This is a genomic window from Scytonema sp. UIC 10036 (assembly GCF_009725235.1).
In genome coordinates this window covers 1-57671 of the sequence record NZ_WJFC01000001.1, presented here as the reverse complement: position 1 = coordinate 57671, position 57671 = coordinate 1, and the positions used below count along the sequence as shown (strand labels likewise).

Annotated in this window: 51 protein-coding genes, 1 tRNA gene and 2 pseudogenes (1 of these 54 running past the window's edge); 29 read left to right on the top strand and 25 right to left on the bottom strand. The window is 41.4% G+C overall.

Annotated elements, in window-relative coordinates:
* Nucleotides 1–132 carry the start of a dihydrofolate reductase family protein gene (locus F7734_RS00280; protein ID WP_155742799.1) on the bottom strand. Its footprint begins 549 nt before the window's first position, so 132 of the gene's 681 nt are visible here — the first part of the coding sequence; the start codon lies at nucleotides 130–132; its stop codon lies off the left edge, out of view.
* A gap of 79 nt (nucleotides 133–211) precedes the next feature.
* Here F7734_RS00280 and F7734_RS00275 point away from each other — a divergent pair, with 79 nt between their 5' ends.
* The 4 genes from F7734_RS00275 to F7734_RS00260 all read left to right on the top strand — a co-directional run bounded on the left by F7734_RS00275 (nucleotide 212) and on the right by F7734_RS00260 (nucleotide 7560).
* A complete protein-coding gene (locus F7734_RS00275) occupies nucleotides 212–469 on the top strand; it encodes a hypothetical protein (protein ID WP_155742797.1) in 258 nt (85 codons plus the stop codon).
* A gap of 464 nt (nucleotides 470–933) precedes the next feature.
* Nucleotides 934–1800 (top strand): DUF3466 family protein, encoded by an 867-nt coding sequence (locus F7734_RS00270; protein WP_166481650.1) that lies wholly within the window; start codon nucleotides 934–936, stop codon nucleotides 1798–1800.
* A gap of 401 nt (nucleotides 1801–2201) precedes the next feature.
* Entirely contained in the window at nucleotides 2202–5342 is a 3141-nt protein-coding gene (locus F7734_RS00265; RefSeq protein ID WP_155742795.1) for a filamentous hemagglutinin N-terminal domain-containing protein, read from the top strand.
* A gap of 340 nt (nucleotides 5343–5682) precedes the next feature.
* Nucleotides 5683–7560, top strand: coding sequence for a S8 family serine peptidase (locus F7734_RS00260; RefSeq protein WP_243146592.1), 1878 nt, complete (start codon nucleotides 5683–5685; stop codon nucleotides 7558–7560).
* Nucleotides 7561–7591: 31 nt separating this feature from the next.
* On the opposite strand, the gene F7734_RS00255 is transcribed toward F7734_RS00260, so the two are convergent.
* Both F7734_RS00255 and F7734_RS00250 read right to left on the bottom strand, forming a co-directional pair.
* On the bottom strand, nucleotides 7592–8014 hold the full coding sequence (locus F7734_RS00255) for a type II toxin-antitoxin system VapC family toxin (RefSeq protein ID WP_166481649.1): 423 nt from the start codon (nucleotides 8012–8014) through the stop codon (nucleotides 7592–7594).
* On the bottom strand, nucleotides 8007–8261 hold the full coding sequence (locus tag F7734_RS00250; RefSeq protein WP_155742793.1) for a YlcI/YnfO family protein: 255 nt from the start codon (nucleotides 8259–8261) through the stop codon (nucleotides 8007–8009). The genes F7734_RS00255 and F7734_RS00250 overlap by 8 nt, the downstream gene beginning before the upstream one ends.
* A 257-nt stretch (nucleotides 8262–8518) precedes the next feature.
* Here F7734_RS00250 and F7734_RS00245 point away from each other — a divergent pair, with 257 nt between their 5' ends.
* The 4 genes from F7734_RS00245 (at nucleotide 8519) to F7734_RS00230 (ending at nucleotide 11668) form a co-directional block, all read left to right on the top strand.
* Nucleotides 8519–8719, top strand: coding sequence for a hypothetical protein (locus tag F7734_RS00245; protein WP_155742792.1), 201 nt, complete (start codon nucleotides 8519–8521; stop codon nucleotides 8717–8719).
* Between the two features lie 324 nt (nucleotides 8720–9043).
* The gene (locus tag F7734_RS00240) at nucleotides 9044–9187 is read left to right on the top strand and encodes a hypothetical protein (RefSeq protein WP_155742791.1); all 144 of its coding nucleotides are present in this window, start codon (nucleotides 9044–9046) and stop codon (nucleotides 9185–9187) included.
* A 37-nt stretch (nucleotides 9188–9224) separates the two neighbouring features.
* Nucleotides 9225–9398 carry a hypothetical protein gene (locus F7734_RS00235; protein ID WP_155742790.1) on the top strand — a complete coding sequence of 58 codons (174 nt, stop codon included), beginning with the start codon at nucleotides 9225–9227 and terminating at the stop codon, nucleotides 9396–9398.
* 551 nt (nucleotides 9399–9949) lie between these two features.
* Complete coding sequence (locus F7734_RS00230) at nucleotides 9950–11668, top strand: ShlB/FhaC/HecB family hemolysin secretion/activation protein (RefSeq protein ID WP_207713970.1); 1719 nt, start codon at nucleotides 9950–9952, stop codon at nucleotides 11666–11668.
* 438 nt (nucleotides 11669–12106) lie between these two features.
* Here the strand turns inward: F7734_RS00230 and F7734_RS00220 are convergent, their stop codons facing one another.
* The 4 genes and pseudogenes from F7734_RS00220 to F7734_RS00205 all read right to left on the bottom strand — a co-directional run bounded on the left by F7734_RS00220 (nucleotide 12107) and on the right by F7734_RS00205 (nucleotide 15429).
* The gene (locus F7734_RS00220) at nucleotides 12107–12910 is read right to left on the bottom strand and encodes a methyltransferase domain-containing protein (protein WP_155742787.1); all 804 of its coding nucleotides are present in this window, start codon (nucleotides 12908–12910) and stop codon (nucleotides 12107–12109) included.
* A gap of 80 nt (nucleotides 12911–12990) precedes the next feature.
* Nucleotides 12991–14352, bottom strand: coding sequence for a salicylate synthase (locus tag F7734_RS00215; RefSeq protein WP_155742785.1), 1362 nt, complete (start codon nucleotides 14350–14352; stop codon nucleotides 12991–12993).
* 589 nt (nucleotides 14353–14941) lie between these two features.
* A pseudogene (locus F7734_RS00210) lies at nucleotides 14942–15037 on the bottom strand (2-dehydropantoate 2-reductase); the annotation flags it as partial.
* 206 nt (nucleotides 15038–15243) lie between these two features.
* Nucleotides 15244–15429, bottom strand: a complete 186-nt coding sequence (locus F7734_RS00205; RefSeq protein ID WP_155742783.1) for a hypothetical protein — start codon at nucleotides 15427–15429, stop codon at nucleotides 15244–15246.
* Nucleotides 15430–16029: 600 nt separating this feature from the next.
* Here F7734_RS00205 and F7734_RS00200 point away from each other — a divergent pair.
* Nucleotides 16030–16794 carry an alpha/beta hydrolase gene (locus tag F7734_RS00200; RefSeq protein ID WP_155742781.1) on the top strand — a complete coding sequence of 255 codons (765 nt, stop codon included), beginning with the start codon at nucleotides 16030–16032 and terminating at the stop codon, nucleotides 16792–16794.
* Nucleotides 16794–17375, top strand: a complete 582-nt coding sequence (locus F7734_RS00195; protein ID WP_155742779.1) for a TetR/AcrR family transcriptional regulator — start codon at nucleotides 16794–16796, stop codon at nucleotides 17373–17375. The genes F7734_RS00200 and F7734_RS00195 overlap by 1 nt, the downstream gene beginning before the upstream one ends.
* Nucleotides 17376–17573: 198 nt before the next feature.
* Here the strand turns inward: F7734_RS00195 and F7734_RS00190 are convergent, their stop codons facing one another.
* Nucleotides 17574–17723: a hypothetical protein gene (locus tag F7734_RS00190; RefSeq protein WP_155742777.1), complete on the bottom strand. Its 150-nt coding sequence runs from the start codon at nucleotides 17721–17723 to the stop codon at nucleotides 17574–17576.
* Nucleotides 17724–17935: 212 nt separating this feature from the next.
* Here F7734_RS00190 and F7734_RS62935 point away from each other — a divergent pair, with 212 nt between their 5' ends.
* A complete protein-coding gene (locus F7734_RS62935) occupies nucleotides 17936–22957 on the top strand; it encodes a DUF4114 domain-containing protein (RefSeq protein WP_243146591.1) in 5022 nt (1673 codons plus the stop codon).
* Between the two features lie 200 nt (nucleotides 22958–23157).
* Here the strand turns inward: F7734_RS62935 and F7734_RS00170 are convergent, their stop codons facing one another.
* Nucleotides 23158–23400 (bottom strand): hypothetical protein, encoded by a 243-nt coding sequence (locus F7734_RS00170; protein WP_207713959.1) that lies wholly within the window; start codon nucleotides 23398–23400, stop codon nucleotides 23158–23160.
* Between the two features lie 276 nt (nucleotides 23401–23676).
* Here F7734_RS00170 and F7734_RS00165 point away from each other — a divergent pair, with 276 nt between their 5' ends.
* Nucleotides 23677–25137 (top strand): glycoside hydrolase family 13 protein, encoded by a 1461-nt coding sequence (locus F7734_RS00165; RefSeq protein WP_155742775.1) that lies wholly within the window; start codon nucleotides 23677–23679, stop codon nucleotides 25135–25137.
* Nucleotides 25138–25207: 70 nt separating this feature from the next.
* On the opposite strand, the gene F7734_RS00160 is transcribed toward F7734_RS00165, so the two are convergent.
* A complete protein-coding gene (locus F7734_RS00160; RefSeq protein ID WP_155742773.1) occupies nucleotides 25208–25630 on the bottom strand; it encodes a fasciclin domain-containing protein in 423 nt (140 codons plus the stop codon).
* Between the two features lie 177 nt (nucleotides 25631–25807).
* Here F7734_RS00160 and F7734_RS00155 point away from each other — a divergent pair, with 177 nt between their 5' ends.
* From F7734_RS00155 to F7734_RS00120, 8 genes are all read left to right on the top strand, one after another.
* Complete coding sequence (locus tag F7734_RS00155; protein ID WP_026134604.1) at nucleotides 25808–26044, top strand: DNA-directed RNA polymerase subunit omega; 237 nt, start codon at nucleotides 25808–25810, stop codon at nucleotides 26042–26044.
* Between the two features lie 46 nt (nucleotides 26045–26090).
* The gene (locus F7734_RS00150; RefSeq protein ID WP_243146590.1) at nucleotides 26091–26609 is read left to right on the top strand and encodes a hypothetical protein; all 519 of its coding nucleotides are present in this window, start codon (nucleotides 26091–26093) and stop codon (nucleotides 26607–26609) included.
* Between the two features lie 154 nt (nucleotides 26610–26763).
* Nucleotides 26764–27129, top strand: a complete 366-nt coding sequence (locus tag F7734_RS00145) for a DUF1818 family protein (RefSeq protein WP_155742771.1) — start codon at nucleotides 26764–26766, stop codon at nucleotides 27127–27129.
* Between the two features lie 643 nt (nucleotides 27130–27772).
* The gene (locus F7734_RS00140; RefSeq protein WP_155742769.1) at nucleotides 27773–29014 is read left to right on the top strand and encodes a hypothetical protein; all 1242 of its coding nucleotides are present in this window, start codon (nucleotides 27773–27775) and stop codon (nucleotides 29012–29014) included.
* Nucleotides 29015–29281: 267 nt separating this feature from the next.
* Nucleotides 29282–29355 (top strand) — tRNA-Pro (locus F7734_RS00135).
* 70 nt (nucleotides 29356–29425) lie between these two features.
* A complete protein-coding gene (locus F7734_RS00130) occupies nucleotides 29426–30274 on the top strand; it encodes a phage integrase SAM-like domain-containing protein (RefSeq protein WP_166481648.1) in 849 nt (282 codons plus the stop codon).
* Nucleotides 30275–30467: 193 nt separating this feature from the next.
* Complete coding sequence (locus F7734_RS00125; protein WP_279239632.1) at nucleotides 30468–31283, top strand: DUF3854 domain-containing protein; 816 nt, start codon at nucleotides 30468–30470, stop codon at nucleotides 31281–31283.
* A 651-nt stretch (nucleotides 31284–31934) separates the two neighbouring features.
* Entirely contained in the window at nucleotides 31935–32084 is a 150-nt protein-coding gene (locus F7734_RS00120) for a hypothetical protein (protein WP_155742766.1), read from the top strand.
* Nucleotides 32085–32693: 609 nt separating this feature from the next.
* On the opposite strand, the gene F7734_RS00115 is transcribed toward F7734_RS00120, so the two are convergent.
* The 7 genes and pseudogenes from F7734_RS00115 to F7734_RS00085 form a co-directional block, all read right to left on the bottom strand.
* Entirely contained in the window at nucleotides 32694–32858 is a 165-nt protein-coding gene (locus F7734_RS00115) for a hypothetical protein (RefSeq protein WP_155742764.1), read from the bottom strand.
* A gap of 50 nt (nucleotides 32859–32908) precedes the next feature.
* Nucleotides 32909–33778: pseudogene (locus F7734_RS00110) on the bottom strand (IS5 family transposase).
* Between the two features lie 307 nt (nucleotides 33779–34085).
* Nucleotides 34086–34805 carry a response regulator transcription factor gene (locus F7734_RS00105; RefSeq protein WP_155742762.1) on the bottom strand — a complete coding sequence of 240 codons (720 nt, stop codon included), beginning with the start codon at nucleotides 34803–34805 and terminating at the stop codon, nucleotides 34086–34088.
* Nucleotides 34806–35223: 418 nt separating this feature from the next.
* Nucleotides 35224–35406, bottom strand: a complete 183-nt coding sequence (locus F7734_RS00100; protein WP_038082116.1) for a CsbD family protein — start codon at nucleotides 35404–35406, stop codon at nucleotides 35224–35226.
* Nucleotides 35407–35890: 484 nt separating this feature from the next.
* Nucleotides 35891–36298, bottom strand: coding sequence for a hypothetical protein (locus tag F7734_RS00095; RefSeq protein WP_155742760.1), 408 nt, complete (start codon nucleotides 36296–36298; stop codon nucleotides 35891–35893).
* Nucleotides 36299–36696: 398 nt separating this feature from the next.
* Nucleotides 36697–38196, bottom strand: coding sequence for an FAD-dependent oxidoreductase (locus F7734_RS00090; RefSeq protein ID WP_155742758.1), 1500 nt, complete (start codon nucleotides 38194–38196; stop codon nucleotides 36697–36699).
* 211 nt (nucleotides 38197–38407) lie between these two features.
* On the bottom strand, nucleotides 38408–39127 hold the full coding sequence (locus F7734_RS00085) for a response regulator transcription factor (protein ID WP_155742756.1): 720 nt from the start codon (nucleotides 39125–39127) through the stop codon (nucleotides 38408–38410).
* A 537-nt stretch (nucleotides 39128–39664) separates the two neighbouring features.
* On the opposite strand from F7734_RS00085, the gene F7734_RS00080 reads away from it, so the two are divergent.
* Nucleotides 39665–41314 (top strand): metallophosphoesterase family protein, encoded by a 1650-nt coding sequence (locus F7734_RS00080; RefSeq protein WP_155742754.1) that lies wholly within the window; start codon nucleotides 39665–39667, stop codon nucleotides 41312–41314.
* Between the two features lie 94 nt (nucleotides 41315–41408).
* Here the strand turns inward: F7734_RS00080 and F7734_RS00075 are convergent, their stop codons facing one another.
* The 3 genes from F7734_RS00075 to F7734_RS00065 all read right to left on the bottom strand — a co-directional run bounded on the left by F7734_RS00075 (nucleotide 41409) and on the right by F7734_RS00065 (nucleotide 42782).
* Nucleotides 41409–42200: a class I SAM-dependent methyltransferase gene (locus F7734_RS00075; RefSeq protein ID WP_155742752.1), complete on the bottom strand. Its 792-nt coding sequence runs from the start codon at nucleotides 42198–42200 to the stop codon at nucleotides 41409–41411.
* A gap of 163 nt (nucleotides 42201–42363) precedes the next feature.
* Nucleotides 42364–42522 carry a type II toxin-antitoxin system PemK/MazF family toxin gene (locus F7734_RS00070; protein ID WP_243146588.1) on the bottom strand — a complete coding sequence of 53 codons (159 nt, stop codon included), beginning with the start codon at nucleotides 42520–42522 and terminating at the stop codon, nucleotides 42364–42366.
* Nucleotides 42519–42782, bottom strand: a complete 264-nt coding sequence (locus F7734_RS00065; RefSeq protein WP_155742750.1) for a hypothetical protein — start codon at nucleotides 42780–42782, stop codon at nucleotides 42519–42521. The genes F7734_RS00070 and F7734_RS00065 overlap by 4 nt, the downstream gene beginning before the upstream one ends.
* 88 nt (nucleotides 42783–42870) lie before the next feature.
* Here F7734_RS00065 and F7734_RS00060 point away from each other — a divergent pair, with 88 nt between their 5' ends.
* Nucleotides 42871–43008: a hypothetical protein gene (locus tag F7734_RS00060; protein ID WP_155742748.1), complete on the top strand. Its 138-nt coding sequence runs from the start codon at nucleotides 42871–42873 to the stop codon at nucleotides 43006–43008.
* 46 nt (nucleotides 43009–43054) lie between these two features.
* On the opposite strand, the gene F7734_RS00055 is transcribed toward F7734_RS00060, so the two are convergent.
* Nucleotides 43055–44986 carry an ATP-binding protein gene (locus tag F7734_RS00055; protein ID WP_347566100.1) on the bottom strand — a complete coding sequence of 644 codons (1932 nt, stop codon included), beginning with the start codon at nucleotides 44984–44986 and terminating at the stop codon, nucleotides 43055–43057.
* 532 nt (nucleotides 44987–45518) lie between these two features.
* Between F7734_RS00055 and F7734_RS61585 the strand changes: the two genes are divergently transcribed.
* Genes F7734_RS61585 through F7734_RS00045 form a run of 3 tightly spaced genes read left to right on the top strand, consistent with a single transcriptional unit; the run spans nucleotide 45519 to nucleotide 46266 of the window.
* Nucleotides 45519–45683 carry a hypothetical protein gene (locus F7734_RS61585; RefSeq protein WP_207713958.1) on the top strand — a complete coding sequence of 55 codons (165 nt, stop codon included), beginning with the start codon at nucleotides 45519–45521 and terminating at the stop codon, nucleotides 45681–45683.
* Nucleotides 45680–45928, top strand: a complete 249-nt coding sequence (locus F7734_RS00050) for a DUF2281 domain-containing protein (RefSeq protein ID WP_207713957.1) — start codon at nucleotides 45680–45682, stop codon at nucleotides 45926–45928. Before F7734_RS61585 ends, F7734_RS00050 begins: the two co-directional genes overlap by 4 nt.
* Nucleotides 45929–45930: 2 nt before the next feature.
* A complete protein-coding gene (locus F7734_RS00045; protein WP_155742747.1) occupies nucleotides 45931–46266 on the top strand; it encodes a type II toxin-antitoxin system VapC family toxin in 336 nt (111 codons plus the stop codon).
* Here the strand turns inward: F7734_RS00045 and F7734_RS00040 are convergent.
* Nucleotides 46258–49284, bottom strand: a complete 3027-nt coding sequence (locus tag F7734_RS00040) for an SMC family ATPase (RefSeq protein ID WP_155742745.1) — start codon at nucleotides 49282–49284, stop codon at nucleotides 46258–46260. The genes F7734_RS00045 and F7734_RS00040 overlap by 9 nt on opposite strands.
* 735 nt (nucleotides 49285–50019) lie before the next feature.
* Between F7734_RS00040 and F7734_RS00035 the strand changes: the two genes are divergently transcribed.
* Together F7734_RS00035 and F7734_RS00030 are read left to right on the top strand one after the other, a co-directional pair.
* On the top strand, nucleotides 50020–50703 hold the full coding sequence (locus tag F7734_RS00035) for an NAD(P)/FAD-dependent oxidoreductase (protein WP_155742743.1): 684 nt from the start codon (nucleotides 50020–50022) through the stop codon (nucleotides 50701–50703).
* A 512-nt stretch (nucleotides 50704–51215) separates the two neighbouring features.
* A complete protein-coding gene (locus F7734_RS00030) occupies nucleotides 51216–52460 on the top strand; it encodes an S-layer homology domain-containing protein (RefSeq protein ID WP_155742741.1) in 1245 nt (414 codons plus the stop codon).
* Nucleotides 52461–52712: 252 nt separating this feature from the next.
* Here F7734_RS00030 and F7734_RS00025 read toward each other — a convergent pair whose 3' ends face one another.
* Nucleotides 52713–54134 carry a HAMP domain-containing sensor histidine kinase gene (locus F7734_RS00025; RefSeq protein ID WP_243146587.1) on the bottom strand — a complete coding sequence of 474 codons (1422 nt, stop codon included), beginning with the start codon at nucleotides 54132–54134 and terminating at the stop codon, nucleotides 52713–52715.
* Nucleotides 54135–54448: 314 nt separating this feature from the next.
* Between F7734_RS00025 and F7734_RS00020 the strand changes: the two genes are divergently transcribed.
* Nucleotides 54449–54766: a DUF3155 domain-containing protein gene (locus F7734_RS00020; RefSeq protein WP_026134610.1), complete on the top strand. Its 318-nt coding sequence runs from the start codon at nucleotides 54449–54451 to the stop codon at nucleotides 54764–54766.
* Between the two features lie 393 nt (nucleotides 54767–55159).
* On the opposite strand, the gene F7734_RS00015 is transcribed toward F7734_RS00020, so the two are convergent.
* Together F7734_RS00015 and F7734_RS00010 are read right to left on the bottom strand one after the other, a co-directional pair.
* Nucleotides 55160–55693 carry a cofactor assembly of complex C subunit B gene (locus tag F7734_RS00015; protein WP_155742739.1) on the bottom strand — a complete coding sequence of 178 codons (534 nt, stop codon included), beginning with the start codon at nucleotides 55691–55693 and terminating at the stop codon, nucleotides 55160–55162.
* 145 nt (nucleotides 55694–55838) lie between these two features.
* Nucleotides 55839–56201: a PadR family transcriptional regulator gene (locus tag F7734_RS00010; RefSeq protein ID WP_155742737.1), complete on the bottom strand. Its 363-nt coding sequence runs from the start codon at nucleotides 56199–56201 to the stop codon at nucleotides 55839–55841.
* A gap of 876 nt (nucleotides 56202–57077) precedes the next feature.
* On the opposite strand from F7734_RS00010, the gene F7734_RS00005 reads away from it, so the two are divergent.
* Complete coding sequence (locus F7734_RS00005) at nucleotides 57078–57647, top strand: DUF3611 family protein (RefSeq protein WP_243146586.1); 570 nt, start codon at nucleotides 57078–57080, stop codon at nucleotides 57645–57647.
* Nucleotides 57648–57671: the final 24 nt, after the last annotated feature.

Genomic DNA, 57671 nt, shown 5'->3' with positions numbered 1-57671 from the left:
GGCAAGGGATACTTGATACTCTAGGTGTGCTCGATCAACTGGATCGGGATCGCGTGGTGCTCTAGGGTCTACGGCACTAATCTTTCCATCAGCCGTCATAGCAAGAACCACGGTTGTTTGGGTAACTGTCATACGTAAAGCCTATGTCTATTATGGTGAACAGTTATACTGTACAATGGCTTCAAAACAATAAACTCTCTGTTACTGAGCAATGGACGCCTCGATCGCCAATAGTTGCATTGCCCGTAGTGGTAGTAAACTTAACGGCAGCTTCACCATCACGGGTTCTGGAGGCTTACCCAATCGTCCTGGGGATGTTTCAGTTTCTTCTTATGCCACAGGTGATCTAAGTAACGTACAGGGTGATAGTGCATCGCGTTTATGGCAAAAGGGCGCTCCTATTGTGGAACCACAAGGGGTGTATCGATTGCCTTCAGGGCAACTTGTTTTGAGTCGAGAATGTTCTTAGACTCATGTTCAAACTGCCATATTTCGTATTGAAGTAAAAATTTGTTAATTATTCTCTGTAGAATCATCATTTAGAGCTAACAATACTAAGGTAAGACTAAATAAATTTAGCACCTACCAAAATAAACAAAAAGCAGGTGCAAGCATCAACTGCTGATACTAAGTACAGTATTTGAGCAGAGATGGTGATGTTAAGTTGAGTGCAGCATTAAAAGTCAGATTTGGTGAAGACTTGTTATCAGTGACGAAAGTCACTAGGTAGTATTTTTCATGTCAAGATAAGGGACAAAGAAAGTGCCCAGGTTTTTGAGTCGATATACACCAGAAACCGTCATAGAGAAATACAGAATTTCATCAGAATAGGTGTGGCGCTATGCACTGCCATAGTGCCAATTCTGGCAATCTCTCATTTGTGGCTTTCGGTATTAAGTTATGTTTGGTGGACGAAAAGACGGAGAGAGCGGTATGAATTTTAACCATCGAAAAATCAGAAATTTTATTAGAATAGGTGTAGCGTTATGCACTGCCATAGTGTTAATTCTGGCTAGCACAATCAATGCTAAAGGAGCAACAACTTATACAGTTATAGACATAGGTGTGTTAGATAGCAGTTCCAGTACAAGTTCAAGCTACGCTAATGATATCAACAATAAGGGTCAGGTCGTGGGCTACTCATCGACTCTCAATGGCGATCGCGCCTTTTTATGGGACAGTTCCAACGGAATGCAAGACTTAGGCGTGTTGGGTAGTTTTAATAGCTTAACTAATAGCCGAGCTAACGATATCAACAACAAAGGTCAGGTAGTTGGTTTTTCCACTCAGAGCAATCCTACTCGTAGTGCCTTCTTATGGGATAAGGTTAACGGAATGCAAGATTTGGGAACAATGAGCACTCCATCACCTAGTGGGAGGAGTGCTTATGGCATTAACAACAAAAGCCAAGTGGTCGGTGGAGCAAACGCACCTACTACCAACAGAAACGATCCTGCCTTTATATGGGATAGCATTAACGGAATGCAACCTCTGGAGTTTTCCCCAGCATACTTCAACATCGCCAATGACATTAATGACTCAGGTCAAATAGTTGGTTACGTCAATCTTAGGTATAGACCCTCATTTGCGGCTCTCTGGGATAGTACGACTCGGAAAATCACCAACCTCAATAACTCGATCGATCCTAACAGTGGTTGGTCTTTAGTTGAAGCACGCGCAATTAACAATAAGGGAGAGATTGTTGGTTATGGAACGTATAACAATCAAACTCGTGCTTTTCTTTTACAACCTACTAATATGACTGCTTCTAAACCTGGTGGGCTAATACAGCGCGGCTGAAATAAAGCTGTTATTCACTCGGTAGTGAAAATTTGATGAACCGCAATATGTTTATATAGAACGGGTAGGGATACTCGTTCTATACTGGTGCGATGCTCCCAATTCTCATTGACCTATTGAACGGTAAATGCTCTGCACCAAGTTTTTACTAATTGACACTTGAAGGAATTTTGAAAACCATTCACTTATATGTATTATGGTTAACTTGTAAGTGAAAACTTTCCATGGTAAGTTAACGATTAAGTAATTAAACAAAAATAATTACATATATTAAATTATACTTATTAAAGAATTTTAGGTTAAATTTTGTGTAATTAATTTGTCTTACTACTTATGTACAAAAAATAATTGACTCGGCAAAGACATTAGCTTTTTTCAAAGCTTTAGAGGGGAAAAATCCTATGCGGTGGGGTGCATTTCTGAGGAAAATTTTCGCTGAACACGTTTGGCTATTAAGTGGGGCAGGGTTGCTAGGATGCGCGGGAGCGATCGCACTTTCTGGAAACTCCGCCATTGCTCAAAACAGCATTATACCCGATACCACCCTCGGTTCAGAAACTTCTAGTGTTGTATCTCTAGATGAAAGCTTTGGTATTCCTATTGATGTCATTAATGGCGGAGCGATTCGCGGAGTTAACCTGTTTCATAGCTTCCAAGAATTCAATGTTGCTGCACTCAGAGGGGTGTATTTTCTCAATCCCGATAATGCTATTCAAAACATTCTGGCACGTGTTACTGGCAATAACCGCTCTGAGATTTTAGGTACTCTAGGCATTTTAAATGCTCCTGGCATCACATCCCGTGCCAACGTATTTCTCATGAACCCCAATGGAATTATATTTGGACCAAATGCTCAGTTAGATATTAGCGGTTCATTTGTCGCCACAACCGCGAATGCGATCGCATTTCCTGATGGTGCAGAGTTTTCTGTGAATTCAGGAGCCGCTCCGCAGAATCAATTACTAAGAGTTAATCCTTCCGCGTTTCTGTTCAATCAAGTAGCTGCCCAAGGTTCCAATTCTATAGAAAATAAGGGTATTCTGGCAGTTCCAAATGGTAGGAGCTTATTGTTAGTGGGTGGGCGTGTCGCTCCAACTGCAACCTCAACAGGGCAGATATTGGTAGATGGTGGAAAGCTTAATGTTTTTGGTGGTCGCATTGAGATAGGTGGATTGACTGCACCTGGAATGGTAGGACTCACTGTTGATGGGAATAGTCTGCGCCTGAGTTATCCTGCGGGGGTAGCAAGAGCAGATATCTCATTTGTGAAAGGTGCTTTCGTAAATGTTGCAGGTGCAGGGGGTGGTGATATTGCAATTAATGCAAACAATCTGAACATATTGGAATATAGTATTCTCAGTTCAGGGCTAAATTTAAATCAAGGAAGTCCTGGAAGCAGAGCAGGTGACATTTTAATTAACGCTACCGGAGTGGTAACAATAGCAGATGACAGCACTGTTAATAATACTGGTTTACGCAATTCTATTGGTGATGCAGGGGATATCAAAATTGTTGCTCGTTCACTCAATATGACTAATGGTGCTCAAATCCAGTCATCAATATTCGGTGGGCAGGGAAATGCAGGCAACATTAGTATTCAAGTAGAGGGTTCGGTTTCTCTGTCAGGAATAGGTGCTGATACAAATCCCAGTGGCAGACGCAATCCCAGTGCAATTATCAGTAACGTTGTATCAGCTAATCTCCCCATCCAAGCACCACCATTCTTTGGAATCCCAATTAGTGGTAACAGTGGAAGCATTGATATCCAAGGGCGATGGCTTTCTCTTGCAGATGGATCTTCTATCAGTACTACCAGTTTACTAGGAGGTAAGTCTGGAGATATTCGAGTCGAAGCTTTCGATTCTATCTCTATGACTGCTGCTGCTGGAATTAGTGCTACTACTTTTAGTGACGAAAATGCTGAAAATGTGTCAATTGTTACGAAGAGCTTAAATCTTAACGAGAATGCTATCATTGCAACAAATACCTTTGGCAGAGGTAACGCAGCCAACATTACTATTGATACCCAACAGTTACTTGTTCGGAATGGCGGAGCGGTGTCTGCTACTTCTAGCAGGATTGGATCGTCAGATAACGTTGGAAGAGGCGGAAACATAATCGTCAATGCCTCTGATTCTATAGAAGTAGACGGGGTAGGTAATATCACTGGCTTCTTCACTGAAACATCTACTAGAAACCGTGCTGGAGACTTAACTCTCAACACCAGAACACTAACTCTCAGAAATGGAGGAGTCATTTCATCTGGTGCTTCTCGCAGAGGCAGTCTGGGAGGTAATGGTGGAAATTTGACAGTCAATGCTTCAGAGTTAGTAGAAGTTAATGGTTCGGGAAGTAATTCTACTGAGTTACGTACTGAAGCCTATGGTATAGGAAATGCCGGAGATTTAATAATTAATACTAGACGTTTGCAAGTGATTGGTAATGGAGTAGTATCAACGTCTACATATGGTCAGGGAAATGCTGGAAACATATTTGTACACAATAGTGACATCGTAGAAATAGACTCTGGAGTCATTTCCAGTGCTATCCAACCTGGAGCAGTAGGTAATGCAGGTGACATTGAGGTGAATACCAAAAACCTTTTTCTAACTAATGGTGCTTTAATAGATACAAGAACCTTTAGTAGGGGAAATGCAGGTACTATCAAGATTAATGCCAGCAATACCGTCTCTTTGGATAGAAATGCAGGTGTTGTGAGTGCTTTGGAACTAGAAGCCGAGGGAAAAGCAGGCGACATTGAACTGAGTACTAGAAACCTTTCTCTGACCAATGGTGCTTCTATAGATATCAGAACTCTTGGCAAAGGGAATGCGGGTACAGTAAATATTAACGTCCGCGATACTCTGTACGCCAACAACGGTAACATCAGAACTGATTCCCGTCAATCTTCTGGTGGTGCGATCGCCATAAACGCTAAAGATATGCGCCTTTTTGGTGACAGTGACATTTCCACCTTTGTTTTCAGTGGTGCAGGAGGCGGTGGCAATATCACCCTCACCGCAGACTCCATCATCGCCTTCAATGACAGCGACATCTTAGCATTTGCCAGTGATGGCAGAGGCGGCGATATTACTTTCCAGACTCCTGCCTTCTTCGGCGATCGCTATGAACCTGCTTCTCCCGGTACCAATCCCTTCAATTTAGATGGCAATAATCGCGTAGATATTAATGCCAGTGGTAGGCTTGCAGATGGAAGCATCACCCTACCAGATGTCAGCTTTCTGCAAAACAGTTTAACAGAATTACCGCAAACTCCAATTGATACCAATGCGCTGATTGCTAACAGTTGCATTGCTCGCAACAGTGGTAAGCAGGAAAATACCTTCACCATTACAGGTTCTGGCGGTTTGCCGAACCGTCCTGGTGATGCTTCAATTTCTTCCTATTCCACAGGTGATGTGCGTGACGTACAGGGTGATAGTGCATCGCGTTCGTGGCACAAGGGCGATCCAATTGTGGAACCATCTGGCGTTTATCGTTTGCCTTCAGGGAAACTTATCTTGAGCCGAGAATGTTCTTAAACTTACTTTTGGGGCAACTGATTTTGAGCCATCAATGTCCCTAGAAGTCAATTTCTATCACTAGACCTTTCCGAGAAAAGATGTAGGGGCGCAACGCCTTGCGCCCCTATCCAAACTGTCGAATTAACCACAATGACCATGCAGTTTTCTGCAAGATGATTTACTGAAATTAGCAACTACTGAGGATACAAACTGCCTTTTAGGTAGCATAAACAGTGAAAGACTTATCTAATATTTTTATTTATTCTTTAAATAAAGAAAACACTTAATAAAACCACAAGAACAAATAATCTAATTGTTCTCAATATACCATAATAGAGTTCAATCAAGGAGAAAGCAAATGTTAGAATGCTTTGATTTGGTAGGACAATCTAACTGTATAAATACAGATTTTGCTGAATCAGCAGCATGGCTATCTTCAGGAATGGAAGGAATAAATAACCAATTCGTGCAAGCTAAAAAGTTTTCTGGTTCAAGTGCTGATTATGGAGAATTTCTTGAAATTAACAACTTTACTGATGATATTGAGAGCTTATATAGTCCATCTTCAACAGAAATTAGCCCCTTGGTTGCACCAGATCCAGGTAGCGTCTTCAGCACAGCATACAATATTGGTAACTTGACTCGCCCTCAGACGTTCACTGATTTTGTTGGCTATAGCGACACTTCCGATCTATATCGCTTCAACCTGTCAAGTGAGAGCAGTTTCAACCTATCTTTAAACGGTTTGACTGGGGATGTAAATGTAGAATTATTGGATGCAAACGGAACACGCATTGGGTTTGCAGGAAACAGTGGTACTGCGGCAGAAGCTCTCGACGGCAATTTGCAAGTAGGAACTTATTATGTACGAGTTTACCAATACAGTGGTAGCACTAACTACCGTCTCGGACTATCTGCTACACCTATTCTCAACAACACACGCACTGTGTTGGGAACCTTAGATGCAAATTGGTTTACCTATCAATCTGGCTTTAGCCGCACAGTGATTTCTGGTAATGGTAACATTGACTTTGGTAAGGGAGAACGAGATCTACTCAATCTTTCCAGTATTTACTCTAACACAGTGGCTTTCAGTAACGCCAGTAACGGAGGTGGCGTGCTTTACAACACTGGTAATGGGACTCGTTTGTTTGATGCTATTACGTTAAACAATGGCAGTCAAATCCTCTTTGAAGGAATTGATAGTATTCAATTTGCGGACACTACGCTTAATTTATCAGTAACGCCAAACGATCCGTTGTTTGGACAGCAATGGAACCTACACATGATGGGTGTTCAAAACGCATGGCGGTTCACCACTGGTTCAAATAGTGTGTTAGTAGGTATTGAAGATTCAGGTTTGGGAGTCAATAGTTCCGGCTATATCCATGAGGATTTACGCGGCAGTAGCACAACTATTTATCCTAACAACTACCGCGATGACTTTTACAAGTCTAATACCTCTCACGGTACTGGAGTTCAAGGTATTATTGCCGCAGCTACTAACAATGGCTATGGGATGAGTGGTATCAATTGGAGTTCTTCAGTGTTTAACATTGATGTTTTGAATGGCGAAACTAACGATCTGTCGCTAGCGGAAGCTACACGAAACTTAATCAATCAAGCTAATCAGAACGGACAGCGTCTTGTGATTAATATGAGTTTAATTTACACTAACGAGCCTGCTTTTAATCAACTTGTTGCTAATAATCCCAATACTTTGTTTGTGATTGCTGCAGGTAATGATGGTCATTTGGGTGTGAGTGGTCTGACCTATCCAGCAATACTGGCACAACAATATAGTAATGTTATTGCTGTAGGTGCCTCCTGGGGAACGAATGCTGCCGATGGTTCTCCTCGAACACCTGGTGAAAGAATTCAGTACAGTGGATGGTGGGGATCGCAGTACGGTTTGGGGTTAACACTGATGGGACCATCAGAAGTCGTTACTACTAGTGCAACTCGCTTATCAACAGGTGCAGTACAATTTAGCTATACCACTGGTAGTAGCGATCGCTTTAACGGAACTTCTGCAGCAACTCCAAACGTCACAGGTGTTGCTTCCCTAGTCTGGAGTGCCAATCCCAATTTAAATGCGACTCAAGTCACGCAAATTTTGTCACAAACAGCTTACGATCTGGGCACATCTGGATACGATACGGAATACGGTAGCGGATTTGTCAATGCTGATGCTGCGGTCAGACGAGCATTGGCACTAGCAAAGGGTGTAGCTTGAATTTGTCTCTCACGTACTTCAGTTTGAAGATTTAAGCTTCCAGTTTTTGGACATATCCCGGACAAGGTGTAAGCGTATTGAGCAAAGATTCATCTGCTGTCCAGAATTGGGCAGATTCTAACTCGGCAACTGCCAGAAAAGCTGCATCATACAAAGTTGCCAAGGAGAACTGTTGGGCGATCGCCCATGTTTTTGCACGGATAGCATTGTTATCCAGGTAGTCAATCGGCATTTGGCAGAAGTCATCATAAAACCCCTCTGCCTGTGCTACGGTAATTGCCCCCAACCTTACTTTTTTTCGCAATACTGAGCCAACTTCAGCCCACGCAAATGCTGGAGCAACCAAACGCTCATTCGATGTCAGCAAGGGAACGATCAAGTTTCTGGCTTGAGGTTGCAGTGTCTCAGGTACCAGATAAGGAATCCAAACGCTAGTGTCAATACACTTAGTCACGCCGTCCCTCACCAGCTCTAAGCTGACGAATCAAGTCCACAGAACTTGATTGAATTCCTGTTTTGGCTTCTACTTCGGCACTACGAGCCACAATGCGCTGATGTGCTGCTAGCGCTCGTCGTCGTCGCACCTCGCAGGCGAGCGCTTCGACAACCATCTCGTTAAAAGACTCATTGCCTTCGCGAAACTGCTTTGCTTGCTCGAGTAGATCGGCAGGAATGCGGATAGTTACAGCTTCTCGTTCCATACTTGCATCTCATGTAACTACAAAATGACATCATAAATTATAACTATTTTCTGAATCAGTCAGCTACTGTCCTTGACAATGCAGAGTGCGATCGCCTCCAACGTCTGCACGCTATGCGATGCCGTTCGGCGCTGGAGGCACAGTACGCGAAGAAAGAGGAGAAGAAGATCGATAATCTTGTGGCGGAAAGGGAGTAAAGTGCAGTTTTCGGCAATCGATTCTTCTTAAAATTGCTCTTAACTAAGCAGAAACAGTGAATGTCTTACTCCGCAGCTTTCCCTATCTTGAAAATTAATATGTTCTCCAGTGGAGGTAGCTTAGGTATACCACTTCAAATTTTTGATGGTTTAATGGCAATACAATTTCAAAATAATTTCAACACAATAGCTGGAAATATCAGTTTTTCAGGAACAGCTAACGCAACGTATAATGCTACTTTGAGTGGCTTTCTTGTCTGAGCATCAAGAAATTCTTTATCTTAAGTATCTCAAAAAACTTATCGATCGGTGCGATAAGCCGGGTACAGTTTGCGCTAGGAGCGATAAGTCACGCTACAGGCTATACTGCCGTATCGCGTGTTTGCGGTGTCCAGATACCCGATTTCTTTGAGAAGTCTGGCATCTAACTTTTCACCAATGATTTTTTAGAATTGATATAGATAAATCATTATTAATGATTTAAGTTGTGAGTACAACATTATGTTTATTCTAAAACTTACCTATATTTCCTGCGTTATTGGCAAAAAATGTAGTAGAAACTACTGAATTGTTTGAGCAAGTACCGTGATTAATAAAAGCTGGTTTGATGGATATTGGTATCTAAAGCTAGCGGGTTGGTTGGGATTTGTAAGTGCGATCGCCTGCTCGGAAAACTTTGCCTTTGCTCAAAGCAGCAACATTATACCAGATGACACGTTGAGCAATTAAGCAAGAAGGTACCTTTATCATTACGGGTTCTGGCGGTTTGCCCAACCGTCCTGGCGATGTTTCAGTTTCTTCCTATCCCACAGGTGATGTACGTAAAGTACAAGATAATAATTCATCGCATTTTTGGCAAAAGGGTAACCCTATTGTGGAACCACAAGGTGTGTACCAATTACCTTCAGGACGACTTGTTTTGAGTCGGGAATGTTTTTAAACTTCTATAGCCGTCACACCTTATCATCCGAAGCCAAATTTACTTTGCTGTTTCCTGCAATCCATTCTTCTTAAAGTTGCCATTGCTCTAGCAGAAATAGTGAATGTAGGATCTAGTTGCTTTCTTTATCCTAATAATGAGACGAGTCGTCAAAAATAAACATTTATGTATGTGTCACATAGTTTACTTGTCAAAGAAAGCCTGAATGTGATAGTTTGCCTTTCAAATATCAGTAATAATACTCGGTTTTCAAGAATAAAAAATATTCTTGTTTGGAGGATAGCCTACAGATCCACTAGCAATACTGCTCGGATAAGGAAATTGTAGGTTGGGTTTCGTTCCTCAACCCAACCTACGTGTTTTCGTATTTTTCGGCTTAACCGACAAGTATTGGATGCACTAGAGTAAGGCTTGCTGATTTTTCAGCGTAGTTATTTTTGGTAGGAGTATTGTCAGTAATATAGGAGAGTCTACAATTGGATATTGTTATACACCTAAAGCAAAGACGAAAACAGTACACTACAGGCAGTAGCTGTTGCGAATATATAAATTTGGCAACATTTGTTACTGCAATCCTTTCCACTTTTGTTTGCCTATCTTCCACTGCATTTGCTCAATCTGCACCACCACCGGGAGTGACAATTCCTCCAGACGCACCAGATACGATTGAGCGCATCACTCCTCAACCCAACGAATCACCAAGTCCCCTTCCTCAAGCACCCCCAGCAGACTCACCAAAACCCAGTCTTGAAACGCCTTCCACTCAAGAATCACCCGACGTCACATTTCCGCAAGGGACTCGCATTCCAATTAAGAAAATAGAGGTACTCGGAAGTACAGTTTTGCAAGACAAGATTCAAGAATTAATTGAACCTTTGGAAAAGAAGGGAGAAGTAACTTTTGAAGAATTGCTCCAACTGCGTTCTCAAATCACTCAGCTGTATTTAGACAATGGTTATGTTACTAGTGGTGCATTTTTGCCAAACAATCAAGATATTAGTAGCGGTGTTGTAAAAATTCAAATTGTTGAGGGAGAGCTAGAAAATATTGAACTCACTGGATTAAATAGATTACAAACAGGGTATGTGCGCTCGCGCTTGCGAAGAGCAACTTCAAAACCTCTAAATCAGAAGCGTTTGGAAGAAGCACTACAACTTCTACAACTCGATCCCCTCATCAGCCGCGTGAATGCAGAGCTAACAGCTGGTAGCACGCCCGGTCAAAATATATTACAAGTGCAAATACAAGAAGCACCAGCCTTTCATGCTGGAGTCTCTATAGAGAACACTCAGTCCCCCAGTATTGGTTCCCTACAAGGTAGCGTTTTTATTGCCCATGATAATGTACTCGGTTTTGGCGATCGCTTTAATGCCGAATACGGTAGAACAGAAGGTCTGAATTTATACGATATTAACTACACTATCCCGATTAACTCCCTAAATGGTACCATTGGATTTCGATATAGCAATACTGATAGCCGTATTATTGAAGATCAATTTGAAGAATTAGACATTAAAAGTGAAACACAGACTTATTCTCTAAGTATTCGTCAACCTTTATACAGAACTCCAACCGCCGAGTTTGCTCTCGGTTTATCCTTAGACTTGCGTCGAAACCAAACATTTATACTTGACGATCTCCCCTATTCCTTTTCAGAAGGTCCAGAAAATGGTAGATCAAAAGTGACAGTCATTCGATTTTCTCAAGATTGGGTAAATCGTAACGCTAATAGAGTCTTAGCCGCACGCTCTCAGTTTAGCCTGGGTATAGGTGCTTTTGATGCAACAATTAACGACACGGGTACTGATGGGCAATTCTTTTCCTGGTTGGGACAGTTTCAGTGGGTACAGAGACTGTCACCCACAGCTTTATTACTAGCACGGCTGAACGCGCAATTAACTGGAGACTCATTACTTTCTCTAGAAAAACTTAGTATTGGTGGATTCGATACGGTGCGCGGGTATCGTCAGAATCAACTGGTTGCAGATAACGGTGTAGCCGGTTCACTAGAAGTTCGCTTTCCCCCAATATCTAGCTACACAGCATTGCAGTTAGCACCCTTTTTCGATATTGGTACAACTTGGAACAATCGAGCAGAGAACCCCGAACCACAGACAATAGCTAGTTTAGGTTTGGGGTTAATTTGGCAACCCTCTCGGAGTTTGTATTTGCGTTTGGACTATGGAGTCCCTTTAATAGACGTTGATAACCAAGGAGACTCACTGCAAGATAAAGGGCTGTATTTTTCTTTGCGATATCAGCCGTTTTGATTCTAATGGCTAATGGCTAATGGCTAATGGCTAATGGCTAATGGCTAATGGCTGATGAACCCCTATTCCGCACCCTAGCTGTCGCGCATGAATAAAATGTAGGAAAAGTAGTACATAAAAACTAAAAACAGAGTAGGGAATAAACAATCAATTGCAAATTAATAGCAATAAGCAACAGAAGAGAATTATAAACAGATTCCCATGCAAAGAGCGATCGCTTAGGGCGTCCTAGGCGATCGCTCAACCTTTATATATGTTTCCCAAATTTTTTGATTCAATTCCTTCTCTTACAAAGTTGGGCGGGATGGAAGCCGACACCGCCCACTTTGTGCTGTGAGCATTTAATAGGTGAGGGAGTCAAAGCCGAATATTTAAATGACGATAAACTCGGCATAGTTATGGATAAAATGTTTTTCAAAAGCATTTGCTAACATTCTTTTATTTTTTTTGCCCGGTCACAATAAAACCTGGAAAACCTGCTAAAAAACGCCCGGATTCGTGCAGTTTTTTTAACTGATTTACCCATTGATTTAAGTCCGATTCTGATAGAACTTTTTGGTGAAGCGCTTGCTCTAAAATTCCATGACAAACCCACATAAAAAAATCATATGGTGCTAGATTAGTGTGCGTCACAAAAGTGATGTTGGTTAAACCTAACTCTTCAAATATTTCCGGGAGTTTACAACCTATTAATCCATTGGGAAAACTATCCGATATGAAGCCAACAATTTTGCGAGTTAAAGCGGGAAAAGCCGAGTTAACAAAGGTGCCGTCTAAGTAAAAATCAAAGATAGCAAGCTTGCCACCAGGGCGCAATACACGAATCATTTCCAAAACGGTGTTCTTTGGGTTTTCTAAGAACAATAAAACACGTTCTGCCCGACAGGCATCAAAGCTATTATCATTCAGATTGAGAGAGTTGGCATCAGCTACATAATACTTGACTGACAAATTTAATTTATCTGCTCTTTTCTTCGCCTCCTCAATCATGATCTCACTTTTATCTACTCCCACAACTAAACCATTGTGACCAACAATTTGTTTTATACGTTGCACGTCATGACCGAGTCCGCACCCTACATCTAAAATGCAATCGCCTTCTTTAATGCCTAAATAATCGATGATTTTCTGTTTGCATTGACGCACAGAATCTATGGCATCACATTTATCTAGAAAGTCGAATAAAAATTTGGTTTCGTTCATTTTTTCGGGAGATTGAAATCCCAGGGCTATATTTTGCATAACGTTTTTAGAATATCCTGGATGAATTGAGAAAAAGCAGACTTATAAAGCAATTGTATCTGAAGTGTTAAATCAAAAAATCAAAAAGTTACATCTAAGTCATTCATGACTTGGGTTGATTCATGCTTCAATACCAGACAACACAACATGGTGTTCATTTTGTTAACAGACTCCATGTACTCGAATTGTGGGAGTGATTCTGCTACTATACCTGCTCCAGCATTTAGGTAAACCCAGTCATCATACTGATAGACGGAGCGGATGGCGATCGCTAAATCTACAAGCCCAGCGCTGTTTATCCAACCAATAGCACCTGCATAAATACCTCGTGGCTCGTCTTCTAAGCGAGCTATCCATTCCAACGCTTGACTTTTATCAATACCGGACACAGTAATGCCTGGAAATAAAACCTTCAGGGCATCCCATAAAGTTTTCTCAGATTTTAACTGACCACTTACTCGTGATGATAAATGCTGTACATAGCGGTATTTCTTGACCTGCATAAAGTCAAATATTTTAACTGTCCCAGGTACGGAAAGTTTGGCAATCTCTTGTTGAGCAAGTGCAACGGAGAGCGCGTGTTCCTTAACCTCTTTAGCATTAGTAAATAATTCACTATACAGGCGAGCATCGTCTTCCAAGTTTTCACCACGTTGCCGTGTACCTGCCAACGGATTGGTAATAACAAATCCTTGATTGTCTATTTGCATCAATATTTCGGGACTAAAGCCTACAGCACGTACATCTCCCATATTCAGACAATATGAACGGGCAGAGTTATTAACTTTCGTTCCGGCTATATAGGTTTTAATAACGTCCAGATCTCCTTTTATTTTTACAGAACGAGAAAGTATGGCTTTTTGTAACTTACCTGCTTGAATAGCTTGAATGAGAACATCTACTTTACTTTGATAAGATTCCCGCTCGTTATCAATAACATTAATCAATATGGGTGTTGGAACAAACTCTGTAAATTGGCTATTCACTGATAACATTTTTTTGATTTTATCTAGCGATTTTATGCTTTTAATTTTGACTCTTTGTGTAGTAATATGAAGTTCAGTTTCTGGTACAAGAAAACATAAAAGTGGTTGCTGAATTGCTTTGGAGTAGCTTGAGTAGAAGCGAACTATATCAAAAGCGATATAGCCATAAGCCGTCCAACCTACAATTGGCAAAGATGCTAATAAGGATTCTACTTGTTTAAATGGATCGCTAATAGGGACTGACAGCTTTTTTTCTGTATCTTCTAATGAAACAGCCTCTAAGCTGACTGATACCTTAAATAACATATTGCCAGCAATACGCACTTCGTCCCGATCTTGATAAAGAATATAGTCAGAAATAACACCTGACTGAAGCAAATTTTGCAACACAGTAATAGGACGAATTTCCCCTGTTACAAACACTTCTTCGTACTCATACGTTTGTGTTTCGCTCATTATATTTTCTGGTGATTGATGTATGTTTTAGCTAGTGTAGTGCTGTTCCCACAAATTTCGCCTACAAGCATTTGCTTTTTTTCCTGTTCCTTGGAATGGAAATGCTTCTAAATCTTCCTCCCTATACGAGAGAGACGCAAGAATTTGGCGGAGTGAAAGTTAGATTTTTGGAATTTTCTATATAACGTGAAAAGCCAGACTTGCTTTCTATATCGTAATTTATATTGATGGCAAAATATTGTCAATAGCAAGTAAGTAGTCGGATAAAAATCAACCAGGTATGTAAAGAAAAATTAAAAGAATAGAAGAAATTTGATAAGCCGAAGACTTGTCGGCTAAAGCCGTATTGCTGTAGTGCAAGCAATACTTGTCGGTTAAGCCTAAAAATGCGAAAACACTACAATGTGCTCAGCCCTTGCAGTATTGGTAGTGCAAGAACATTGAGAATGAAATTATGGCACAAATACGGGGAGCAAGAGTATCTATATATTTTAGACCGGGCTGCAACGTCATACATCAACTGTTCAACTAATTGGCGGGTGTGGACACAGGACATTAACTCATCTGTTCTAGCGTTGAGAATTACAGACGCGTTGACTTGTCCTGGGGTGAAATCACCATCTTTTGACTCAATAACCAAACCAGATTTACTGACATATTCACAATCACTCTTCAACAAAAAGTTGTCTTAATTGATGACTCAGTAAAACTTGAGTTGCTAAACCTGATGGAGCGCTTAGGTATTGTTCGTTCGGAAGCCTACAACAAACTTGGTAGTGTCAAGCATTCATAAGAGTTAGGCTGGCGGTTCTTTCGTATATATCGTGCTAAATTGTTAAATCTAGTTGATAAATTTGACCATTTTCCAGGCAACTACACTCAAATTTAAACTCATGTTTTATCTCGTTCGGGCTCCACTCCTTCATCAATCCAAACATCAATGGCTGCTTTAACTTCTGATTCAGTTATAGCAGACCACTCTTTTTCATTAATAATTGTCCTAAATACGGATCTTTTACCGTGACCGACTTTTTCTATTGAGTATCCGCGATACACTAAATTTTTAGGCTTAACCATTTTTCTCTCAATTTTATTAACTATTGTAACATACATCCATAGTATTTTTGAACTATTGACACTTATCTAAGATTATTGAGTGCTTACTCGTACCGAAATATGTACAATCCTGCTTAGTGGTTGATTCCAGTTGTTGCATATCCGGAAATTCATGCTGAAAACTCCTATCCTGTTTGGGGTTGTTAATTTGTTACTTTCTTGTACACAACGTTATTGTAAGTGACGGAAAATCAACCATTTTTAGCCCTATTTCTGTTTTCGTCTAGATATCGGGTTAACCTCATGAGGTAGAAACAGCTTTGGAATTGTCCACCGACGGCTGGCTTGAAGAAAGGGAGGCATTTAAAGATCGGCTCAAAAAGCGCGATCTACGCATTGAGCGGCATTTGAAGGCATACTAACGATGTTGCGACTAAGTGCAGCGCACACCCGAGCGGCTTTCAAGCTTCTAAAAACTTTTTCTCACGGTTTTTATTGACTGTACGTTCAGTCATTATTAGAATAATAGTAGCGATAATAACGTAAAAGCAAAAACAGACTGTCATCAAAGACTCTGTTAAGAGTCAAATGCGCCTGTGTTAACTGATAGAGGAATAGAAAATGGATTTACATTACGTTGTTCAAGGCAACGGCGAGCCGATTGTCTTCCTTCACAGTGGTGGAGCTGATTTGCGCGATTGGGAATTTATGACTCCTTCCTTGGCTCAATTTTACAAATGCATAGCCTACGATGGTCGAGGTGCCGGACAATCGCCATCACCGAATGAAATTCCCGATTACGTAGAAGATTTAAAAAATCTTCTCGATTTTCTTGACATCGATAACACAGTTTTGGTGGGGCATTCAATTGGTGGACAGATTGCTACCAATTTCGCTCTTACATATCCGCAACGAGTATCGAAACTAGTTCTGGTTGCTCCTGGGTTGACAGGATACCAATTTTCACCCAACCTAGTTCAGAGGTTTGAGGAGATTCAATCTATGGCTCCAAATGTCGAGAAAATGGCACAACTCAATTTGGAGTTACCTATTTACCAAGTGGTGATGGCGAGTCCGCAACGCGATCGCATGGTAGAGATGACAACGCACAACATACTCCGAGGACTTGAATGGCAGCATCTGTGGAAGAACGTGCAAGTTTGGGGGGAATTACCTGCCATTCCCCCATTGAACGAGCTGGCAGTAAAAACCCTATTTATTATCGGTACCCAAGATAGTGAGGATTGTTTGGGCATAGCAAACTTATTCAAACAAGTTCCTGACATTCGCTTTGCCCGCATTGAAAGTGCAGACCATATGTTGACTCTGACTCATTCATTAGAGGTTTCTAGTATTATCAGAGAGTTTCTGAGTGAGTCGAAATAATGCCCCGCACCCCATCTGAAAATGAAAGTATCCGTCGCGCTTCAAAGCAGCAAATTCTCGAAGCAACGATGGATTTGTTTTGCTCTAAAGGCTACCATTCCACATCTATCGATGATGTGGCAAAGCGAGCGCAAATCTCGAAAGGATTGCTCTATCACTATTTTAAAGGTAAAGAGGAACTGCTTGCAGCAATCGTCGATCTGCGAATCAATGACATATTAATTGTGATGGAAGCAGCAAAGGCAAAAGAAACTCCTGCCGAACAAATCCGACACATTATCGAAGGTGCTTTGGAGGATAAACCAGAGATTTTTCGTTTTTACCTCAACCTCTTTACCCAACCCCGACTCGATCCAATTGTAGCTAAGTACGGTCAAAAGTTAATGGATGAGCAAATCCGCCAATTCGAGGTACAGACTCAGATGTTCGTCAACCTTGGGGTGGCAAATCCGCGAGAGCGAAGTCTCTATTTTTCCTCAACAATTCAGGGGATTATGCTGATGTATTCCACCTATCCGCAAACCTTTCCCCTCGAAGAAGTTAAGGCTATTGCAATAGCACAGTTTTGCTCGAATGGTTGAGTCCGCCGAACTTAACAGCGAAAAGTAAAGTTTCAAGTTGAATTCTTTAGCTACTAGGTCAAACTATAAAGCTTTGATAAAATTGTCGTTCCAAAAGCCCTAAATTCGTGCAAAATTTGAGTTTACGTATATACCGTTGATGACGCTGTTAAATTTAGCGAGTAATATATAAATGTAACTTATAGCACATAGCGTCTTTTAAAAGAATGTATTAAAGGTGAGGAATGTGGGTTGTAATCGGAGTTTACAGCCATACCATGACTGACGGAAGACAATCTCTTGAACTTTTGTTAAGCGTCCCCGTTTTAATAATTGCTCGACTAGTGCGATCGCTTCTACAACCGTCATTTAACCGCGTAGAACTAAATTAACTGTGATATTCGCACCATAAGCTTTATTAAGCAAAAAAGTTTACGTAAATCTACTAAAAAAATCCGACTTTTTTCCGACCTTGTTAAACTGTAAAACTTTATACTAGTTAGTAGAGTATTCGGATAGTAGGTTTCAGCCAAAAATCTGCATCAATTCTCCGTCTCATCTATAAAAACTCATCAATATATATGAAAAATTCACATATTTCAGGAAAAAATTTAATTGTTAAATCATCTGTAATCCTCTATCCAACACAGTTAACCCCCGTAGAACAAGCTCTGTTTTTAGCACAAGACTACTTACAGAATTTTGCCAGTGAGCAGGATTTTGGTCAAAAAATGGCGATCGCTTTTGGGGACGGGGCTAATGTTGATTCTTTGGCGATGGCGTGGTTAGCGGGAGATTTTAGTGATTTTCCTGAGATAGAGATTCGCTATGCAGCAGATATCAATGGAGCGAATGGAGCTTTTGCTGCGGCGACGAATAGGATTTATTTATCACATGAATTTATTATAAATAATCAGGGAGATGTAGATGCGATCGCCAATGTACTATTGGAAGAAATTGGTCATTTTGTTGACTCGCAACTTAGTGAGGTAGATTCCCCAGGTGATGAAGGAGCTATTTTTTCGTCGTTAGTGAGGGGGAATTTTATAGATGAAAAAGAATTACAGCAACTAAAAATAGAAGATGATAAATATCAAATAATTTTAGATGGTAAAATCATAAAAATTGAGCAAAATGGATTTATTTTTTTAAACCCTTTTCTTGGTACAGAATACGGCGATAGTGTTTTTATATATCCAGAATTATATCATGAGTATTGGGATAATTTATCAGTTTTGAAGATAGAAGATGGATATGCACAACCAGACTCATTAGGAATTACTGGGATGGGAACGGTGTATTCAAGAATTGGTGGTGTGATCGGCCCATTATTTAGTGGCAAGTTCACCTTTCCTGATGAGGGGACACAAACAGAAACAAATTCACTCTCTGATAATGCCGTCAACTCAGCAAAAGAGTTTAAATTAGCCGGATTAGACGTTAATTTCAATAAACTTGCTCTGGAAATTGATCGAATTCAACTTCAAGGTGAAGTTTTATTACCTTATGAACTTAGCGGTTCTTTAGAAAAATTTCCTATAACTTTTGTTGACCCTAATAATAAACTCATCATCAGTAAAACGGACGTAAGCTTAACTGGTGAAAATCTTAAACTTCCTGAAAACGGCACACTTATTCCAGCCAACTTACTGGAAATTAAAATAAACAACGCTAATTTATCTTTAGACCTTAAAAAAAATGAAGGTACAATTCAAGGTAGATTTACTGTTCCTACTCTTGATAATGCTGACTTAAACCTCACGGGCAATAACTATATTGCGTTGAAAGAAGGAACAGGCGGTTTAAATCTAGCGATGATTGCCAACATCTCTGTTGCTTCAATTCCTATTTTCGGAACAGAGTGGGGGCTGCAAAATATTACTGTCAATGTTGACAAACAATTTGATACAACTGGCACAATTGAAGCCAAATCCGAACTGAAAATACCAGGTCAAACAATCAACTTCGACTTAGTCTTTCAAGATGGTAAGCTTGCGCCTTCAGAAATTAAACTTCCAAGTCTTAAATTTGGATATGAAAATCTTTTTAAGTTTGACGCTTCTAATTTAAAGCTCCGATGGGAGCAAAAATATTTCACAATTCAGGGGAATGGTACAGGAAATAGCTCTTTTCTAAATGATGCTAAGTTTAATGCTGACTTTAATGGTAGCAAATATATTAAAGTTAGTAATAGCGGTTTAGAGGCAGTTGGAACGTTATCACTCGCCAATATACCATTTTTAGGAAATTGGGGATTAAATCAAGCATTAGTTGATATTGATACTGTTAATGATAAGATTATAGGAACTGCTGATATCCAATTACCTTGGGGATTAATTAGTGGTTTACAAGGAACTCTTGATTTTCAGAAAGGACAAAATGGTTGGCAGTTGAATTCGGCTGAATTAGAATCATCCGTCAATCTGCCTCTTCCAGTTATACCAGTTATATCTCTCCAAAAAATCAACGGAAAGGTTGTTAATTTAAGCCAACAAGCTCGGGGTCGTATTACTTTTAATGGCGGCGTCACATTTGCTGCTAAACCTATTGGATTATCAAGCATAAGTACAATTTTACCTAATTGGGTTGGTCGCCAATTTGTTAGCGATTCGGTTGGTATATTCACGCTTGATGGCTCTATAAATCAAGATAGGCTCCTCATGGATGGGAATGTCAATCTTATTGGCGGATTACTCTCAGGTAATATCAAGAATTTAAATATTAATTGGCATAATCTATCCTTAGCTTCTCAAATTAATGCAAAAGTTCTCAATGGTTTAATTAATTTAAATGCTGGTTTTGCAGGTAATTCCAACTTGGATTTCACTATATTTGGTCAAGGTAAAGTCACAATTCCTAATATTGAGATATTTGCAACAATGGGTTTAAGTGGAAAAGAAATTTTATCTGCTGGTACTGTTGTTAAATTTCTCAATAATAATGATTTGTCTGATGATATTGTTGCCGGGTGGGGTAGCATCTTATCCTTCATAACAGTAGGCTATCAAGTTTCCTTGGATGGGAAGACCGACATTATTGGAGCCGAAGAAATTGAATCATATAAGCAAAAAACGTTTGCAGCAGAAGGCTCTATTCCTTTTGACAGGAATTTCAATAATAATCAAGTTTCTTTATTGAATGAATTTGTCTTCTCCCAAGTCTTAGCATCAGCCTTACCAAGGACTTACAGCTATCTTCAACAATTTGCTACATCACCAGAATTCAGCACTACAATGAACCTGGCATTTGGCGATAGTTGGAATACAACAACAGGCAATCAAATAGTTCAAGCTTGGGCGTTAGGTAACTTCGACACCATCCCGGCTATTAAAATACTCTCTGCTGCTAATATTGGGGGAGCAAATGCTGCCTTTGCTGATAGTAATAACACCATCTATTTAGCAAAAGAATACCTTTCTTATCATGCCTCAGATTTAGACAGCATTACTGATGTTCTGCTAGAGGAAATCGGTCACTGGGTAGATGCTCAAGTCAACTTAGTTGATGCACCTGGAGACGAAGGAGCTATATTTTCCAGTTTGGTGCGCCATCAAACTTTAAATGAACAGCAGTTGGCACAACTCAAAGCTGAAGATGATACTTTAACTATTACTTTAGATGCTACTGTTACACAGCTTAATCTCAACTTTTCTCAAGAAGATGCCTTTTCTATTGCATCAGATACCCCTTGGCTGCTATTAGCTGTTAATTGGGAAAACGAAGCTAGTAGTGTTCCCATTGAACTACAAGCTCCAAATGGCAGAATTTACACTGAAGCCGATCTGGTTGATAATCAAACAATTGTCCTAGTTAATGAATTGAGCAGTTCCACTCGTAAGGTTATTCAGGTAGAAAAACCAGAAACAGGTATCTGGAAAATTAAGCTTCCTGACGCTTCTAGTTTAGGCAAAGTTGAGTTTTCCGCTTTGGGTGGACTAGAAGCCCCGCAGATGGCAATTACCGAGTTAAAGCAAGAGCTAAATAGCTCCAATGTCATCATTAACTACGAAATTTCTAAAATAGATGCCAATGCCCAGATTAGTTTTTACTACGACACTGATAATCAAGGATTTGACGGCATTCTAATTGGAGAAGAAAATCCTCAAACTGCAACTTCTTCTGGCAAATATGTTTGGAATACAGAAGGTATCAACTTGGATCGGTATTATGTCTATGCTTTAGTTTCTGATGATAATCGTATCCCTACTTCTGCGTATTCATTAAAGAGCATCACACTAGGAAGCACACCAGTCAAGAATGCACCAACTTTAAATAGTGCGATCGCAGATCGATCCACCCCAGCAGATACAGCCTTCAGCTTTACTTTTGATGTCAACACCTTCATTGATATAGACGCGGGTGACAGTCTTACTTACTCTGCAACTTTAAAAGATGGCAGTAATTTACCTAGTTGGCTGAAATTTAATCCTGTTACTCGCACCTTTAGCGGTACACCAACTAATGCCAATGTTGGCAGTTTAGAAATTGAGGTACGAGCTACAGATAATGATGGTTTAATCGCAACTGACACATTCTTACTAACTGTTGCCCAGCAAAACGGCTCACCTACTTTCAAACTTGCAAAAATAGCCGATGACATTTTTACCATTACCAACAGTATTGGTAAATCAAAACTTAAGGTTACACTCACCGAACAAACTTCTAAACTGGTCAATGAAATCGGAGTATTCACCGTTGACGATGCTCAAGGTAAAATTGATGGTATTGCTCCAGGAGAAGCAGGTTATGCCGAAGCAGCTTTGAACCGATCTCAAGTAATTTTTTCTGCGCTCGCTAATCTCCCCAATGGGTTTAATACCAACAATTTGACACATTTGTTGGAATTTAACTCCGGCGAAAACTTGAGATTTTATTTAGTCAGAAACAGTACAACTGATGCTGTACGGGCTGGAGTCACTCCACTTACAGACCTACTATTTTCTAATCCTTTAAGGCAAAAAATAACAGACTTAGGTTCTGATGAATTTTCCCTAGCTTGGAAAGATACAGATGATAATAGCACTGCTGACTTCAAGGATCTGGTAGTTAAAATTCAGCCTACTAATGATGCATTACCTCTCGGTACAAATCTGCAAGCCAAGCCACAAAGAGAAGTTATTGATTTGCGAGATGTTACAAATCAGGTAAAAGCCGATTTTGTAGTCAACAGAGAAGCAGCTTTTAACAATTGCATCGGTTTTTATCAAGTAGCTGATGAGAATGGTGGTATTGACACCAACTCAGATGGTAAAGCAGATATTTTCGCGGGACAGGCTGGTTATATTGAAGCCGCAGTTCGTGGACGTGTTGCAGGTATTGACTTAACAGTTAATAACCAAGGTACTGCAACTTACACAGGAACTTTCCAGCCCGGTTCAATCTTTGCACCATTTATTATTGTTAATGGTAGACCTGATGCTTTACTTGATAGCAATCCCAATAACGATTCAGCAGTTTACTTCCCCTTCTTGGGAGCTAACGCTGAAAAAGTGGATCGCATTCGCTTGTTAGGGAGTAACATCTTTGGTTTTGAGGATTTATCAAATGGTGGTGACAATGATTTCAACGATGCGATCGTGCGAGTCAATTTCAGTATCGCCTAGTACTACTGCCGATACGGCTTCAGCCGTTAAGATCGGGGTCAGATGAGCAAGAGTACAGAAACTTACGCGCTTGGCTGAAATCTTTGCTGGCTAAGCACTCTATTCGTCAATATTTTTGCACTTCGTTTATAGCCCTCATTCCGCTCCCCAACTGTCACAAACGGTAATTACTGAAGAAACTCTCTAAAAAAAGAATAAAATTATACTGTTTTTCTCAGAAAACTATTTGCAAAAAACGATGGGTCTTTGAGAAAAGCCGCACTGCATGACTGCTGTGCTTTATAATGGTAAATCATAGCGCTATTGCCAAGCTGATTTGGCTCTAGAACATTTATAGCAATGATAAATCTTCCAGCACTGAGAGAATCTTGATTAATTTTATTTTCATCCTTGGTAATTGTTGCTGATATTTGAGAGATGCATTTCCTCTTCGCTCTTTGCACGGGAATGTGCCTCTAAATTCTCCAGTCAGTCTATTGCCATTAATTCTCAATTGTTTGATTATTACCTACTCTTTTTTTAGTTTTTATGTACTATTTTTCCTTCATCTTATTCATGTGCGACAGTTAGGGTGCGGAATGGGGTATGAAAAACAACAATTAACAGTTAGCAATTAGCAGTTAGCAATTAGCCATTAGCCCCGAACACTTTCTACCAAAAGTGTGAGTCACAAGTACCGGGGATCTGTAACGATTGCGTTGAAGGGATACAGAGTAACTATGCAGATTCAAACACCAGATTGGGTTAAACACGCTGTTTTCTACCAAATCTTTCCAGATCGCTTTGCAAAAAGCAAACAACCCCGCAAACGACTGTTACGGAGTGCTCGTTGGGAAGATTGGGAAGCTATGCCAACACTCCAAGGTTACAAGGGGGGAGATCTATGGGGCATTATGGAACAGTTAGATTACTTACAGGATCTGGGAATTAATGCCATTTACTTCACCCCTATCTTTCAATCTGCAAGCAATCACCGCTACCACACTCACGATTATTATCAGGTAGACCCCATGTTGGGGGGTAACCCAGCTTTTAAGGAATTGTTAGACGCCGCCCATCAGCGCAATATTAAAGTTGTATTGGATGGGGTGTTCAATCACTCCAGCCGTGGATTTTTCTTTTTCCACGATGTTTTGGAAAATGGTCCTCATTCCCCTTGGGTTGATTGGTTCAAAATCCATGATTGGCCTGTTTCTCCCTACAATGGCGAATATCCTGCTAACTATGAAGGTTGGGCAGATAATCGGGCATTGCCAGTATTCAACCATGATAACCCGGAAGTGCGGGAATATATTATGGAAATTGCCGAATACTGGATAAAATTTGGTATGGATGGCTGGCGCTTAGATGTGCCATTTGAGGTAAAAACCCCTGGCTTTTGGCAAGAATTCCGCGATCGCGTTAAGGCAATCAATCCCGATGCCTATATTGTCGGTGAAGTCTGGCATGATGCGAGTGAATGGTTAGATGGTACCCAATTTGATGGGGTGATGAATTACTTGTTTGCAGGACCAACAATTGCATTTACAGCAGGCGATCGCGTCGTCTTAGAACAAGTGCAAGGGCGTTCTTACGATCCCCATCCACCCTTGTTTGCCAAAGAGTATGGTGAAAAAATGCAGCACCTCCTACAGCTTTATCCTTGGGAAATTGCACTCACTCAATTGAATTTATTAGCCAGTCATGATACAGCAAGATTGCTCACGATTGCAGGAGGAGATAAACCAAGCGTTGAATTAGCAACTTTACTCTTACTCACCTTTCCCGGTGCGCCCAGTATTTACTACGGTGATGAAGTTGGGTTACCTGGGGCTATAGATCCAGACTCGCGCCGTGGCTTTCCTTTAGAAGCAAATTGGGACAGAGAAATTCTTCAGACGCATCGCGAACTCATAGCACTACGTCACTCCTATCCCAGCTTGCGTACTGGTGAATACAGAGTTCTTTATGCTCAAGGAGAACTTTACATTTTTGCGCGGATTTTAGGAACTGAAGAATTGATTGTTGCGGTTAATGCAGGGACTGCGCCAACAAAAGGCGATGTAGATACCAGCAGTTTAAGCAGTCAACCGAACAAGCTTCTTTATGGTACTGGTGAGTTTGAGTGGAATGTCGAAGGCGAAACCAAGCAACTCGTCTTGAATCTTCCAGCACGTTCCGGCTGTATTCTCGGTAATTAGTCTCACGCGAAGGCGCAAAGGCGCAGAAAAAATCTTGGCGTCTTGGCGTCTTTGCGTGAGGTAACTTTACTTATGATTCAGTTGCAACCAATGCAGGAATTAACACTGTATCAACAACGTGAATCACTCCATTATCAGTAAGAATATCAGTTTTAACAACATTGGCGTCATTCACTGTGACTTTACCGTCAGTAGTATTGATTCCCACAATTGACCCTTCCAATGTTTCTGCATGGTCAATTTGAATCAAGTCGTCAGACCTTACATCACCTGAGGCAACATGATAAGCTAAAATCCGCTTGAGCTTGTGTGTATCTTGAAGCAGCTCATCTAAAGTTCCTTGTGGTAACTTGGCAAATGCCTCATCCGTGGGCGCAAACACTGTAAAAGGTCCGGGACTAGAAAGAGTGTCAACCAGTCCAGCTGCTTCAACAGCTTTTACCAATGTAGTGAAATTTCCGGCTTTGATAGCAGTTTCAACAAGGTTAGCCATAAGACGCGTTAACTTAAATTTGTTAGCGTAATGTTACAAATTATTTATATAGCGGTAAAAATGTCTCAACCTCTATCAAGGGGGGAAGTTGCGAAAAAATTAGCTATCATTGTTTCGCTAATAACTTCAATTGCGACTGCTAGACTTAAATACATGACTTCCAAAAAAACAGTAATTATGCTAAAGCGTTCCAAATTTGAGACAACTCAATCTCAGATTATGTACCGTGCTGAGGAGCTCATCAGTGCTGCTTCAAATCGCTACCGCATTACAGTTCAAGTGGCAAATCGCGCTAAGCGTCGGCGGTATGAGGACTTTGACAGCGCGGATGATGCCATGATGAAACCCGTACTTCGGGCAATTATTGAGATGTCTGATGAACTGACTCAACCAGAAATTATCGGCGAAGTTTAACATGATGTCAGTTGGGATTTGTCAAAGGTTTGGGGTAATAGCACTCATGAGTGCTATTCTTCTGAGTTTAAGCGTGGGTTTGCAACCAGTGTCTGCTCAAAGAGTTAGCGCTGGTGATGCTTGGCGGTTAGTTTACCAACAATTGCCTGACTTTCCACGGGAGAACCAATACACCAGTAAAGAGACTGGAAAAAAAGCAGAAAATAATACCCTGGTTAGCCGCTTGATAGCGTATCACGTTTATGTGAAAACACGTGCGCCAAATTTTCGCTTGGATTGGAAGCTGACTTTGGCAGACTACCTGGGAGCTAATGAGGTGATGTATGAAGGGGTGTATCCGGGGAATGATACTTTGCGGCAAAATCCCCTAGATGGTGATAAGGCTGCGATCGCACGTCTTAACCGCCGTCAACGGGAAGCTTTGATACAAGCTTTGGTAAATGTTTTCACCCCCAACACCCAAAGTACACCAACTGCTACCCCAGAGAATTCATCACAACCGAGAGAATCAGCACCAACCCGTTCGCGATCGCCCCAACCTGGTGATGCTCAACTACTGAAATAGTGTGCTAATAGCTAATAGCTCATAGCTAATTGTTCAAACACCATTAGCCATTAGCCATTAGCCATTAGCATTAGCCATTAGCCATTAGCCATAGCATTAGCCATTAGCCATTAGCCATTAGCCATTAGCCATTAGCCATTAGCCATTAGCAAATATGCAACGCGTTCTGAAAAGTGGACTGGGTTGGCGTATTGGCTGGAATCCAACCGCACCCGAATTTAAAGGTTTAGTAGGTACAGATGACTGGGCGATTGAATTAACTGAAGCCGAGTTGAATGATTTTTGTCGGTTACTCGCTCAGCTAGCAGACAGTATGCAGCAAATTGCGACTGAATTAATGGATGAGGAAAAGATTGCTTGTGAAGCCGAAAGCGATCTCATGTGGATGGAAGTGGAAGGTTATCCTCATGCCTACAGTCTGCGTCTTATTCTCAACACGGGACGCGGTGTAGAAGGCAAATGGTATGCTTCCGCAGTTCCAGGTTTGTTGCAAGCAACTGGAATGCTCCAGGTTTTTTAGACTCACCAACAGAATCGGGATAGTATATCTACGAAAAAGAATATAAAAACTATTATGAACTTCTTGTAAAACTGCAACTTTAGACAAAATTAAGTCTATTATCATTGTAAGGACGCGTCACTGTAAAAAGGGGTCAAAAATCAAAATTTTGATGACTCCGGACAAAGTTCATCCAAACAGCTAATTCCGTACCTCACTTATATTGGGCTGTACTAAGATATAAGCCCTAAAATAAAATCCCAGCCGTCTAGCCAATGGGAGTTTGTATCTACCTGGTAATGTAACAGACAGATGGGATGTAATTTTTACTGAGAGAAAAAGTCAGGTAGCGGGGTGTAGCTATGCAACATTGTAGGCTTTAATACAAAAGCCAGTTCAAACGATCTCTGCCATAGGGTTAAAAGCCGAATGTATTTAATCAGGTAGTGCGATTACCCTGTGTAGAGAAATTTTTGGAGCCGAAATGATAAAAAGCTAAGTAATCTAACAGAAATATTTACACATTAGGTTCCAGACTGAACGAAAGTTTCAGTTGAATTTTGTGTGATTAATTTTGTTTGACTACTTAACTTAATTGAGGAGGGTGGTCTGCGAAAGAATCAAGGTTTTGGACAAAAATAACTGTTGTATTGATGGACTATTTATGGCACGCTTGAACTTAGGTACAGTCAACTTTAATCAGAGATCGAATGTCATCGATCCGGGGACGCCGATCTTCAACCCCAAATCATCCATTGTAAATACAGGTAGAGGTGCTGATAAAATCATTGGTACTGATTCTATAAATGGTGACTTTGGTTTTGGAGTCCTTGTGGGTGTAGGAGCGCAAGACTTTAACTCTGTTATTGCCTCTAACGCATTTAGTGCGAGGGCTAATGTTGCGGCAAACGGTATTAACAACAAAGGGGTTATCAATACAGGAATAGGAGCCGATATAGTAAAAGGTACTGCAACAGCTAACATCTGGGCTACAGCAGAAACAGTATCTCAAGCCATAGCTATTGCTAAGACTGCTGACACTAGTGTTATTAGTCAGGCTTTTGCCTCCATTAACGTTAAGGTTACTGCCGATGGTATTGACAACTCCGGTGGTAAAATTAACAACGGTATGGGTAGTGATGGTATTTATGGTGATACCAACGGTTCTGTTGCAGCAGTTGCTATAGCTACAGCAGATGCCTCAGCTATCGTCGAGGCTGTTGCCAAAGCTCCTGTTTCTCCTCATCTAACAGCTTTCGCTGGAGCAATTGCTCAAAGTTTAGCTAGCGCAACCATCACAGCCAGAGGTATTAATAATAAAGATGGCACAATTACTACAGGTACGGGTGCAGATACGATCTCTGCTACAGCTACTTCTCGTGCTGCAACCTTGTCACATGCTGCTGTTTCTACTTTAAGCAGTGCCCCTCGAGAACAACAAGCTTTGGCTCGGTCTGTTGCCGATGCTTTTGCCGAGGCTAAGGACATAGCGATCGCCATTGACAACTCCAAAGGTATGATTCGTACTGGAGATGGACAAGATATTATCATTGCCAAGGCTAGCGGCGGCGAATCTTACGGCATCTTTGGCGGCATTGTTAATATGGGTACTGGAGCCGATAGACTAGAAGCCTCCAGTTTTGGTGGTGGCGTCAACATCAATATGGGTGATGGACAAGACTTTGTTCAAGGTTTTGGTGACGCGAAAATAGATGGTGGTACAGGTTTCGATACACTCAGCCTGGGCTACAAGATAGATGACTTTAATATCCGTTTGGGTGCTAATAACAATAGGGTGACGTTTGAGCGAGATGGGATAACCGCGATCGCCACTAATTTTGAACAATTTGTATTTGATAATGGCAATCTAACCTTAAGCTACAACCAGCTAAATCAATACCTGTAACAGGGTGATGTAGCACTTTTAACTACACCCAAGTCTTGATTTTCTTTTCCAGCAAAGTACTTTATAGGGTCATCTACCTTGCCTTTACCGCAAGCAACACTGAAAAATCTTCGCATATCTGGTGATCGTGCTAGAGTAATTTTGTATTATTTAAATCAGAGGAGTAAGTCAACTGGAGTTTACTGCAAGTAACTGGGACGCTCAAGATTTTTTAGACTGACCTCTTGATTTTCTCAATCTTGATTGCTATTATTGAGAGGTTGACTACGGGGCGTAGCGCAGCTTGGTAGCGCGCCACTTTGGGGTAGTGGAGGTCGTGGGTTCGAATCCCGCCGCTCCGATTGGAGAAGCTAATTACTTATCACTTTTGTTCTTTACCTAAGATACAGAAGGTATACCTTAGGTACAAAGATGGAAGTGTTAAAAGAGAAGTGTCAAAAGGGTTCTGTCTGTGTAGAGGTGTTTAAAAACCGTATTCGTTTACGGTGGACTCATGAAAGAGAGAGGTACTGTCTCTACCCTGGACTCCCCAATAATGAAATTAGCGGTAAGGCTGCACTTAAGTTAGCCTCTCGGATCGAACTAGATATAGCTTGTGATAATTTTGACCCGACGTTAGCTAAGTATAAGTCTTCCGATCAAAGTAAAAAAGAAAAGAAAGTTAAACAAGAAATAGATGTAAAACCATCTTTGTCTGTAGTCAGTCTCTTCGACCAATTTACAGACCACAAATCCAGGTATCTATACCGTCGCAGCCTGGAGAAATATTATTCTTTGACAACTTATTTAAAGACGTACTTCCAAAATACATTAGCCAGTGCGATCGCTCCTAAAGATGCGGAAGCTTTTATTGAGTGGTTGAAGCCGAAACTTGAGCCTATTACCCTCAAAGAACGGGTTGTTCTGTTACGTGCTTGTTGGAATTGGGCAATTAAAGAAAACCTACTGACAACCAATCCTTGGGCAGACCTACCCAATCGAATTAAAATACCCCCAAGACAGCAGCCTAAACCTTTTTCTAAACAAGAGTTGTCAAAGATATTAGCTGCTTTTGAATCCCACGAATACTACAATCATTATCTGAGTTACGTTACGTTTCGTATGTTAACGGGTGTCAGGGTAAGTGAAGCATCTGGATTGAGATGGTCAGATGTTCATGAGGATTTTAGCAGCATTTGGATTGGTTCCAGTTTAGCTAGGGGCGATCGCAAACTGCCGCAGCATAACATCAGAAGAAGCAACAGAGCTTTTAAATTATAAAGTTTTTTGTGGTGGTGTTTGGCTGCAAGGAGCGAATGGGATAGGTCAATTCCGGTTTGACAAGCCACCAGTTTTTGATGATGGAAGAGAGAGGAAATATTCATCAGCTAAAGGTCAAAACGAATACGATGCGGTCTTTCCCAACAACCCATATATTCATAACCTCTTAGAAGATTTAGATTCCCTAAAAGAATTGTGTAGAAAAATAGACGGACACCCTTTCATCCTAGTTACTGAAGGGATGTTCAAAGCTATACATAGTTGGATGATCGGCATCCCATGTTTAGCACTATTAGGTGTCGAACAAGGTCTGCTTGGTTCCGAAGGAGGAACCAAGGAACGAGTTCTCGTACCACTATTGAAAAAGCTCATTGATGCTGACTTTGGATTTGTCATCGGTTTTGATGCTGATACAGCACGAAAGAAAGGTGTTAATCAGGCACAGCTAGTTCTTATAGAAGCTATGAGAGACTACGGCTGTAAAAGGATATACAACATTTCTGGATTTTGGCATGAATCTCAGGGCAAAGGGATTGATGACTTCATCCAGCAAAATGGCATGGGTAAATTCTGCGACATATTCGACCAAGCGGAAAAGATCGAAACTTGGGAAAAAAGAGCAGTTAAGAAATTTGAACTGAAAACAAAAGAAGTAAGACAAAGAGAATTAAGAGAGAGACAAATGAAAGCTAATCAAGTTATTTTAAAAGGTATCAATACGAACACCAACGAACCTGAGAAGCAAGCAGTTGACCCCGAAATTGTAACAACCACTCCAGATGATACGATACTGCGATCGCTGTTTGAAGATGGGCAAGGTGATTGGACTGTAATCAAGGATGCCTACTACCAGTATACCGGATCGGGTTATTGGTCGCACACTACCGATGACATAGTTCAGAAACTGGAGTTTAGACTAAATTGGAGCCAATTTCTCTGCCTCAGTCCATTAAGCAATCCTCAAAAAGCTTGTGAAAGTTACGCTTACGGTAAAAGCCATCCTTCATAAGAGGAGATTGCAGGAATTATTGAAGGGTTTGGGCAGAACTGCTTCTGCACCAAAACCAAAGATAAATCGGCAAACTAGTCCAGAAGCAACCTCAAACAACGTAGATTCGTGCCTCTAGCTTTCCGCTCATGGGTTGATTAGTCTAAACTCCAGTAAGCATTCGGTGTTGCTTAAATGCTTGTGCTGCAACTATCTGTTCTTCATCCAGCTTATTCTGTAGGTGGCAGTTTGACCAGATGTTTTTCAAGCAAAATACCTTCTCAAACATCGCTGATCTAGCTTAAAACAGACTTATCTCTTCTCTAATATGGCTAGAAGACACGTTCTTTGCTAAAACATACTCGCACAAGGACAAATGATTTTACAGGTGTTGTAGCTCATCCTGAGAGGAGTGTTTTATGAGTATTTATACTGCTTCCGCATGACGGAGTCAAATAACTGTAAATCAGTGGAAATTATGCGTTTTGGTGCTGACAGTATTAAGTTGTAGTGAGTTTAAAAATAACTAAGCAATTTAAACATCACTGTGGTAGAATCTTAGCTATACGCTCAATTTTAAGCATACGAACAACAGTCGCTCGCTCTCACCTTGTTAGTTTAGATGAGAGCGTATATACTCACAAGTTACTAAAAACCCTTTGGAGGTTCCATATGATTGACCTAATTAAGGTCTTGCTACGAGTTCTTAAATCTCGCAGCGCTTTTTGGATGTTTGTTGTCATCCTTTGCTTGGTTCTGACAACAGCATCTCAAATAACAACACTAACGTTATTAGTGTTGATGGTTTTGGGCAAAATTTAAGCCCGACTTTTTTATCATCCGAGACTACCGACCAAGAGTTACTGCGAATAACTCTTGGTCTTTCTTAACCAATTTATAGTACAACCATGTTACCGCATTTACACAGACGGTTGTTTTGTCATATCTTGGATTATCTTATCTGTGGGTGATGAATACAGAATAACACAAATACAAAAAAAGTGAAAACTCAGTTTTCAAAATAAAGCGATTCATTGTTAAGCGCTTAACACTATAATACATAGAATAAGTAAACAAGCATACTGTATCAGACTGCGATCGCTGTATTCTCAGTTAAGTACTTAATCAACACAGGTTGATACAATAAGATAACGCAATAATATAACAAGTATAAGATAAGTTTTTTAAATAATTAGGAAAGTAATGGTGGTCGCTGTGTTGGACAAACCATTAACCATCTGCATCTTAAGCAAAGTAACAATCCCAGTAAGAGTAGTATGTATCCTACTGGGAGTTGCTAGTTTTATTGTTTTAGTTGGGAAGCGATTGCGTCTATCTTTTTATCTAATTCAGCTAATTTACGTACTATAAAATTTAATATTTCATTTGCAGGTATATTTGCGGCATCAACTTCTGGGAGTTCGTTTAAGTCTATGCCGCTTGAAAGTTTCCCTCTTCTTCAAACAGTGTATCTCTGGCTATCCTCTCCACATACTCCGACACGCTAATTCCTAGAGACTTAGCTTTGATTTTGAGCAGTCGTTCCCCAGTAGGAGTGACCGCAACGCTTATTCTTTTCTTTGGCTCATCATACAATTCAGACCTTCCTCTAAGAGGATGTTTGAAAAGTTTGGTTGCGTAAAATTTTATGCCAATCGCCTCACCATAATCCGAATCATGGCGATATATACAAATGTCTCTGCGGTTTCAGGGAGTAGCTCGTAGTCTTTGTTTAACCTCCGGCACCCTTCGGGTTCGCCAGTCGCTACAACGGGGGGAACCCCCGCAACGCGCTGGCTCACCAAGTTAGCCAGCCCAACGTTCGCTCAACAACCCAACGTTTAGGTAACAATACAAACTCTCTACATTCTTTTGGTCGCTAAGCTCCAGCACAATCCAACGGCAGAAATCCATTACCCACTGCATAAATGGATTGCCGTCAAAACCAGCATCAACAAAGATTGTATGAAGTCTCGACACAGAAGGTTCCATTTGCTTGACCTTGTTAAGTACCCTTTTACCACCTATGCCTTCGGCACGCTAACGCGAACGCGTTCGCCCACACTAGCTGCAGTAATTAATACTCGTAGTACTAAGCCTAAAGTATCTACTGTTAGAAATCGCTTGCGTCCCTTAACTTTTTTACCCGCATCATAACCAACTTCTTGACTCACCATCGCTGCACTTTTAACACTTTGGCTGTCTACGATAGCTTCAGATGGGCTTGGCTCACGCTCATTATCAACCCTAGTCCATTCCCGCAGTTTGTCGTGTATTTTTACCCAGGTTCCATCAAGACGCCAATTACGAAAATAGGTATAAACTGTTTGCCAGTTGGGAAAGTCGCCAGGTAACGCACGCCATCGACACCCTTCGCACAAAACATAAAAAATAGCGTTAAGCACCTCCCAGATATCCGCTTCTCTTGGGCGACCACCAGGTAAGGAAGGTGGAATCAAAGGTTCGATAAGTTCCCATTGCTCTTGAGTGAGGTTGGTGGAGTACAATTTACTCATAGACTCTCAGTGGTGCTGTTGTCTTTACTTATTAACAGCTTACGCCCTGAGAGCTTTTTTTACTCAATTGCCGACTTTTCAAACATCCTCTAACTTTAATCTAGAAGCTTATTGTGGATTTTAATTAAGTGAGGTACAAACATAGAAAAGACCATAGTAGAGAGAGGGTCCTTGCTTAAATGTACCTTCTTGCAGCAGAAACTTAGGTTTGCTACCGCGCTCAACTTTACCTTAAGATTACCTACGTGTTTGGGGTAGTGTACTTATCCGAACGCAAATAAGTAACCTCACCAATTCTGGCTATATTTTATTGTACCAAACCCGCACGTAAAGCACGGACCGCAGCCTGAGTACGGTCAGCTACACAGAGTTTGCTCAAAATACTTCTGACATGGGTTTTTACAGTCCCAATTGTCAGATGAAGCTTTTGGGCAATTTCTGCATTGTCGCATCCAGAAACAATCAACTCCAAAACATCCATTTCCCGTTCGGTCAGTGGATAAGTTTCCAGTGTCTTCTCAACTTCTGGGTCTACAGCATTAATCATGACTCGTTTGCCCGTTATTCCTCCATTGCGATCGGGAAAATCGTGACGTATTTGTTGCAATATAATATCTGCAATTGCCGGGTCAATCCAAGAACTACCTGTATGAATTGTTTTTACTGCCTCTACCAGTTTTTCTGTGGCAATATCCTTCATACAGTAAGAATCTGCTCCTGCGGCAAAAGCTGCCAAAACAGCTTCGTCACTATTTTGCATTGTGAGAATCAGCAGTTTTGTTGCATAGTCTTGTGTCTGAGCTTGATATTGCCTAAACTGACGTGTCAGTTCAATTCCATCCATATCAGGCAGACCAATGTCTATGGTGGCAACATCTGGATGCAAGGTTTTCAAAAGCTGTAGCCCTTCCCTTGCATTGGAAGCCTCACCAACAATCTTCATTTCTGCCTGAGTTTGTAAAGCAGCCCGTAAACCTATCCGGGTAAGGTTGTGGTCTTCAATAACGACGACCTTGATTTCACTCATAGCCAATCACCTCTACCCATTATACATGGATATTCTAATAGGGATTTTATACAAAAAGAAAGATGTCAACAAACTTCATCCTCCCCAAGCCAGAAAAATGACTGAAAATGGGCATGGGATATGGGGCGTGGGATGATAAATTATTTCTAACTATGCCACAGACCCTGTTTTTGATAGAGCAGCGATCGTTACTAATTAACTACCTCTTCCAATCACACCTCTCGAAAAAACACAATTATAGTTCTTAATGGCGTTTTTGGCAACTTGTCCAAAATGGTAAGATCAGCCCTACTTACACTACGTAGAATTTTTCGTGAATAATTTTAAGAATTTACAAACCTGCTTCTTATAAATAAAAAAACAGTGCTTACCGATTTTCTCAGCAAACACTGCTATATACGAATCCATGTGATTTTAGTTAGTCGATAGCTCTCTTAACATCATCTTTCAAGTTTTCTACGCTGTGGCGAACTTGAGCTTCAGCCTGCTTTGCTTTGCCTTCAGCTTTGTCGTTGGGGTTACCTGTGATTTCACCCACAACTTCTTGAATTTTCCCTTCTATATTTTTAGCAGTTGCTTCTATTCTATTCTCGATACTCATATGGCCTCCTTACTTTTGATTTCTTGCTCAAATTTGTTAGTGGATTATGTCCTATCTGTACGTATCTTATGTTAAAAATATTTGTTTGTAAGTCTATCCTAAGTTGTTTTTAAACAAAAAAATTTTGTCCGTACTACAGATTGTTTAAGTTTTTTAGCTCATCTATAAGATTGAAAATTCTGGTTGTTAGATAGATATACTTAGTAAAGTTGCTCTTTCTTAAGATTAGTATATTTCTAGCTTTAGGTAGATAGTATTTATTAATGCTCGGATTGTTTACACATAATCAAATAAACTCCTGTATGTGTGGAATTTTATTACTTACAAATCTAAATATAGGAGGCGGAGGCTCTAAGGAAGGCATTCCCAGGCGGAGCCTAGGAACGAGGGTGAAAGTGACAATAACTTAAAAAAAAATGATGATTGGGACAACAGCCCAATCATCTCACAGTACCTATGTAACCGAAAAATTTAAACAAAAAGATTAAACAACTCCCGGACCTCTGCCTCGTTTGTCATCATCAATTGTTAACTGACCTTCTTTATCTTCATTGACTTCTTTAAGTTCTGCCGCACGATGAGTGGTATCGTCTGCGGCTTCTTGTCTCGCATCACCAGGAACTTCATAGTACATTTCCGGTTCTACTGCGTAATTATTTAGCAAACCTTCTCTGTCTACTGTATAGCCATCTGTTGTATGTGTGCTATCAGAATGTGTTTGATCGTCAGTAGGTGCGCTTGCTTCTCTCTGTTCGTTAGGAAGTGTTTTGTATAGTTCTCCCTCTCTTTCTTTGCGAGCTGCGGTTTCAGCAGGTACGATACCTCTATCGTATGTATCCATCTCAACTCGTTGAGAGCTATCTGCAACTTTGTTATTCTTTTCAGTAGTCATATATTATGTCCTCACGAAATTTTTGCTTCAACATTTATAATAAATAAACTAAATCTTTTGTTACTTGAAATCTAGTATCTAAAGACGTGAAACTTAAAATCTTGAGAAGTGTTAGCCATTAAAGAAACTTAACTTTTTTCTATCCCATGATGTATTTTTTCTTACTATTTATTAAATTTTATTAAGTTCTCAATGTCAAATATAGCTGCTTAAAAATTCAGTAACCAGCTGAGGAAATTGTAGGTTTCGTTCCTCAACCCAACATTTACAGATACTGGTTGGGTTTCGTTCCTCAACCCAACCTACGTGTTTTCGTATTTTTAAGCTTAACCGACAAGTGTTGAGTAAGCATCAACCGATCGCTGGTCACTGGTCAGTGGTCACTGGTCACTGGTTGGTTACTTTAAATCTTTTACCGTTGGTCCGTGCAGTATTGTTCCGTCAGAGTTGAAACGGGAACCATGACAGGGGCAATCCCAACTTTTCTCAGCACTGTTCCAGGCTACAACACAACCTAAATGAGGACATACAGCAGAGACTGCATGAATTTCTCCTCGTTCATCTCTGTAAGCTGCTACCTTTTTGCCATCAACAGTGACTATTTTTCCTTCACCATTGGCAACGTCAACGAAAGAATCACCAATTCCTTTAATACGATCGCCTATCCAATGAACGCCCACATCAAAATTCTGCTTAATCCCTTCCACACTCACAAACGGAGTCGCACGGGTTGCATCGTAAAGTTCAGCCCAAGGATTATCTATACCTAATATCTTGTCTGCAAGTAGCATCCCAGATAACGTTCCCTTTGTCATCCCCCAGAGGCTAAAACCAGTGGCTACGTAAATATGGTTGTTGAGTGGAGTCAATTTACCAATGTAAGGCAAGCGATCGAAGGAAACAGCATCTTGGGTTGACCAACGATACTCAAAAGAATCAATCCCAAAGCGAGAACGTGCAAATGCTTCCAAATCGAGGTACTTTTCTTCCGTGTTAGTAACTGTACCGACTTTATGACCTCCACCGCCAATAAGAAGGAGTAAACCATCTTGATAGGGAGTGGTACGAATGGAGTAATATGTTTCACCAATGCCAATATACATTCCTTTTGGTGCTTTGGATGCCTCAATCCGCGCACCAATAATGTAAGAACGCTTGGGATAAGTTTTGGCGAAAAACAAGCCTTGGTCTAAGATTGGCAGATTTGTAGTGATAATAACATCCTGCGCTTGAACAGTTCCCCTATTGGTGATGACTTGACAGGGATTATCTTCTTCAACCCTTTGCACTCGCGTGTTCTCAAATACATAGCTACCATTGCCTGTAATGCCTTTAGCAAGGTGCAGTAAATATTTACGTGAGTGAAACTGTGCTTGGTTGTCAAATTTAATTGCACCAGCAATAGGAAAAGGTAAGGAAGTTTGCCGTACATAAGAAGCAGGAAGCCCTAATTTGAGTGCAGCTTCTACCTCTTTCTCAATTTTGTTGAGTTGGTCTTGAGATTCTGTAAAAGAATAAGCACTTTGACGACTGAAGTCACAATCTATTTGTTCTTCTTCAACAAAAGCAGCAACACGTTCTAATGCTGCTTGATTTGACTGTGCGTAAATTCTTGCTTTTTCTTCACCGAATTTCTCGATTAGCTCTGCATAAACTAATTGATGAAGCGAGGTAACTTTAGCGGTTGTATGACCGCTTACACCTGCTGCAATACGATCCGAGTCAATCAGAGCAACTGTTTTTCCAGCTCGTTTTAATAATGTAGCAGCAGTGATTCCAGCGATGCCTGCTCCAACAATTGCAACATCTACTGTTACAGTATTAACAAGTGAAGAAAACTTATTTTCAGGTGTTGAATCTATCCAATAGGAGATATTTTTTCCCAGTATTTTCTGCATATTTTTTAGGGTTAATTGTTAGTTGTTAGTTGTTAGTGGATAGTGGATAGTTGTTAGTGGATAGTGGATAGTTGTTAGTGGATAGTGGTTAGTTGTTAGTGGATAGTGGATAGTGGTTAGTTCTTAGTGGATAGTGGTTGGCAGTTATTAGAATCAACGACTAACAACTAACAACTAACAACCAACAGCTAACAACTAACACCCACAATTCTTATCTAACCAATCCTGCTCGCAAAGCAAGAACAGCAACTTGAGTGCGATCGCTCACACAAAGCTTGTTTAGAAGGTTACGGACGTGAGTTTTGACAGTGCCTACAGTAATGTAAAGTTTTTCAGCAATGTCTGCATTACTACATCCATCTACAATGAGCTTAAGGACATCTAATTCGCGAGCTGTTAAGGGATAGCTTGGAATAGTCTGACTTTCCTCAGCTGATAAACCATTGATAGAAACTGTTGTATTTCCAGAACTTGATTGAGCTTCTGCGTAAGTTTTATTACTATATTGCAAGATAATACGGGCAATGGTCGGATCGATCCAAGAATTGCCTTCATACGTTGACCGCAATGCATCAGCCAGTTTATCAATGCTGCCATCTTTCATATAATAAGAATCTGCCCCAGCCGCAAAAGCAGCTAGCACGGTATCCTCATTATCCTGCATTGTCATAATCAAAATTTTGGTTTCAGGTAACTCGCTTGCTTCCTCAGAATTGTTGAAGTCCTGGATCAACTCAATGCCACTTATATCAGGCAGATCCACATCGACAATAGCAACATCTGGTTTTGTTGATTTCAGAAGCTTTAGACCCGATCTTGCATCCTTGGCTTCACCAATCACCTCAATTCCATTTTGTTGCTTCAAAGCAGCTACTATACCGATCCGAGTTAGCTCGTGGTCTTCAATTAAAACAACACGAATTGCATTCATGGTAAAGCCTCAATTCTTTTAAGTAACGAGATGCACAAATCAACTCTTTTGTATTTATCGAGTGATAGTAAAAGCATTTTAAAAGGCTAAAACCATTTCAGTCTATCTCTCCGAGGCACTGTCTCTAAAAGCAACAGTTTGTCCGCTTGACGCAGCTAGGCTCATTCGTGAGAAAGTTTAGATGTATCTTCCAATTCAGCCCTGCGATAAAATCTCCCTATCTACATTGAATAATGTTTTTATGCCAAAAGATATACTAAAAATGACCCCCCTGTGTCCCCCCTTGCCAAGCTACGGTGTACACACAAGTCGAAATTACCCCACCCTAGCCCTCCCGATGGATTGGTTTGGGAACAAGAAATCTAGTTTCCCCCCCTTGATAAGGGGGGATTAAGGGGGTAATCCAACTTGTGTGTACACCGTAGCTTACCAAGGAGGATGAAAGGGGGGTCTTCCCTACTCCCTACTCCCCACTCCCTACTCCCCATTTCCAAGATAGATTAACCTGTTTAACGTGGGTTTATTTAGGAAAAAATAATGTCACCACCACAATTGCTGAGCGATCCTTTCCTGCAACTCCCAACCGAAAGTTCGGTACGAGTTGTGTGGTTTACTGAATTTGCTGGTTTTGGGCATACAGTTGCTTATGGTAAGAATCTGGCTGATACTGCGATTGCTAAAACTACCAAACTCAGCCGGGTACGCGAGGACCAATATTCACGTGTTGGAAACCAATCACAGGATGGACAAATTTACCAATCTCCTGTCGTGCGACATATTTGGCGTCATGAGGCAGAAGTAACGAATTTAACTCCTAACACACGGGTTTCTTACCGGGTAACAAGTGTCAGGGAAGATGGTGAAAGCATTAGTAGCAATGTGTTTACCCTAGCACCCACCTCAAGGCCAGGAACGCCTCTAAAAATTCTGCTGACTTCTGACCATCAAGTCAAACCTATGGTAGCAGCAAATTTACAGAAAGTTGTAGAAACTGTTGGGCAAGTGGATGCAGTTTGGTTTGCTGGTGATTTAGCAAATATTCCAGATCGCGCTTCCGAATGGTTTGATGATAATCGTGGTGGTGCGTTCTTTCCTTGTTTGCAAGGTCGTGCCAAGTTTGACATGAGTAAAAACGGAACTACAACATTTTATACCGGAGGTGAGATCGTTCAACACGCCCCAATGTTTACTTGCATTGGCAATCACGAGATTATGGGGCGCTTTGGGTATGAAAGTTTAAACACGGAATTCGATAAAACAATTCCTCGCTCAATTGCTCAAAATTTATATGGAACAGACTCACTGAAAAATAATTCTTTTAATACCGATACTTACGAAGAACTTTTTACCCTACCGCAAAGTCCAGAAGGAGGAAAAACTTACTACGCAGTTAGCTTGAGTGATGTGAGATTGGTGGTGTTGTATGCCACAAATATGTGGCGCACTTATCACTTAGATGCAAATGCCAGAGGTAGATACAAGGAAAGCGAACAAGATTTAAACAACCCAGAGAATTGGGGTTATGGACAGCATATTTATGAGGCGATCGCAAAAGGTAGTACGCAGTACAATTGGCTGGTACAAGAATTGAATAGCCCCGAATTTCAGCAAGCAAAGTACAAAGTGGTGATGTTGCACCATCCGCCTCATTCGCTTGGTGGTAACGTGGTGCCAGCATATACCGATCCAGTGCAAATTATAGAACGCGATACATTCGGTAACATCAAAGCAGTGCGTTACGAATACCCTAAAGACGCAGACTACCTGATTCGCGATGTCATGCCTTTACTAGAAGCAGCTGGGGTACAGTTAGTATTTTACGGGCATTCCCATTTGTGGAACCGTTTTGTTAGTTCCAGTGGAATGCATTTTATCGAAACATCAAATGTTGGTAATTCATACGGTGCGGCGTGGGGTGATAACAAGCGAGAAGTCCCCGTGGGTTATCAAGAGGATTATGTTGAACTTGGAGATCCATATAGTTTAGAACCCGTATTACCAACAATTCATCCATTGCTGGGAGAAGATAGTAATTCCATACCATATATTGCAAGCAATGACTTTACTGTTTTCAGCATCTTTGATACGGGTACGGGTACAGTCAGCAGTTACTTGTTTGATACACGCAAGCCAGATTCTGAGGTCATTAAGTTTGATGAATTTGAGTTAAAGAAATCGCAGTTATAACCAGTACTTAAACCCTCTCTCGTTCCCAGCCTCTCTCGTTCTCTCGTTCCCAGGCGGAGCCTGGGAATGCCTTAACAGAGGCTCCGCCTCCTATTTATTTAATACACTTAATAATTCCGTAAAATCCGCTTGCTTGTACTTGTACGTCATCTGAATGAAAACCTGCTGTTAATACGATATGTCGCAGTTCCTCTGGTGAAAAAAACTGAAACACGATGCTGGGGTATGGTTTGAGAAAAGTCGTTGCTAACAGTTTGCCACCAGGACGCAACGCTTGGTAAATATTGCGAATTCCTTCAGTCGCATTATTCCAACAATGCATTGCAGCCCCAGCATAGATAGCGTCTATAGAATTTGGTGCTAGAGGTAGTGCTTCTACATCAGCTCGGATGATAATAATTTCTGACGGTGATATGCCTTCCAATTGCATTTGTTGTTGCAGCTCGGTCAGCATTGTTTCAGAATAATCCAAAGCTAAAATTTGTTCGCATCTTCCCCATTTTACTAAGCGACGTGCCATGATGCCCGTACCACAACTAACATCTGCTACAATTCCAGGATTTTGACCCAAGAATTCCGTACACAGTCTGAATTCAGCATCTATACCGCCAGTGTTCCGTAGTCCTACTGCCCAAAGTGGTGGTAAAATTCGCTCGTATAAAAAGGAGACAATCGGAGAGCGAAACAACTCTGTACGTAAAGGTTTTGTCTCTGTGACGGAGTTTTCAGTTTGCCTTTGTAATGCTTTATCAGTCAAATCAACAACAGAAGGTATTTTTGCTAATTCTTGTTGGAAAGAATTATGACAGGTATTACACTGCTGCGGAACTTCGGCTATAGTTTTGCGGCATAGAGGACAAGCTATGATTTCCTGTATTGTGGACATAACGTTTTTTCTGCCTTATCGTTTATTACCTACGTCTAAATTTTCATACAAATAAGATATGTAGGTTGGGTTGAGCAACAGCGAAACCCAACAAATCCTTGTAGATGTTGGGTTTCGTTCCTCAACCCAACCTACGCGGTTTGGAATATTTTGGTTGAGCTACTTAACGCAAATTGCTCGTTAACGGTATAGTAATTACAGTAGTGGAAAATTGAGAAACAACATCGTTTTGAAAGATAATTACAGGTCGAGTACCTCCCTGTTCAGACCCTCTCGTAGGATTTAAATCTGCTAGCCACACCTCACCTCTTTTAACAGTCATTTTAGATCTTCTTGTCTGAGTAATTCAGTGTATTCGTCTAATCCTTCCTCAGCAAGTCTCTTATCTTCCTCAGCAAATTCTCTATAAAGATCTGCCATCTGTGCTCGATCTATTTTCCAAGTAGCTCCACGACTCCGAAATTTGAGAAACGCTAGAAAATCAGCAACTTCTTTGAGTCGCTCTTCATCCAGGGTGTTTAATTCTTGAACAAGTAATTCTTTAAGAGCAAGCGTATTTATCTTTGTATAGGTATCCATCATCTTTGTTTGTTACTACTAATGAACTATGGTAGAGTGGCAAATCATTCCTTACCACAGAATGCTGTTGCAACAGTTTAGATAACTGTCAATGCTTGCAATGCAAAGCGAGGAGCAACGGCACAATATTGAGAGCGCTATTATTACTGGTTCTCGTTCCTACGCCACAGATGGTGGGATTGAAATTCCCTCTTCTGTAGTGCTGTCCGTAGCCCGCAAACCTTTTTAGGTGTAGGAGTTTTCAGCATGAATTGCCGAATACGCAACAACTGGGCTCATACCTCATCCGCAGATGTCCTCAGTGGGATGCTAATGCTCTGGTGGTGGGCAACCACAGGAAGTTTAACAGTGAAAGTTGCCCCCTTGCCCTCACCGTCACTCTCAGCCCGTACTGTGCCACCGTGAAGCTCGACTAAGTGACGAACGATCGCCAGACCTAGCCCCAAGCCCCCAAACTGCCTTGTGGTTGAACCGTCGGCTTGGCGGAAGCGTTCAAAGACGTGTGGCAGGAATTCTGCCTTGATACCTACACCTGTGTCGCGCACTATAATCTCGACAAATGAGTTAGCCTGAGAGAGACTCACCTCAACCCGCCCACCTTGAGGCGTGAATTTAATTGCGTTCGCGAGGAGATTCCATACTACCTGCAGGAGGCGATTTTGGTCTCCCAAGACAGGTTCTACGTTGGCAAGTTGTAGCTGCAAATCTATGTTTTTGACTTCAGCAGCATGGCGCACCGAATCGAGGGCACTGATAATCACGGTAGCTAAGTTTAACGACTGTGGTTCGAGGCGGAGTTTCCCGATGACGATCCGCGATGTGTCAAGGAGGTCGTTCACTAGTTGTGCCTGAGCTTTTGCATTGCGCTCGATGGTAGCGATCGCTTGCTGTGTCTTTTCTTGGTTGAGCTTTCCGGTACTCAGCAACTGCGCCCAACCGGAGATGGCGTTGAGAGGGGTTCTAAGTTCGTGGGAGACGGTAATTAAGAACTCGTCTTTGAGGCGGCTAGCGGTCTCCGCCTCAGCCCGTGCTGCTTCGGCTTGCGCTAAGTGTTCGTCCCGCTCCCGCTCGCGCTGCGACAGAAGGTCAGCCGAAAATTCTAAAGCTTCGCCTAACAAGGCGACTTCCTGAATGGGTGAGGGACTGATGCGCGGATATTCACCTCTAGCGAGTGCTTCTGCGCCACAAGCAGCTTCAGTGATGCCCTGAGAAATCCACCGCGAGAGGATGAGCGTACCTGCGCCACTTACCAGGAGCAACGCCAAGCCAGATCCAACAACGAGCCACATCGCACGCCGAGCCGGACTATCAATGATCTCAACGGGAACGACAACGGCGGTCGTCCAGTCAGAGAAATTGGCTCGCTTAACGGCAACGTATACTGGCGTTCCCTCCAAAGTGGTCTCGCGGTAGACTCCCTCAGTTGTTTCCGCGATTCGTTTCAGAAAAGACGGGGTACCCGGATGCCCCACAAAGCGATCGGGATTGCGAGTGCGGGCTACAACAACACCGTGACCGTCAACAACAGTACGCGTCCACTCCCCATCAATAGTTGTCTGGGTTTTAAGGACACTCGTGAGTGCGTCTGAGGTGATGAGGGCAGTAAGCACATACTGTAGCTTGCCGCCGCGCATGACTGGAACGCGGACGGGGAAAGCCCATTTTCGCTTGAGACGTGCAAAGGCGAGGTAACCCACTGTCGGCTGGAGTGTTTTGACAACACGCCGCACACTTTCAGGTTCATTTGCCAAGGGTAGTGAGGTACCGAAAGGACGAAAGGTATTGAACACTTGGCGTTCATTCGGCATTAGGAGGATCACACCCAACCAAGTCGGCTGCGTCCGCACTGTGCGCTGCGCCTCGTTATAAAACGCTTTTAATTCACCTTGGTCAAGCCGATCGGAGGCTGCCAGTGCTTGGAGTGTCCTGGTTGTGCTTAAAACCTCGCGCTCCACATCATAAGTGAGATTGCGTGCCGCTAGAAGCAAGCGGCGCTCTGATGCCGCACGCTCGTTGAGCGAGAGCCTGTGTACAATAGCAACAGCAAAAAGGACAACTGGAAGTAATGCCCCTGCTACAAGTAACACGAGATGCCACTTAAGAGCCAGCTTGTGTCCGCCCCAAGGCTTTAAGTTGTCATTTATACTTCTTTTCTGGAAACCAAATCCCAAATGTAAGGGAAATTCGGTTTTATTCGATCTTGTCACGCTCTTTTGCTGAAAGCACACCAAGTCATCTGTGTGCTTTAATCATTGGATTATAACCCGGATTTCTCACTTGCAAGCAAAATGCATCCCCGTGAACGAGTGTAAATGGATATTTTAAGTATAAATACATAAAATTCTTCATATTGTTTCTATCTTGATTAAATTAACAAATGTATATGAGAACCTTGTTGAGTTTTACTGACCTCAATTCGAGCTTGGAAAGCTTCTTTAAGGTGGGGCATATGAGTGACAGTTAAGATGCAAGCGAAATCAGAAGCGATCGCATTAATCGCCGCAATCAGGCGATCTCAATCCTGGGTTAAATTTTGGTATTGTTGCTTGACAAAGTTCAGCTGTTGTTCTTTGCTTTTTCATACAAGTAGTTCTCGCACTTCCTATACTCCAAGTTACTATGAAGTTGAGAAATTGACTTGGCTAAGTAGGTTGGCAAGAAAACACACAACTGTGTAACGAAATGTAATTTTTTTTACTTTATTTGTAGTGGGGCTTTAGCGCTAAAGCCCCACTACGAATGAGTAATTATTTGCAACAACTTACTTACTGTTGCCATCAAATTAGGAGAAAAGATATTGGCGATCGCGTTTATCAAGTAGGTTGGGTTGAGGAACGAAACCCAACTTTTCTTCATAGGGAAAGGCGGGCGGGGACGCCCACCCCACATCAGATGCGCTGTTGAACTCAGAGGGGCGAAAAGCCCTGCAAGCAAGTTTGATAGAAACCTTACCTCCAGAATTACTAACAGAAGCACTTGATTTAATTCGAGAAATCAAAAATAATTATATAGAAAAACACTCAAGTACAAACAAATTAACCCTTTCTACAGCTGAAGATTTACTTGAATTTGCTGGAACTTGGGAAGGTAATGATATTAGAGAATGTCTTCAACTTGTTCATGACACTCGTATGCCATTGGAATTTTAAGAATGTATTTGCTTGACACAAATCATTGTACTTTTTTGATAGAAGGTGAACTAAAAGTTGTCAATCATGTTCGGGAACTAGGTAAGGTAACACTTGCGACTAGTGCTGTCGTTGCAGGCGAACTCAGATTCATGGCACAGAACTCTCAACAAAAAACTGCAAATCTCATTAGAATTCGTGCATTTCTCAACCGAATTTATATTTATTGTCTATCGTACAATGCTTTGTTAATTAAATATTGGGTTTCGTTCCTCAACCCAACCTACTTGCTTCGCTTTGTTTATCAATTCAATGATATGTTGGGTTTCGTTCCTCAACCCAACCTACGATTAAATTAATAAATGTATCTGAGAACCTTGTTGAGTTTTACTAACCTCAATTCGAGCTTGGAAAGCTTCTTTAAGGTGGGGCATATGAGTGACAGTTAAGATGCAAGCGAAATCAGAAGCGATCGCATTAATCGCTGCAATCAGGCGATCGCATCCTTCGGAATCCTGCGTACCGAACCCTTCATCTACAATGAGCAATTGCAATGAAGCTCCAGCCCGTTGCGCCAGTAATTTTGCTAAAGCTAAACGGATAGAAAAATTAATTCTAAACGCTTCTCCACCCGAATAAGTTTCATAAGCTCGCGTTCCTTGTGCATCCGCAATCAAAATATCCAAAGTATCTATCAACTTGACATTTTTCTTAGTTGATTTTCCACTGCGTCCTGCTTTTTGTGTCACAAATTGAACGTGCAACTGGTTAGCACTCAATCGCGAGAGCAATTGATTTGTTTCAGCTTCTAATTGAGGCAAAACATTCTCAATCATCAATGCTTGAATGCCATTTTTACCAAATGCTTGCGCTAATTCCTGATAAATCCGATATTGCTGTTTTGTTTCTTGCAGTTGCTGCTGTTGTTGCTCGTACTGAAGTTGTAGCGCTTCAAGTTGGTGGGCTAGCTGCTGCAGCCGTCCTAAGTTCGCAAGTTGTTCGTCAAGCTGACGCCTGCGTGATGCTAATTGCTGCTCTAACGCTTGAATTTGAGTTGTTGGATTTGCTGTTTCTTGCAATTGCTCAACAAAACTTTCTATTTCGGTATAAAGTTTTTGCCGCTCACCCAATCTCCCTTGTAAAGCCACCTCTAATTCTTGGAGTCGCGCATGAAGTTGCGGGTACTGCTGTTGTGCTGCTTGGAGATGTTGATACTGTAATTGCCAAGATTGTGTTTTGCGTACTGCCAAACGAATCTGGTTGTGCCGATCTGTATCATAGCCAAGTTCAACAATGTACTTTTCAAGAGCAGCGATTTGTTTGGCACACTCAGACTCAGTTGCTTCTTGCTGAACTCTAGCTTGCAACTGTTGAATTTGTCCTTGAATTTCCGGTTTTCGTAACTGTATTTGAGCTTGGCGCTTGGCTGCATCTTTCATCTGACTGAGCCTAATTTCTGCCCACCGCCATCTTTCCACCTCGTTACGCGCAAGGGCATGATCCTGTTCGCTGTAGTTGAGCTGTTGTAAGTACTGCTCCAATTGCTGCAATTCGGCTTGTAAATCGTGAGCGTAATCACCCATTTCTAACGCTTGCTGGAGTTGCTGCTTCTCAACAACTATTTGTTGTAGCTGTTGTTCAACATCACTTGTTGCTTGCAATTGTGCTGCTAATTGCCCTCTTTGTTCGCGTAAAGTATCGTAAGGAGACAATTGTTGTGATATATCCCGATATTCCTGTCTGAGAACTTGAATTTCTCGATCTGATACAGCCATTCGTTCCCGAACTATCCACAATTCATCCTCAGCATCTTTGTACTCAATTTTGGTTTTATCGACTACACGGTTCCAATGATGTTCATCCAAAGGACGCTCGCACAAAGGACATAAAGCATTGGGAGTTTGGAGCATTTGGAGTTTTTGCTGTAATTCTCCCAAAAGTCTTTCATAATCCCGTTGGTGAGCTTGCAGGCGTTCTATCAAGTGGCGTCTTTCTTGTCCTTTCTCCTGCACTCTTTGCAAATAAACCCGCTTTTTTTCTAACTCCTCAATTTGGATTGCGACTTCCATCACTGCTTGTTGCAGTTGCGGCTGTCGCCGTGAAGCTCGTTGCAATTGGTTTTCCGTCGCTCCTATTTGTTCGAGTCGAGCAACTAACCCAGCATGCGATCGCTCGATTTGGGTTTGCAAGGAAGCCCGCTTTTGTAGCAGAGGAGACACCTGCAGTTGCAGTCCATTGAGTTGCTCGAGCCGATTGCGTGCAGCCGCCAGTTGTGCCAAAGCAGCTTCTACTTCATCTGATTTCCCAAGAGTTTGTTGCAGATCTTGCTCTTGTTGCTGCAAAGCTGCGAGTTGCGCTTCGCTGTGTTGCAGTTGGCGTTCAAGTTCGTGAATTTGTTTTGTCAGTTGCTGCTGGTTCTTTTGACGTGCTTGTTGGGCGCGAGTGTATTTTTCAAATCTTGTACCCATCGCCTCTTCTTGTGATTGTAACTCTTGATACTCAACATATCCAGCTTTAATCTCAGCTTCTCGACTCAACAACTTTTCTAAAACAGATAACTGACCGCTAATAGCTGCACGGTCTTGTTGAAGGCGATCGCAATCCTGGGTTAGATTTTGGTATTGTTGCCTGACAAAGTTCAGATGTTGTTCCTTGTTTTGTCTCTGATGTTGAACAACCTGCAAACTTTGCAATTGAATTGTATCAAATGCTTGGACTTGCTGCAGTTGGTTAATGTCAGCTTCCAATTCTACTTGTTTTTGGATTATCCCCTCACGCGAAAGCAGTTGATTTTTCAGGGACTCCAAACAACGTTCTAATTCCTCCGCCCGTGCTTTAAACTGACGCGATAGGTCTTTTGCCCGTTCTTCTAATTCATCATATTGATTGAGTTTTAATAACTCTGCCAGTATCTCTTTACGTTCGTTAGGTCGTTTGAGCATAAATTCATCAGCACGACCCTGCCGGAGATAAGCTGAGTTAATAAAAGTATCGTAATCTAGCTTAATATGTTCTAGAATGATATCTTGTGTTGCCCTTAAGCCCTTACCAGTCAACGGGCGAAAGCCATTTGGTGTTTCTATTTGAAATTCCAAGCCACTATTCCCACCCCGCTGTCGGGTACGAATCACGCGATAATTTTGTTGGTTGGTTTCAAAGATAAAATCAACCCTAACGTCTTTAGACCCTGTGTGGATAACGTCATCTTCAGATACAGCTCTGCTTTCACCCCACATTGCCCAGGTGATAGCTTCGAGGAGGGAAGATTTTCCTGCACCATTAGAACCACAAATACACGCCGTATGTAAACCGCGAAAATCCAGAATGGCATCGCGGTAACTGAGAAAGTTTTTAAGTGTAAGTTGTCTTGGGATCATTGAGGCTTCAGCGCGACACCTTATTTTAAAGAAGTAAGCAGTACAGATGCTCTCTTTGTTAGTTTAACTAGGTTATTATCATGTTTCTAGTCTCTAATAGAGCAAATTTACGAATGTTAACAATATTATGAGTCAGTTTTTTCCCTCGGGCAAAAGCTTTTTGCTATCTTGATAGAATTATTTGTAAGGGGCTTTAGGGGCAATACGATTCAGCTTTGTTGGGTTGAGGAACGAAACCCAACATTCTTGATGAGGAGTAAATTTTGTGTAGGTTGGGTTGAGGAACGAAACCCAACATTCTTGATCGGGAGTAGTAGCATAGCAATCGGCAGAATCGAACTAGGCGCTCTGATAAACCAAACTTGGTTATTTTCATCATAAACTGTATCCTGTAATAACCCAAGAGTATCCAAAGGATTGAGAATTAAGTCTTGTTCCTCTGTCGTGCCATGTTGTGCTTTTAGCTTGTCACGTAAACTTCATTCTTCTCAGACATCCGTCGTTTAACACTGTAGGAACAGTTTCAAAGAAATTACGTCATCTATGTCTTTCGTTACTGTTAGTTTATACAATTTAACGTTACAAAAAGAATAACGTGGAACAATTGGGCATTCTTCCCATGTCATAGTGAATTAACCCTCGGAATACTCCTAGAGATAGGCTGGAAAAAGGTCAGAAACAATCTCAGTAACAGTACGTCATAAAAACTAACAAGACACGACAGGACTCTGCTTTATGACTCGTTTTATTAATTGGAAATCTGGAGCCGCTGCAATGATGGCAATGGCTATTACAACAGGTGCTATCGCACCCATGTTCGCTTTGGCTCCTGCTAATGCACAGATAATACGCGGACAATCTCGAAACTTTTCTATTCCTGCGGGATTTGTGATTCCTACTACCTACGACAAAGAGAAAATTTTGGTCACGTCTGAAGAGAAAGCTCCAATCACTCTCAAGGTAGCAAAAAATCTTGTCGATCCCTCTGGTAATATCATAATTGCAGAAGGCACTGAAATTGTTGGACAAATGCAGCCAGCCAGCAGAAGAGATCGAAAAGGTAGCCGATTTGAAGCACAAGAGTTGGTTTTCCCTAACGGCAATCGCCAATCTTTAAATGCAACTTCTCAAGTAATTACTAGAACGGAAAAAATCAAGAAAGGAGCCAAGACAGGCGACATTCTCAAAGATGCTGCTATTGGTGCAGGTGCTGCTAGTGTCATTTCACTGCTTACGGGTAACCGCAGAATTGAAGCCTTAGAACCTATTATTGGTGCAGGTGCGGGTGCTGTAGCTAGCATTTTGTTGCGGAAGAATGAAGCTGAAGTTGTTGTTGTTGAACCCCAAGAAGGTGATTTAGATTTGACACTGCGTTCTAGTTTGCAATTATCTCGCAGTGACCGATACAACAACTACTAGACTTAACTCTATTTAAGTCCGTGAATGTCATTATGAGAAATGCGATCGCACCATTAGTAGAGGTTTGCGATCGCTTGACTTTTTTATAGCCATTATTAAAAATTTCCGTACTTATACTCAGACGAAGTAACTTTGGCTTCATTTATACTACAGTGAACAGTAGGTAGGGCTAAAGCCCACTAATATTGAAGGGTATGCATTACCGCAGATAATTTGAGACAAAAGCTAATGGTACGCCACATGAAGACCCCCGTGAACCACTAGTTGTCTAAGTATTTTGTTTGATTTTTGTGCAACTATTTTGTCAGGGTAGCGTCTTAGTCATTAACTGATGAAAAACAGTCAGTAGTTATCAGTAAAAAACGAATATTAATGGGTGATAATTATCAGTATATTCTACCAAATTAACAAATAATAAATCATAGCTGGTAACTAAAAATTGGAACTTTTGAAATCAATAATTGTCTTATTAACTAACAGAAAAACCAAAAAGGTTGGGGAGCAAGAATAAAATGTTTGGTCATACTCGTTGGCAAGCTGGATGTGCTGCATTCATGACATTAGGTATTACAGCAGGCACAATCGCACCTTTAATTACACCTACAGCCTCTTTGGCTCAAACAAGCTTTTCAGACGTTTCATCTAATTACTGGGCATCACAATTCATTCAAGAACTAGCACAGCGCGGCGTCATTGCTGGATTTCCTGATGGTACTTTCCGTCCAGATCAAGCAGTTACACGCGCTCAGTTTGCAGCTATGATCCGTAAAGCTTTCCAAAAATCAGCAGAACGGCAAGTAGTCCGATTTTATGATGTGCCAAGCAATTACTGGGCATACATGGCAATTAATGAAGCCTATACAACGGGTTTCTTATCGGGTTATCCCGGCAATCGTTTTGAGCCTAACCAAAATATCCCCCGTCAGCAAGTACTGGTTTCACTGGCTAACGGTCTGGACTATGTTGCTAATAACAGCACTGAAAGTACCTTGCAGTACTACAACGACGCTTACGATATTGCTAGCTATGCTCGAACTCCTATCGCTGCGGCGACAGAGAAGCGCCTAGTAGTGAATTATCCCAACGTAAGGTCACTACAACCACAAGCAGTGGCAACACGAGCACAGGTAGCAGCCTTTATCTATCAAGCGCTGGTTAGCACCGGTCAAGTTTCAGCTCTTAACTCGCCCTATATCGTAGCTATTGGTAACACAACTCCACCCAAACCTATAGCAGTGACCATTCCTGAAGGAACTGTGATTCCCGTGAAGTACGACAAGGCTGAAAAAATTCTTGTTACCAAAGACGAAACAGCACCTTTAACCCTCACTGTTGGGCAAAACGTAGTGACCGACAGAGGAACTTTAGTCATTCCTGCTGGTAGCCAAGTTGTAGGTAAACTCAAACCAGCAAAAAATGGTTCTCAATTTGTAGCTGAAAAACTTGTTCTTACCAACGGTCAAGAGTATCAATTGAGCGCGACTTCTGAGGTGATTAGCAAGACTGAAACTATCAAGAAAGGAACTAGCGCAACAGCAATTGTGAAAAATGCAGCCCTCGGTGCAGGTGCAGCCGCTGCAGTCTCAGCCGTAACTGGCGATCGCGCTATTGCTACGGAAGAAGTTCTAGGTGGTGCGGCAATTGGTGGATTGTTCGGTCTATTCTTTGGTAAGAAGAGCGTTGACTTGGTTGTTATCGATCCAGACACCGACCTGCAAATGACTGTAGAAAGAAATTTACAGATTTCACTTAGATAAGCTAATGGCTAATGGCTAATTGCTAATGGCTAATGGCTAATGGAAAGCTGACAATTAGCTATTAGTTAATGACTCATCAATACTGCAAGGGATCTCGGAAATTGTAGGTTGGGTAAACCCGTGGGAAAATCCAACAAATGTCTGTAAATGTTGGGTTTCGTTCCTCAACCCAACCTACGTGTTTTCGGATTTTTCGGCTTAACCGACAAGTATTGAATAGCTCATGGCTCATGGAAAACTGACAATTAGCAATTAGCCATTAGCCATTAGCAACCAAACAATAACAGTAGTTCCTTGTGCATTAAGGGATGTAATAGCGGAGTTTAACGCAGGGCTGAAAACTTGGATTTCGCCCTGCATTTGTTCTATGAGTTGTTTGGCAATTGATAATCCCAATCCTGTCCCTGGAATTTGTGTCTGGGCTTGTACTCCTCGATAATGCCTTTCACCAAGATGTTCCAAATCTTGGATGGGAATACCAGGTCCGGTATCACTAATAGCAATTCCTTGAAATGATGGCTTTTCTTGCCCAGCTTGGATCAAAATTTTGCCCCCAGATGGAGTGTACTTCAAGGCATTATCAATAATATTGCTTAATACTTCTTCTAGTAACTTGCGGTTAACACGCACTCTAGGTAAATGAGGGGGAATTTCTACTACTAATTGTAAATTTCTTTCTTGAGCCATTGCACTAGCAGAAACTAGTAATGGTTCTAAAATATCCACTATCGAACAATCTGTTTCTTTCTCTCCTGTACCAGGTAGTAACAATGGCGCTTTTGGCTGTTTTTGCACGTTGGCTTCGACATACACTTCTTTTGAGGGTAACGCCACTGACCCCAAATCTTCTGCTGTTAGATCGATAACTTCATCAAATTTTTGTAACAATTCTTTAAGGCGATCGCTCTCTCGCACTATGCTATTTGCCACTTCTTGGTTGACATCTCCCGGACGCAACCGCTTGAGAAGCAGTTTGCCAAAGGTTCGCAATGCAGTTAATGGATTGCGTAGCTGGTGGAGTAAATTATCTAGCAAATCTTGCTGCTTTTCTTGTAGGATTTGCTGTTGGTGTAACTGCTGTTCCAACCATGCCCTCTGTCTGTCTATAACACAAGCTAAAGATAGTGTTTGAGCGATGCGCTCAATTTCACCCTTTTCCTGCTCATTCCATTCCCGATCTTCCCTAACTGTTACTAGCAGCCCTAACATCATATCCTGACTAATCAGAGGCAAGACAATTTGGTCGCCTCCTATAAAGTATTCTTCTTTTGAATGAGACTCTGATGCCTCAGTTGTTGACGTTTCTCGTGTGGTTGCTGGAAATTCTTCTGCTGCTTTCAATAACTTCTGATTCTTTTTGGTTTTTTCCAAACTCCGGACTTTGTCCGTAGAAGAATGGGGAATTCTGTTGATGACAGTCAAAGCTGAACTATATGAAACCTTATCGGGGATTGAAATAGACATGGGCAACGCTAAAGCATTATCTTGCTGGTGTTCCACTGCTGTCTCTGGGTAAAACACCACAGGAATTAGCTTCGCCTCTTGTGTCGTTGAAGCCTCTACCAATTCTTGTGTTAGATAAACGACACTCAATGATGCTTCCAGCCCTTGGGCTAACAGTGCCATCTGCTCTCGGCATAGAGCAACAAACTCAGAACTGGTAGACATTGACATGATTTTGGTGAGTGGTTAGTGGTTGGTAGTTAGTAGGGGGGCAATGCAAGAGTTCCCTTACAGGGGGTAGGGTAAGAAAAGGGACTGGGGAAAAACCTTTCTTTAACAAAGCTTAACTCAATCTAACCTGTCTTGGCTCGTTCAAAGGGGGTACACTTTTTACTAAGTGTATATTTTCTGTTACTAACGAAATTATCTTTCTTGTATCAAAAGGTTAACAACTCTTGAAATTTTGAACTAGAACTTTTATAATTACGACGGATTTTGTAGCTATCACTACAATAATCTATAGCTTTCAAGAGGAGGAAAGAAGGTTGGCAAGGAGAAGAAAAAGGAAGAGCCGTCGTCGTCAAGAAGGGCGACGAATTTTGGAACACGTGCCTCAATATAGCATCGAAAGCGGCGAAGAGAAACCTGTGACAGCAGCAAGAAGGTTTATTCAAGCTGAGGGAATCTTGCCACCTGCGTTGCTACTCGTAAAGCGAAACGAACACACCACAGATCGTTACTTTTGGGCCGAGAAAGGTCTGTTTGGTGCTCAGTATGTTGAAGAAAATCATTTCTTATTTCCCAGCCTGAGAACGTTAGAACCTTCTCCAGGTCAAGAACCAGTAGCTGTTGCCAGTCGCTGAACCATCAATGGCTATCATAAGATTTGAGTTGGACTCATGACAACAATTAACTGGCAAAAATGCTGGGTATATTCAAAATTTTCATGTTTTTTTAAGAATATGGCTCATTTGCCAGTGAGGAGCAAGCCTAATTTGGACAATCAACTCGAATCAAACTATCTGTTTGCTTAAAGAGTTGATTATGCACGCAAGAGCAGACGAGAGAGGAAGATGAACGTTTCTGGATTTCAGCAGACCATAGATTGTGCTCTTTACGAGCGTGTCACTTCTTCCAACAGCATGCAGGGAGAATGTTTGACATGGAGAACGTTTTATCTCCTCTCCTAAGTTCTTTTTTTATGGGGTTGTCACAAGTCCGTCTCTCATTCTTTACAGATAGTCATTGGTGTACAGCTACGACTGGCAATTTTTTAAATTTAATGCCCGTTGAAGCTCAATGAGTTCGTCTCGGTGAGCTACTACAGTGATTTGACTTGAGAAGTATTCGTTGCTCTTGGTCTGGTCCAGTTTCAGCGAAACCTTCTCAAGTTTTTTAGCTCTTTTCCAGTAAAAAGTACCGCTTAAAGGTGAAAGCATTACCATTGCAGGAAAAACTCGGTTGAGGTTGGGGAATAGAAAAGATAAAACCAGTGATAGGCAAAGAATACCTATAGCCGCTAAAAGCGTTAAAAATATAGCTAAAAACCAGCTAGGTCTAACGTAACCTTCAAAAGTCACTTGGTTGTGTTCGGGGTCTACCGCTGCCACTCGGTAAGACCGCGATTGAAAGTAATCCCTTAATAAAGGCATTAAAGTATTTTCATCTTGCGCTGAAACCAAGTGTGCTGTTTCCATACGGTCTTTGGTCGAAGCTCGAATAAAGAAAAACAGCCCGACAGATAATAGTAAGGTCAACACTAAGGTGGATGGCAGAATGGCAGTATCCATAAATCAGTAATTGTTACTTTTAAGTTGGTGGGGACTTATTCATTATCAAGTAACTAAGCGCAAGTCACATAATATCAGTCTTCTTTGTGATTAGTATTACTAATGTACGGGCGCGGAGCCTTGCGCCCTTACTAACCACTCTCTACTAACTACTAACGAGTTGATTTGTCCTCTCATGTATGTATTCGTGCCATAAACGAGCTAGACTCGCAGCTTGCGATTGCCATTCTGGCGAAACTTGATACATTCTCCTTGGACGTCCGCGTCCTTCAAGTTTTTTCCAATACCCAGTAATTGCCTTCTGGTCTTCAAGAAACTTAATTGCACTGTAAAGTACAGTATCAGAAAGCCTATAGGTCGGATATTCGGTTTCTAGCCGTTGGATCAACTCTGTTCCGTAGGATTCTCCTTGTAGTAAAACGTACAAGATGTAGCAAATAGCTAATTCTTGACAGAGATACGTTGGCGGAGGATTTTCAAAGAATTTATATATATCCTCAAGTTTCATGGTTAGTAAATGGCTAAAAAATGCCTAAGGGTCAAGCTTCTAATCCCACATGGGTGTCTGAGATGCTACCCCGAAAACTTTAAGAATATTGTGGTACTTAGGCTGTAATACCAAAGAACAAAAAGTGATAATTCGTAGGATGGATGCGCCATTTATAGAGGTATACAGGTGGATACCCCTACCCAAGCTTTTGGCGTTTTATTGAGGAGCTATTCGACAACAGCATAACAGCTGCCCTCGATTTAGGTTGATGCAGATGGCGTAAAAACTGCTTAAGCATAAAATACCGCCTAAGCAATTTTAAAGGGAAAATGCATTTTTGATGAATAACTTAATCAAAACTTTGTCGGACAGTAATTATCCGGGGGTAATGCTAAAGATTAGATATAGTTTTCAGTAAAGAAGGTTGACAAACAGTAGATACACTTAAATTTGTTTCGGGTACGCAATCTCTTTATATAGTTATTCTACAAAAATATCAGGGTTACGGAGATACCAAACAAGCCAATATCAGCCAGTTTGATACCCAAAAAGCACGACTTTCTAAAGAAATCGCGCTTCTTACCTAGCAACTTTTACCCCGAATTGTGCCTTATAAGTTTTTAATTTGTCAGCAGATGAATGCAATCTTGTGAAACACGAAGAAAGCTACTGCTTGAGTCCCAAACAACAAAGCAGTGCCCTAAATTTTTGAAAATATTATTTTTTACTGTAACATAGGATAATCGGTAATAAACATTTTTCTTTTGAGAAAAAGGTGAAAAGTTAGGGAAATGCTTTGCCATCCCTTCATAATGGTTTCAATATCTGGGTATAACTACTGGGGAAAGTTCATGTTAAATTGAACAAGCGCCCAGGATATTGGTGATGTTAAGTATGTCAGACACCTCTGGAATCCGGGCGATCGCCCAAGCGTTTCGCCTGACAGGTTGGATTAGCTTTTGGACTCAGTTAGTGCTGGGCATTGTCTCAGCAGGGATTTTGCTAAGTGCAATTGTTTTTAGCAGGGGGGGTAACAACAGCAATAATCCAGGAACTGGATTTGGTGCTTTTTTTGCAGTTGCCGGACTCATTGCCTTAGGTATAGGAATTTATTTAGCATTCCGTTACACTAGAATTGGTAGGGGATTGGACTCTTCCAACGCTAACAACCGTCCTCGAAAAATTGAAACAGTACAAGTCCTACAGTTTGCATTAGTGGTGCATCTAGCAGGTATGCTGCTAACTCTTTTAGGAGCACAAGCGATCGCTGGTACACTGATTGTCAAGTCGTTAACATTGCCGCAATTTGGTGTTGGAGTATACACTCAAATTGACCCCAACCGAATTATCCAACCTATAGATATCTTTGTCGTACAAGCAAATACCAACACGGTAACAGCACATTTTGCAGGGCTTGTCTCTTCCATTTGGCTGCTTTACCGTCTTTCTAAACCACAGTCTTAGGGGGTAGGGGGTAAGGAGTAGGGA

Excerpts from the sequence above, each read along its gene's own strand:
- F7734_RS00275 (WP_155742797.1), top strand. The coding sequence starts at position 212 with ATGGACGCCTCGATCGCCAATAGTTGCATTGCCCGTAGTGGTAGTAAA.
- F7734_RS00270 (WP_166481650.1), top strand. The coding sequence starts at position 934 with ATGAATTTTAACCATCGAAAAATCAGAAATTTTATTAGAATAGGTGTA.
- F7734_RS00265 (WP_155742795.1), top strand. The coding sequence starts at position 2,202 with ATGCGGTGGGGTGCATTTCTGAGGAAAATTTTCGCTGAACACGTTTGG.
- F7734_RS00260 (WP_243146592.1), top strand. The coding sequence starts at position 5,683 with ATGTTAGAATGCTTTGATTTGGTAGGACAATCTAACTGTATAAATACA.
- F7734_RS00250 (WP_155742793.1), bottom strand. The coding sequence starts at position 8,261 with ATGGAACGAGAAGCTGTAACTATCCGCATTCCTGCCGATCTACTCGAG.
- F7734_RS00245 (WP_155742792.1), top strand. The coding sequence starts at position 8,519 with ATGTCTTACTCCGCAGCTTTCCCTATCTTGAAAATTAATATGTTCTCC.
- F7734_RS00220 (WP_155742787.1), bottom strand. The coding sequence starts at position 12,910 with ATGCAAAATATAGCCCTGGGATTTCAATCTCCCGAAAAAATGAACGAA.
- F7734_RS00215 (WP_155742785.1), bottom strand. The coding sequence starts at position 14,352 with ATGAGCGAAACACAAACGTATGAGTACGAAGAAGTGTTTGTAACAGGG.
- F7734_RS00205 (WP_155742783.1), bottom strand. The coding sequence starts at position 15,429 with ATGGTTAAGCCTAAAAATTTAGTGTATCGCGGATACTCAATAGAAAAA.
- F7734_RS00200 (WP_155742781.1), top strand. The coding sequence starts at position 16,030 with ATGGATTTACATTACGTTGTTCAAGGCAACGGCGAGCCGATTGTCTTC.
- F7734_RS00195 (WP_155742779.1), top strand. The coding sequence starts at position 16,794 with ATGCCCCGCACCCCATCTGAAAATGAAAGTATCCGTCGCGCTTCAAAG.
- F7734_RS00190 (WP_155742777.1), bottom strand. The coding sequence starts at position 17,723 with ATGACGGTTGTAGAAGCGATCGCACTAGTCGAGCAATTATTAAAACGG.
- F7734_RS62935 (WP_243146591.1), top strand. The coding sequence starts at position 17,936 with ATGAAAAATTCACATATTTCAGGAAAAAATTTAATTGTTAAATCATCT.
- F7734_RS00165 (WP_155742775.1), top strand. The coding sequence starts at position 23,677 with ATGCAGATTCAAACACCAGATTGGGTTAAACACGCTGTTTTCTACCAA.
- F7734_RS00160 (WP_155742773.1), bottom strand. The coding sequence starts at position 25,630 with ATGGCTAACCTTGTTGAAACTGCTATCAAAGCCGGAAATTTCACTACA.
- F7734_RS00155 (WP_026134604.1), top strand. The coding sequence starts at position 25,808 with ATGCTAAAGCGTTCCAAATTTGAGACAACTCAATCTCAGATTATGTAC.
- F7734_RS00150 (WP_243146590.1), top strand. The coding sequence starts at position 26,091 with ATGAGTGCTATTCTTCTGAGTTTAAGCGTGGGTTTGCAACCAGTGTCT.
- F7734_RS00145 (WP_155742771.1), top strand. The coding sequence starts at position 26,764 with ATGCAACGCGTTCTGAAAAGTGGACTGGGTTGGCGTATTGGCTGGAAT.
- F7734_RS00140 (WP_155742769.1), top strand. The coding sequence starts at position 27,773 with ATGGCACGCTTGAACTTAGGTACAGTCAACTTTAATCAGAGATCGAAT.
- F7734_RS00130 (WP_166481648.1), top strand. The coding sequence starts at position 29,426 with ATGGAAGTGTTAAAAGAGAAGTGTCAAAAGGGTTCTGTCTGTGTAGAG.
- F7734_RS00120 (WP_155742766.1), top strand. The coding sequence starts at position 31,935 with ATGATTGACCTAATTAAGGTCTTGCTACGAGTTCTTAAATCTCGCAGC.
- F7734_RS00105 (WP_155742762.1), bottom strand. The coding sequence starts at position 34,805 with ATGAGTGAAATCAAGGTCGTCGTTATTGAAGACCACAACCTTACCCGG.
- F7734_RS00100 (WP_038082116.1), bottom strand. The coding sequence starts at position 35,406 with ATGAGTATCGAGAATAGAATAGAAGCAACTGCTAAAAATATAGAAGGG.
- F7734_RS00095 (WP_155742760.1), bottom strand. The coding sequence starts at position 36,298 with ATGACTACTGAAAAGAATAACAAAGTTGCAGATAGCTCTCAACGAGTT.
- F7734_RS00090 (WP_155742758.1), bottom strand. The coding sequence starts at position 38,196 with ATGCAGAAAATACTGGGAAAAAATATCTCCTATTGGATAGATTCAACA.
- F7734_RS00085 (WP_155742756.1), bottom strand. The coding sequence starts at position 39,127 with ATGAATGCAATTCGTGTTGTTTTAATTGAAGACCACGAGCTAACTCGG.
- F7734_RS00080 (WP_155742754.1), top strand. The coding sequence starts at position 39,665 with ATGTCACCACCACAATTGCTGAGCGATCCTTTCCTGCAACTCCCAACC.
- F7734_RS00075 (WP_155742752.1), bottom strand. The coding sequence starts at position 42,200 with ATGTCCACAATACAGGAAATCATAGCTTGTCCTCTATGCCGCAAAACT.
- F7734_RS00070 (WP_243146588.1), bottom strand. The coding sequence starts at position 42,522 with ATGACTGTTAAAAGAGGTGAGGTGTGGCTAGCAGATTTAAATCCTACG.
- F7734_RS00065 (WP_155742750.1), bottom strand. The coding sequence starts at position 42,782 with ATGATGGATACCTATACAAAGATAAATACGCTTGCTCTTAAAGAATTA.
- F7734_RS00060 (WP_155742748.1), top strand. The coding sequence starts at position 42,871 with ATGCTTGCAATGCAAAGCGAGGAGCAACGGCACAATATTGAGAGCGCT.
- F7734_RS61585 (WP_207713958.1), top strand. The coding sequence starts at position 45,519 with ATGAGTAATTATTTGCAACAACTTACTTACTGTTGCCATCAAATTAGG.
- F7734_RS00045 (WP_155742747.1), top strand. The coding sequence starts at position 45,931 with ATGTATTTGCTTGACACAAATCATTGTACTTTTTTGATAGAAGGTGAA.
- F7734_RS00040 (WP_155742745.1), bottom strand. The coding sequence starts at position 49,284 with ATGATCCCAAGACAACTTACACTTAAAAACTTTCTCAGTTACCGCGAT.
- F7734_RS00035 (WP_155742743.1), top strand. The coding sequence starts at position 50,020 with ATGACTCGTTTTATTAATTGGAAATCTGGAGCCGCTGCAATGATGGCA.
- F7734_RS00030 (WP_155742741.1), top strand. The coding sequence starts at position 51,216 with ATGTTTGGTCATACTCGTTGGCAAGCTGGATGTGCTGCATTCATGACA.
- F7734_RS00025 (WP_243146587.1), bottom strand. The coding sequence starts at position 54,134 with ATGTCAATGTCTACCAGTTCTGAGTTTGTTGCTCTATGCCGAGAGCAG.
- F7734_RS00015 (WP_155742739.1), bottom strand. The coding sequence starts at position 55,693 with ATGGATACTGCCATTCTGCCATCCACCTTAGTGTTGACCTTACTATTA.
- F7734_RS00010 (WP_155742737.1), bottom strand. The coding sequence starts at position 56,201 with ATGAAACTTGAGGATATATATAAATTCTTTGAAAATCCTCCGCCAACG.
- F7734_RS00005 (WP_243146586.1), top strand. The coding sequence starts at position 57,078 with ATGTCAGACACCTCTGGAATCCGGGCGATCGCCCAAGCGTTTCGCCTG.